The sequence below is a fragment of the Burkholderia sp. Bp9015 genome (assembly GCF_003853505.1).
GTDB lineage: Bacteria > Pseudomonadota > Gammaproteobacteria > Burkholderiales > Burkholderiaceae > Burkholderia.
The window spans coordinates 1-55,046 of sequence record NZ_QTPZ01000019.1 but is presented as its reverse complement, the minus strand read 5'-3'; the positions used below and the strand labels follow the sequence as shown (position 1 = coordinate 55,046).

Annotated in this window: 59 protein-coding genes and 1 pseudogene (1 of these 60 running past the window's edge); 25 read left to right on the top strand and 35 right to left on the bottom strand. The window is 67.8% G+C overall.

The genetic code is table 11. The annotated features are described in order from the left end of the window. From DIE12_RS20850 to DIE12_RS20835, 4 genes are all read right to left on the bottom strand, one after another. On the bottom strand, window positions 1-67 hold the beginning of the coding sequence (locus DIE12_RS20850; protein WP_044845430.1) for a cupin domain-containing protein. The gene continues 401 nt to the left of window position 1, outside the view; the window shows 67 of its 468 coding nt (coding positions 1-67); its start codon is at window positions 65-67; its stop codon lies off the left edge, out of view. 163 nt (window positions 68-230) lie between these two features. Further along, window positions 231-1,583 (bottom strand): pyridoxal-dependent decarboxylase, encoded by a 1,353-nt coding sequence (locus tag DIE12_RS20845; RefSeq protein WP_124487069.1) that lies wholly within the window; start codon window positions 1,581-1,583, stop codon window positions 231-233. A gap of 20 nt (window positions 1,584-1,603) precedes the next feature. Next, window positions 1,604-1,903 (bottom strand): helix-turn-helix transcriptional regulator, encoded by a 300-nt coding sequence (locus DIE12_RS20840; RefSeq protein WP_040139054.1) that lies wholly within the window; start codon window positions 1,901-1,903, stop codon window positions 1,604-1,606. A 187-nt stretch (window positions 1,904-2,090) separates the two neighbouring features. After that, window positions 2,091-2,978: a LysR family transcriptional regulator gene (locus DIE12_RS20835; protein WP_124487070.1), complete on the bottom strand. Its 888-nt coding sequence runs from the start codon at window positions 2,976-2,978 to the stop codon at window positions 2,091-2,093. A gap of 128 nt (window positions 2,979-3,106) precedes the next feature. On the opposite strand from DIE12_RS20835, the gene DIE12_RS20830 reads away from it, so the two are divergent. Then, window positions 3,107-4,144, top strand: coding sequence for an aldo/keto reductase (locus DIE12_RS20830; RefSeq protein ID WP_124487071.1), 1,038 nt, complete (start codon window positions 3,107-3,109; stop codon window positions 4,142-4,144). Window positions 4,145-4,358: 214 nt separating this feature from the next. Here the strand turns inward: DIE12_RS20830 and DIE12_RS20825 are convergent, their stop codons facing one another. Beyond that, window positions 4,359-5,837: a PLP-dependent aminotransferase family protein gene (locus tag DIE12_RS20825; protein WP_124487072.1), complete on the bottom strand. Its 1,479-nt coding sequence runs from the start codon at window positions 5,835-5,837 to the stop codon at window positions 4,359-4,361. Between the two features lie 131 nt (window positions 5,838-5,968). On the opposite strand from DIE12_RS20825, the gene DIE12_RS20820 reads away from it, so the two are divergent. Next, window positions 5,969-6,445, top strand: coding sequence for a GNAT family N-acetyltransferase (locus DIE12_RS20820; RefSeq protein WP_124487073.1), 477 nt, complete (start codon window positions 5,969-5,971; stop codon window positions 6,443-6,445). 38 nt (window positions 6,446-6,483) lie between these two features. Here DIE12_RS20820 and DIE12_RS20815 read toward each other — a convergent pair whose 3' ends face one another. Further along, a complete protein-coding gene (locus DIE12_RS20815; protein ID WP_124487074.1) occupies window positions 6,484-7,209 on the bottom strand; it encodes a class I SAM-dependent methyltransferase in 726 nt (241 codons plus the stop codon). A 218-nt stretch (window positions 7,210-7,427) separates the two neighbouring features. Here DIE12_RS20815 and DIE12_RS20810 point away from each other — a divergent pair, with 218 nt between their 5' ends. Both DIE12_RS20810 and DIE12_RS20805 read left to right on the top strand, forming a co-directional pair. Next, a complete protein-coding gene (locus DIE12_RS20810; RefSeq protein WP_124487075.1) occupies window positions 7,428-8,438 on the top strand; it encodes a hypothetical protein in 1,011 nt (336 codons plus the stop codon). Between the two features lie 228 nt (window positions 8,439-8,666). After that, entirely contained in the window at window positions 8,667-9,476 is an 810-nt protein-coding gene (locus DIE12_RS20805; protein WP_124487076.1) for a TlpA disulfide reductase family protein, read from the top strand. 115 nt (window positions 9,477-9,591) lie between these two features. On the opposite strand, the gene DIE12_RS20800 is transcribed toward DIE12_RS20805, so the two are convergent. Together DIE12_RS20800 and DIE12_RS20795 are read right to left on the bottom strand one after the other, a co-directional pair. Continuing rightward, entirely contained in the window at window positions 9,592-9,996 is a 405-nt protein-coding gene (locus DIE12_RS20800) for a hypothetical protein (RefSeq protein WP_044845438.1), read from the bottom strand. Window positions 9,997-10,421: 425 nt separating this feature from the next. Continuing rightward, entirely contained in the window at window positions 10,422-10,664 is a 243-nt protein-coding gene (locus DIE12_RS20795; RefSeq protein ID WP_124487077.1) for a hypothetical protein, read from the bottom strand. A gap of 19 nt (window positions 10,665-10,683) precedes the next feature. Here DIE12_RS20795 and DIE12_RS20790 point away from each other — a divergent pair, with 19 nt between their 5' ends. From DIE12_RS20790 to DIE12_RS20780, 3 genes are all read left to right on the top strand, one after another. Continuing rightward, window positions 10,684-11,073, top strand: coding sequence for a fucose-binding lectin II (locus tag DIE12_RS20790; RefSeq protein ID WP_124487078.1), 390 nt, complete (start codon window positions 10,684-10,686; stop codon window positions 11,071-11,073). A gap of 126 nt (window positions 11,074-11,199) precedes the next feature. Continuing rightward, window positions 11,200-12,018, top strand: coding sequence for a fucose-binding lectin II (locus tag DIE12_RS20785; RefSeq protein WP_044845440.1), 819 nt, complete (start codon window positions 11,200-11,202; stop codon window positions 12,016-12,018). 202 nt (window positions 12,019-12,220) lie between these two features. Next, a complete protein-coding gene (locus DIE12_RS20780) occupies window positions 12,221-12,961 on the top strand; it encodes a fucose-binding lectin II (protein WP_124487079.1) in 741 nt (246 codons plus the stop codon). 185 nt (window positions 12,962-13,146) lie between these two features. On the opposite strand, the gene DIE12_RS20775 is transcribed toward DIE12_RS20780, so the two are convergent. Further along, window positions 13,147-14,517 (bottom strand): M23 family metallopeptidase, encoded by a 1,371-nt coding sequence (locus DIE12_RS20775; protein WP_124487147.1) that lies wholly within the window; start codon window positions 14,515-14,517, stop codon window positions 13,147-13,149. Window positions 14,518-14,841: 324 nt separating this feature from the next. Between DIE12_RS20775 and DIE12_RS20770 the strand changes: the two genes are divergently transcribed. Next, window positions 14,842-15,717, top strand: coding sequence for a mechanosensitive ion channel family protein (locus DIE12_RS20770; RefSeq protein WP_124487080.1), 876 nt, complete (start codon window positions 14,842-14,844; stop codon window positions 15,715-15,717). A 54-nt stretch (window positions 15,718-15,771) separates the two neighbouring features. On the opposite strand, the gene DIE12_RS20765 is transcribed toward DIE12_RS20770, so the two are convergent. After that, on the bottom strand, window positions 15,772-16,917 hold the full coding sequence (locus DIE12_RS20765) for a branched-chain amino acid ABC transporter substrate-binding protein (protein ID WP_124487081.1): 1,146 nt from the start codon (window positions 16,915-16,917) through the stop codon (window positions 15,772-15,774). A 70-nt stretch (window positions 16,918-16,987) separates the two neighbouring features. After that, window positions 16,988-18,025: a histone deacetylase family protein gene (locus tag DIE12_RS20760; RefSeq protein ID WP_124487082.1), complete on the bottom strand. Its 1,038-nt coding sequence runs from the start codon at window positions 18,023-18,025 to the stop codon at window positions 16,988-16,990. A gap of 126 nt (window positions 18,026-18,151) precedes the next feature. Here DIE12_RS20760 and DIE12_RS20755 point away from each other — a divergent pair, with 126 nt between their 5' ends. The 5 genes from DIE12_RS20755 (at window position 18,152) to dbpA (ending at window position 23,235) form a co-directional block, all read left to right on the top strand. Beyond that, window positions 18,152-18,640: an Lrp/AsnC family transcriptional regulator gene (locus DIE12_RS20755; RefSeq protein WP_124487083.1), complete on the top strand. Its 489-nt coding sequence runs from the start codon at window positions 18,152-18,154 to the stop codon at window positions 18,638-18,640. 61 nt (window positions 18,641-18,701) lie between these two features. Further along, complete coding sequence (locus tag DIE12_RS20750; RefSeq protein WP_124487084.1) at window positions 18,702-19,031, top strand: hypothetical protein; 330 nt, start codon at window positions 18,702-18,704, stop codon at window positions 19,029-19,031. Between the two features lie 537 nt (window positions 19,032-19,568). Continuing rightward, window positions 19,569-21,212 carry a malate dehydrogenase (quinone) gene (gene mqo, locus DIE12_RS20745; RefSeq protein WP_124487085.1) on the top strand — a complete coding sequence of 548 codons (1,644 nt, stop codon included), beginning with the start codon at window positions 19,569-19,571 and terminating at the stop codon, window positions 21,210-21,212. Window positions 21,213-21,643: 431 nt separating this feature from the next. After that, window positions 21,644-21,841, top strand: coding sequence for a hypothetical protein (locus tag DIE12_RS20740; RefSeq protein WP_044845448.1), 198 nt, complete (start codon window positions 21,644-21,646; stop codon window positions 21,839-21,841). Beyond that, window positions 21,838-23,235, top strand: coding sequence for an ATP-dependent RNA helicase DbpA (gene dbpA / locus DIE12_RS20735; protein ID WP_044845449.1), 1,398 nt, complete (start codon window positions 21,838-21,840; stop codon window positions 23,233-23,235). Before DIE12_RS20740 ends, dbpA begins: the two co-directional genes overlap by 4 nt. 29 nt (window positions 23,236-23,264) lie before the next feature. On the opposite strand, the gene DIE12_RS20730 is transcribed toward dbpA, so the two are convergent. Next, complete coding sequence (locus DIE12_RS20730; RefSeq protein ID WP_124487086.1) at window positions 23,265-24,149, bottom strand: LysR substrate-binding domain-containing protein; 885 nt, start codon at window positions 24,147-24,149, stop codon at window positions 23,265-23,267. A 121-nt stretch (window positions 24,150-24,270) separates the two neighbouring features. On the opposite strand from DIE12_RS20730, the gene hndA reads away from it, so the two are divergent. Further along, on the top strand, window positions 24,271-25,221 hold the full coding sequence (hndA, locus tag DIE12_RS20725) for a 2-hydroxy-1-naphthoic acid nonoxidative decarboxylase (RefSeq protein WP_124487087.1): 951 nt from the start codon (window positions 24,271-24,273) through the stop codon (window positions 25,219-25,221). 84 nt (window positions 25,222-25,305) lie between these two features. On the opposite strand, the gene DIE12_RS20720 is transcribed toward hndA, so the two are convergent. The 17 genes from DIE12_RS20720 to DIE12_RS20640 all read right to left on the bottom strand — a co-directional run bounded on the left by DIE12_RS20720 (window position 25,306) and on the right by DIE12_RS20640 (window position 39,053). Next, on the bottom strand, window positions 25,306-26,208 hold the full coding sequence (locus DIE12_RS20720; protein WP_124487088.1) for a transporter: 903 nt from the start codon (window positions 26,206-26,208) through the stop codon (window positions 25,306-25,308). Window positions 26,209-26,275: 67 nt separating this feature from the next. After that, window positions 26,276-27,097 carry an alpha/beta fold hydrolase gene (locus DIE12_RS20715; protein WP_124487089.1) on the bottom strand — a complete coding sequence of 274 codons (822 nt, stop codon included), beginning with the start codon at window positions 27,095-27,097 and terminating at the stop codon, window positions 26,276-26,278. 37 nt (window positions 27,098-27,134) lie between these two features. After that, window positions 27,135-27,329, bottom strand: a complete 195-nt coding sequence (locus DIE12_RS20710; protein WP_257129466.1) for a 2-hydroxymuconate tautomerase — start codon at window positions 27,327-27,329, stop codon at window positions 27,135-27,137. A gap of 24 nt (window positions 27,330-27,353) precedes the next feature. Continuing rightward, window positions 27,354-28,142: a 2-oxo-3-hexenedioate decarboxylase gene (gene dmpH / locus DIE12_RS20705; RefSeq protein ID WP_124487090.1), complete on the bottom strand. Its 789-nt coding sequence runs from the start codon at window positions 28,140-28,142 to the stop codon at window positions 27,354-27,356. Beyond that, window positions 28,139-29,185 carry a 4-hydroxy-2-oxovalerate aldolase gene (gene dmpG / locus DIE12_RS20700; protein ID WP_124487091.1) on the bottom strand — a complete coding sequence of 349 codons (1,047 nt, stop codon included), beginning with the start codon at window positions 29,183-29,185 and terminating at the stop codon, window positions 28,139-28,141. Before dmpG ends, dmpH begins: the two co-directional genes overlap by 4 nt. A gap of 44 nt (window positions 29,186-29,229) precedes the next feature. Then, window positions 29,230-30,150: an acetaldehyde dehydrogenase (acetylating) gene (locus DIE12_RS20695; RefSeq protein WP_124487092.1), complete on the bottom strand. Its 921-nt coding sequence runs from the start codon at window positions 30,148-30,150 to the stop codon at window positions 29,230-29,232. Window positions 30,151-30,191: 41 nt separating this feature from the next. Further along, a complete protein-coding gene (dmpE, locus tag DIE12_RS20690) occupies window positions 30,192-30,974 on the bottom strand; it encodes a 2-oxopent-4-enoate hydratase (protein WP_124487093.1) in 783 nt (260 codons plus the stop codon). Window positions 30,975-31,002: 28 nt separating this feature from the next. Continuing rightward, the gene (locus DIE12_RS20685) at window positions 31,003-32,514 is read right to left on the bottom strand and encodes a 2-hydroxymuconic semialdehyde dehydrogenase (protein WP_124487094.1); all 1,512 of its coding nucleotides are present in this window, start codon (window positions 32,512-32,514) and stop codon (window positions 31,003-31,005) included. Between the two features lie 99 nt (window positions 32,515-32,613). Next, window positions 32,614-33,063, bottom strand: coding sequence for a heme-binding protein (locus tag DIE12_RS20680; protein ID WP_124487095.1), 450 nt, complete (start codon window positions 33,061-33,063; stop codon window positions 32,614-32,616). A gap of 21 nt (window positions 33,064-33,084) precedes the next feature. Then, on the bottom strand, window positions 33,085-34,029 hold the full coding sequence (locus DIE12_RS20675) for a catechol 2,3-dioxygenase (RefSeq protein WP_124487096.1): 945 nt from the start codon (window positions 34,027-34,029) through the stop codon (window positions 33,085-33,087). A gap of 25 nt (window positions 34,030-34,054) precedes the next feature. Next, complete coding sequence (locus DIE12_RS20670) at window positions 34,055-34,411, bottom strand: 2Fe-2S iron-sulfur cluster-binding protein (RefSeq protein WP_044845461.1); 357 nt, start codon at window positions 34,409-34,411, stop codon at window positions 34,055-34,057. 1 nt (window position 34,412) lies between these two features. Beyond that, entirely contained in the window at window positions 34,413-35,477 is a 1,065-nt protein-coding gene (locus DIE12_RS20665) for an NADH:ubiquinone reductase (Na(+)-transporting) subunit F (protein WP_124487097.1), read from the bottom strand. Between the two features lie 25 nt (window positions 35,478-35,502). Next, window positions 35,503-35,859, bottom strand: coding sequence for a phenol hydroxylase subunit P4 (locus DIE12_RS20660; protein ID WP_124487098.1), 357 nt, complete (start codon window positions 35,857-35,859; stop codon window positions 35,503-35,505). Window positions 35,860-35,933: 74 nt separating this feature from the next. Further along, window positions 35,934-37,484, bottom strand: a complete 1,551-nt coding sequence (locus DIE12_RS20655; RefSeq protein ID WP_124487099.1) for an aromatic/alkene/methane monooxygenase hydroxylase/oxygenase subunit alpha — start codon at window positions 37,482-37,484, stop codon at window positions 35,934-35,936. A gap of 37 nt (window positions 37,485-37,521) precedes the next feature. Next, window positions 37,522-37,791 (bottom strand): MmoB/DmpM family protein, encoded by a 270-nt coding sequence (locus tag DIE12_RS20650; protein WP_124487100.1) that lies wholly within the window; start codon window positions 37,789-37,791, stop codon window positions 37,522-37,524. Between the two features lie 37 nt (window positions 37,792-37,828). Further along, window positions 37,829-38,824 (bottom strand): phenol hydroxylase, encoded by a 996-nt coding sequence (locus DIE12_RS20645; protein WP_124487101.1) that lies wholly within the window; start codon window positions 38,822-38,824, stop codon window positions 37,829-37,831. Window positions 38,825-38,840: 16 nt separating this feature from the next. Continuing rightward, window positions 38,841-39,053, bottom strand: a complete 213-nt coding sequence (locus DIE12_RS20640) for a phenol hydroxylase subunit (protein WP_311766337.1) — start codon at window positions 39,051-39,053, stop codon at window positions 38,841-38,843. Between DIE12_RS20640 and DIE12_RS38145 the strand changes: the two genes are divergently transcribed. From DIE12_RS38145 to DIE12_RS20630, 3 genes are all read left to right on the top strand, one after another. Beyond that, window positions 39,052-39,276 carry a hypothetical protein gene (locus tag DIE12_RS38145; protein WP_185500417.1) on the top strand — a complete coding sequence of 75 codons (225 nt, stop codon included), beginning with the start codon at window positions 39,052-39,054 and terminating at the stop codon, window positions 39,274-39,276. The genes DIE12_RS20640 and DIE12_RS38145 overlap by 2 nt on opposite strands. 81 nt (window positions 39,277-39,357) lie before the next feature. After that, complete coding sequence (locus tag DIE12_RS20635; protein WP_124487102.1) at window positions 39,358-41,046, top strand: sigma-54-dependent Fis family transcriptional regulator; 1,689 nt, start codon at window positions 39,358-39,360, stop codon at window positions 41,044-41,046. Window position 41,047: 1 nt separating this feature from the next. Beyond that, on the top strand, window positions 41,048-41,797 hold the full coding sequence (locus DIE12_RS20630) for a GntR family transcriptional regulator (RefSeq protein ID WP_124487103.1): 750 nt from the start codon (window positions 41,048-41,050) through the stop codon (window positions 41,795-41,797). A 24-nt stretch (window positions 41,798-41,821) separates the two neighbouring features. On the opposite strand, the gene DIE12_RS20625 is transcribed toward DIE12_RS20630, so the two are convergent. Further along, entirely contained in the window at window positions 41,822-42,646 is an 825-nt protein-coding gene (locus DIE12_RS20625; RefSeq protein ID WP_124487104.1) for a phosphate/phosphite/phosphonate ABC transporter substrate-binding protein, read from the bottom strand. Between the two features lie 395 nt (window positions 42,647-43,041). Between DIE12_RS20625 and DIE12_RS20615 the strand changes: the two genes are divergently transcribed. Next, window positions 43,042-44,067 carry a fatty acid desaturase gene (locus tag DIE12_RS20615; protein WP_124487148.1) on the top strand — a complete coding sequence of 342 codons (1,026 nt, stop codon included), beginning with the start codon at window positions 43,042-43,044 and terminating at the stop codon, window positions 44,065-44,067. Between the two features lie 229 nt (window positions 44,068-44,296). Further along, window positions 44,297-45,499, top strand: coding sequence for a benzoate/H(+) symporter BenE family transporter (locus DIE12_RS20610; protein WP_124487105.1), 1,203 nt, complete (start codon window positions 44,297-44,299; stop codon window positions 45,497-45,499). Window positions 45,500-45,526: 27 nt separating this feature from the next. Here DIE12_RS20610 and DIE12_RS20605 read toward each other — a convergent pair whose 3' ends face one another. Together DIE12_RS20605 and DIE12_RS20600 are read right to left on the bottom strand one after the other, a co-directional pair. After that, window positions 45,527-46,414, bottom strand: a complete 888-nt coding sequence (locus DIE12_RS20605) for an NAD(P)H-binding protein (RefSeq protein ID WP_124487106.1) — start codon at window positions 46,412-46,414, stop codon at window positions 45,527-45,529. Window positions 46,415-46,709: 295 nt separating this feature from the next. Then, entirely contained in the window at window positions 46,710-47,615 is a 906-nt protein-coding gene (locus DIE12_RS20600; RefSeq protein WP_124487107.1) for an AraC family transcriptional regulator, read from the bottom strand. Between the two features lie 192 nt (window positions 47,616-47,807). Between DIE12_RS20600 and DIE12_RS20595 the strand changes: the two genes are divergently transcribed. Beyond that, on the top strand, window positions 47,808-48,029 hold the full coding sequence (locus tag DIE12_RS20595; protein WP_260427290.1) for a hypothetical protein: 222 nt from the start codon (window positions 47,808-47,810) through the stop codon (window positions 48,027-48,029). Window positions 48,030-48,067: 38 nt separating this feature from the next. Here DIE12_RS20595 and DIE12_RS20590 read toward each other — a convergent pair whose 3' ends face one another. Next, the gene (locus DIE12_RS20590) at window positions 48,068-49,021 is read right to left on the bottom strand and encodes a LysR family transcriptional regulator (RefSeq protein ID WP_124487108.1); all 954 of its coding nucleotides are present in this window, start codon (window positions 49,019-49,021) and stop codon (window positions 48,068-48,070) included. Window positions 49,022-49,121: 100 nt separating this feature from the next. Between DIE12_RS20590 and DIE12_RS20585 the strand changes: the two genes are divergently transcribed. From DIE12_RS20585 to DIE12_RS20575, 3 genes and pseudogenes are all read left to right on the top strand, one after another. After that, window positions 49,122-50,480: an NAD(P)/FAD-dependent oxidoreductase gene (locus DIE12_RS20585; RefSeq protein WP_124487109.1), complete on the top strand. Its 1,359-nt coding sequence runs from the start codon at window positions 49,122-49,124 to the stop codon at window positions 50,478-50,480. A gap of 323 nt (window positions 50,481-50,803) precedes the next feature. Continuing rightward, window positions 50,804-51,238 (top strand): phosphatase, encoded by a 435-nt coding sequence (locus DIE12_RS20580; RefSeq protein ID WP_124487110.1) that lies wholly within the window; start codon window positions 50,804-50,806, stop codon window positions 51,236-51,238. A gap of 149 nt (window positions 51,239-51,387) precedes the next feature. Then, window positions 51,388-51,599, top strand: a pseudogene (locus DIE12_RS20575) (hypothetical protein); the annotation flags it as partial. On the opposite strand, the gene DIE12_RS20570 reads toward DIE12_RS20575, so the two are convergent. Together DIE12_RS20570 and DIE12_RS20565 are read right to left on the bottom strand one after the other, a co-directional pair. Next, the gene (locus DIE12_RS20570) at window positions 51,584-51,835 is read right to left on the bottom strand and encodes an energy transducer TonB (RefSeq protein ID WP_124487111.1); all 252 of its coding nucleotides are present in this window, start codon (window positions 51,833-51,835) and stop codon (window positions 51,584-51,586) included. The pseudogene DIE12_RS20575 and the gene DIE12_RS20570 overlap by 16 nt on opposite strands. A 79-nt stretch (window positions 51,836-51,914) precedes the next feature. After that, a complete protein-coding gene (locus DIE12_RS20565; RefSeq protein ID WP_124487112.1) occupies window positions 51,915-52,205 on the bottom strand; it encodes a transcriptional regulator in 291 nt (96 codons plus the stop codon). Window positions 52,206-52,600: 395 nt separating this feature from the next. Here DIE12_RS20565 and DIE12_RS20560 point away from each other — a divergent pair, with 395 nt between their 5' ends. After that, a complete protein-coding gene (locus DIE12_RS20560; RefSeq protein WP_124487113.1) occupies window positions 52,601-52,900 on the top strand; it encodes a hypothetical protein in 300 nt (99 codons plus the stop codon). Between the two features lie 468 nt (window positions 52,901-53,368). Beyond that, window positions 53,369-54,973: an EAL domain-containing protein gene (locus DIE12_RS20555; protein ID WP_124487114.1), complete on the top strand. Its 1,605-nt coding sequence runs from the start codon at window positions 53,369-53,371 to the stop codon at window positions 54,971-54,973. The last annotated feature ends 73 nt before the right edge of the window (window positions 54,974-55,046 follow it).

The window sequence follows — 55,046 nt, the reverse complement described above, 5'->3', positions numbered from 1 at the left end:
CGCGCGTCGGTTCCATCTTCGCGATGTCGGCGGCTTTCAGCAGCTCCCGGGGAGGTGTCGTGGACATGGGGATCTCGTCGGCGTGAATGCTGCGGTTGAGCGCGCCGCCCGGGCCGGCACGGCGCGCATGCCGCGTTATTGTCCGACATTTTCACGCAGACGAGCTGCACATCTCCAGATACGGATAGCCGGCGGCGGCGGCACGCGCGCGACGCATTCGCCGCCGCCGCTCAACCCACATGCACGCCGCGCAGCGTCGTCAGCAACGCGACGAGACGGTCGACGTGCTCGTCCTCCGTGCGCCACGACGACACGCTGATCCGGAACGCCGGCCGCCCCTGCCATACGGTCTGCCCGAACCATACGTCGCCCGAATCCTGCGCGGCCTGAAGGATCGCGATCGTCTCGTCGTCGGTGCCGGCGCGCACGAGCACCTGGTTCAGCACGACACGGTTCAGCACGTCGTAGCCGGCCGCGCGCAGGCCGTCCGCGACGCGCTGGGCCTGTGCGCAATGCCGCTCGACCATCGTCGCCACGCCGGCGCGGCCGAGCGCACGCAGCGCGGCCCACACCGGAATGCCGCGCGCACGCCGCGAGAATTCGAGGTTCAGGTTCTTCTGCGCATCCTGCGCGCCGCTCAGGTAGACGGCATCGCTGTTCATCGCGGTCGCGAGCGCGGCCGCGTCGCGGCAGATCACCATCGCGCCGTCGTACGGCGTGTTGAGCCACTTGTGGCCGTCGGTGGTCCAGCTGTCCGCGCCGTCGATGCCGTCGGTCAGCGCGCGCTTCGACGACGCGCGCGCCCACAGCCCGAACGCGCCGTCCACGTGCACCCACGCGCCGGCGGCCTTCGCGCGCGGAATCAGCGCCGCGAACGGATCGAATTCGCCGGTGTTCACTTCGCCGGCCTGCACGCAGAGGATCGTCATGTCGTCGAGCGGCGGCAATTGCGCGGGGTCGATGCGGCCGTGCGCGTCGACCGGCGCGACGATCAGGCGCTTCATCCCGAAGCCGAGCACGCGCAGCGCCTTCTTCACCGTGATATGCGCGAGCTCCGAGAGCACGACCTTCACCTCGGGTGCACCGATCAGGCCGTCCGCGTCGACGTCCCAGCCCTTGCGCGCGAGCAGCGCACGCCGCGCGGCCACCAGCGCGACCAGCGTGCAGGCCGTCGCGCTCGTGCCGAAGCCGACCGCGCTGCCTTCCGGCAGCCCGAGCACGTCGACGACCCAGCGCGCGGCCTGCCGCTCGATCGTCGCGGCCACCGGCGAATTCGCGAACGACGACGCGCACTGGTCCCACGCGAGCATCAGCCGCTCGGCGGCCGCCGCGGCCGGCAGCGTCGCGCCGATCACGAAGCCGAAGTAGTTCGGGCCGTTCGATGCGACGGTCGCGGGCGTGCCCTTGTCGTCGAGCAGGCGCAGCATGTCGTCGGCCGGGCGGCCCGCATCGGGCAGCGGCTCGTCGAAGGCCGCAAGACCCGCGAGCGCCGCGGCGTCGGGATAGGCGCGCCGTTCGTCGGTCGCGGCGAGATACGCTTGCGCGCGCCGGTCGGCATCGGCCAGCAGGGCGAGTTCATCCATGTCGATTGCCTCTGTGAAGATCAGAGTTGCAGGAGGTCGCGGCCCAACCGATGCAGCGCATCGTCGATCCGCTTGTAGTACGTGAACTTGCCGACGCGCGTCGCCCGCACGAGCCCGGCATCCGCGAGGATCCGCATGTGGCGCGTGGTCGTCGCCGGCGCGATGCCGAGCTTCTCGGTGATGTACGTGCAGCACACGCCGAGCTCGTCGAAGTCGCCGTGCGGCTGCGGCGGGAAATGCTTGCGCGGCTGCTTGAGCCAGCGCATCACGGCCAGACGGCTTTCATTGGCCAGTGCGCTGATGCGGGTGACGTCGTCCATGGTTCCGGTCTCGTTTGACGTTTTGAATATTAGCTAAATGACGAAACGTGGACAACCCGCTTCGCGGGCGATCTTGCGTTCGCTGTCGCGGGGGAAGCGGCCCCGTTCCGCTACTACGCCGTATTTGGCGTCATCGCGTCGGACGCTGACGCGCAACCGCGTCCGCCGCGGCGCGATCCGGTTGCGCTCACCCCGCCGCCAACGCCTGCGCCAGTCGTTCGATCAGCGCCCGCACGCGCCGCGGCTGCACCGCACCGCCCGGATAGACGATCTGCAGGTCGACTTCGCCCGGCGAGAATTCGCGAAGGATCTCGACCAGCGCGCCGGACGCCAGATCCTGCTCGACGTCGAGCAGCGACTTCAGCGCAATCCCGTGCCCCGCGACGCACCACGCGCGCACGAGCGCGCCGTCGTTGGCGACGCGCCGGCCACGCACCGTCACGCGCTTCGGTTCGTCGTCGATACGGAACGGCCACTCGGCATACAGCTCCTGGCCGAAGCGCATCACGATGCAGTCGTGCGCGGCAAGCTCGGCCGGATGCCGCGGCGTGCCGTGCGCGGCGAGATACGCAGGCGCGGCGCACACCACGCGGCGCGAGCGGCCGAGCGAGCGGCTGCGCAGCGCGCTGTCCGCGAGCTGGCCGCGACGGATCGCGAAGTCGAGCCCCTGCCCGACGAGATCGACGTAGCCGTCGCCGAGATGCAGGTCGACCGTGACGCCCGGGTGCTCGGCCAGGAACGCGTCGACCACCGGCACGACGCGCGCCTGCCCGAGATCGGCCGGCGCGCTCAGCCGCACGGGCCCCGACAGCGTCTGCGCGCCGAGCCGCACGCGGCTTTCGAGTTCGTCGGCCTCGGCGAGCAGGCGCCGCGCGCCCGCGACCAGCGTGCGGCCCTCGTCGGTCAGGCTGATCGCGCGGGTCGTGCGCGTGAGCAGCGCCGCGCCGTAGTGGCGCTCGAGCGCCGTCAGCCGCTCGGAAACCGTGGCAGGCGACAGGCCGACCTCGCGGCCGGCCGCGGCCAGCCCGCCCTTCTCCACGATGCGCAGGAACAGCGCGAGGTTGTCGAGCAGCATTCTTCGCTTCCTCCGAAGGATATTTTCGAAGTCTGCCCAATTATCCGGATGAACCGCAAGCGCTAGAGTGAACGCTCACCTTGCCGACGCCCGCTCGCGCCGGCCTCGACGACGAAAGGACACCCGCCATGGAATACCGCACGCTCGGCCGCTCCGGCCTCAAGGTTCCCGCGCTGAGCTTCGGCGCAGGCACGTTCGGCGGCACCGGCCCGTTGTTCGGCGCCTGGGGCAACACGGACGTCGACGAAGCGCGCCGCCTGGTCGACATCTGCCTCGAAGCCGGTGTCAACCTGTTCGACACCGCCGACGTGTACTCGGACGGCGCATCCGAGCGCGTGCTCGGCGCCGCGATCCACGGCCGGCGCGACCAGGTGCTGATCTCGACCAAGACGGGCCTGCCGACCGGCGATGGCCCGAACGACGCCGGCACGTCGCGCTCACGGCTGATCCGCGCGGTCGACGACGCGCTGCGCCGCCTCGATACCGACTACATCGATCTGCTGCAGCTCCATGCGTTCGACGCGGCCACGCCGGTCGAGGAAGTGATGTCGACGCTGGACGACCTGGTGCGCGCGGGCAAGCTGCGCTACATCGGCGTGTCGAATTTCGCGGGCTGGCAGATCATGAAATCGCTCGCGCTAGCCGACCGGCACGGCTGGTCGCGCTACGTCGCGAACCAGGTCTACTACTCGCTCGTCGGCCGCGACTACGAGTGGGACCTGATGCCGCTCGGCGCGGACCAGGGCCTCGGCGCGCTGGTGTGGAGCCCGCTCGGCTGGGGCCGGCTCACCGGCAAGATCCGCCGCCACGCGCCGCTGCCCGAACGCAGCCGCCTGCACGATACGGCCGGCTTCGGGCCGCCGGTCGACGACGAACGGCTGTACGACGTGGTCGACGCGCTCGACGCGATCGCCGAGGAAACCGGCAGGACCGTGCCGCAGATCGCGCTGAACTGGCTGCTGCAACGCCCGACCGTGTCGTCGGTGATCATCGGCGCGCGCAACGAGGAACAGTTGCGCCAGAACCTCGGTGCGCTCGGCTGGTCGCTGACCGATGCGCAAGTCGCGAAGCTCGATGCGGCGAGTGCGATCGAAGCGCCGTATCCGCACTTCCCGTATCGCCGGCAGGACGCGTTCGCGCGGCTCAATCCGCCGATGCGCGGGTAGGCGGAGCAGCGGACCGTCGCGCTCCGATGCAATGATGCAACGACGTGGCGACGTGGCGACGTGGCGACGTGGCGACATAGCGACATAGCGACATAGCGACATAGCGACATAGCGACGTAGCGGCGTGGAGACACAGCGTCGTAACGGCGTAACGGCCTAGCGACATAGCGGCGTAACGGCATAACGACGTAGCGACGACACGGCGCGACGGCCGTCACCGCGCGGCCAGCACACAGTCGATCATCTCGCCGATCCGCCGCGCGAGCCCGTCCATCCGCTCGGCCGGCACGCCGCCGTAGCCGAGCACGAGCCCGTTGTAACCCGCCGCGGTGCCCGGCAGGCAGAACGACGACAGCGGCCGCAGGATCAGCCCGTGCGCCTGCGCGACGCGGCTCAGTTCCGTGTCGGCCACCGGCACGTCGAGCCGCGCGGACAGATGCATGCCGCCCGCGCCGCCCGACACCGTCAGCCGCGTATTCAGCCGCCGCGCCAGTGCGTCGTGCAGTGCATCGCGCCGCTCGGCATACACGCGGCGCATGCGCCGCAGATGGCGCGTGAAATGCCCGGCGTCGATGAAATCCGCGAGCGCGCGCTGCTCGACGGCGCGGCCCTGCAGCATCAGTGCGCCCGCCGCGTCGCGCAGCGGCTGCGCAAGCGCGGGCGGCACGACCATGAAGCCGAGCCGCAACGCCGGAAACATCACCTTGCTGAAGGTACCGAGGTAGATCACCGGCGCGTCGTCGGCGAGCCCCTGCACGGCCGCGTGCGGCGTGCCGTGGTGACGGAACTCGCTGTCGTAGTCGTCCTCGACGATCCATGCGCCGGCAGCGCGCGCCTGCGCGACGAGCGCGAGCCGCCGTTCGAGGCTCATCACCGCGCCGAGCGGATATTGGTGCGACGGCGTGATGTAGACGAGCTTCGGCGGACGATCGCGCCAGTCGTCCGGATGCGGCGCGAGCCCCTGCGCATCGACACCGATCGGCTCGACGCGCAGGTCGGCCGCGAGAAACGCGTTGCGCGCGCCGTGGTAGCCGGGATTCTCGATCCATGCGACATCGCCCGCGTCGGCCAGCGCGCGGGCGCACAGGTCGAGCGCGCCCTGCGTGCCGTCGGTGACGATCACCTGCGCGGCGTCGCAGCGCACACCGCGCGACGCGCGCAGATAGCCGGCGATCGCGTCGCGCAGCACCGCGTCGCCTTCCGCGGACTGATAGCCGAGCTGCGCCGGCCCCGCCGAGCGCCATGCGCGCTCGACGCAGCGCCGCCACTGCGCGAGCGGGAAGGCGTCGACGGCCGGCACGCCCGGCATGAACGGCAGCGATTCGTCGAGGCCGCTCGTCGCGCGCTCGGCCTGCGCGACGCGCCGCGACAGCGCCGCCGTAGCGCCGGCGGACGCCGCGGCGGCGACCTGCGACCCGCGCAACCCCATCCGGGCGACCACCGTGCCCTGCCGCGTGCCGGTCACGAACCCTTCCGATGCGAGCCGCTCGTACGCGTACAGCACCGAATTGCGTGCGATGCCGAGCTCGTCGGCCAGCGTGCGCGATGCGGCAAGCCGCGTTCCCTCGGCGATCCGGCCGCTCAGGATCGCGTCGCGCAGGCACGCGTACAGCCGCTGCTGCTGCGACATCCGCGTGGCCGCGTGCGGCCCCGCTTCGCGCTCGAAGGTCGACAGCAGCAACGCGTAATCCATCGTGGCTCCAGAATGTGTGGATGTCATGGGTCTACACATGGTGCCACGAACTTTCTATCGTAGAGGTCTGCGCGCGTTTCCGGTCGTGCCGGCAACGCTTCATTCCATCCATCCTCGAAAGGTTCGCGACCATGAACGCTACCGACACCGGCCTGACCGTGCGCCCCGTGCGCGAAGACGATTTCGACGACTGGCTGCCGCTGTGGGACGGCTACAACCGCTTCTACGGCCGCTTCGGCGATACCGCGCTGCCGCGCGAGATCACGCAGCTCACGTGGTCGCGCTTCTTCGACGGCTACGAGCCCGTGCATGCGCGTGTCGCGGAACGCGACGGCCGGCTCGTCGGGCTCGTGCATTTCCTGTATCACCGGAGCACGACGCTGGCCGGGCCGACCTGCTATCTGCAGGATCTCTTCACGCTCGAGCGCGAACGCGGCAAGGGCGTGGGCCGCGCGTTGATCGAAGCCGTGTACGACGCCGCGCAGGCGCAGCGCGCCGAACGCGTGTACTGGCAGACGCACGAGACGAATCGCACGGCGATGCGGCTCTACGACACCGTCGCGGAAAAAACCGGATTCGTGATCTACCGGAAGGTCTTGCCGCGCTGATCATGCGGCGTGCCGCACGCCGCGCGGCCGCGACGGTTTCAATCCAGCGGCCGCGCCTTGATCCACAGGAACAGCGGCACGCGCGACCACTGCTTCAGCGTGTCCGTGTCGGCGCGATCTGGCAGCGGCTCGCGCAGCGACACGATCGCGAAGCCGGCCGCCTCCAGCGCATCCATGTAGGCCTGGAGCGGCAGCGACCAGCCCGCGAAGTGCATCGACAGCCCGTCGCGCGTTTCCACGCCCTCGAAATGCTCGCTGCCGAAATACGTGCCTTCGAGCACGAACGGCGCGTCGGGCTGCGGCCCCGCGAAACGGCCGCGATCGCGGAACGGATGCACGAGCGACACGAACAGCAGCCCGCCCGGCTTCAGCACGCGACGTGCCTCGCGCAACGCGGCCGCCATGTCGTCGAGGTCCATCAGCACGTTGTATGCCATCACGATGTCGAAGCTGGCCGGATCGAACGGCAGCGAGGCGGCATCGGCGAGCGCGTAGCGGTGCGCCGATGCCGCGCGACGCGCGGCGTCGAGCATCGCGGGCACCGCGTCGCTCGCGGTCACGTCGTAGCCGAGCGCCTTCAGTTCGCGGCTCACGCGTCCCTCGCCGCAGCCGATCTCCAGTGCGCGGCCGGTGCCGCGGCCGAGGTAGGCTGCCAGCCCGTCGCGATACTTCCAGAACGCATCGTGGCCCGGCCTGCCGGCCCAGTCGATCCATTGGTCGGCAACGTGCGTCCAGTGTTCCGTGATGGTTTTGCTGTCGGTCATGTTCGCTCCCGATCGGTGTTCGTCGTGCGGGCCCAGGATGCGCATGGTAAGCCGAAGCGGCGGTGCGCGTGAGCGCGTTGCGCGGCTCGAGGCCGCCGCGGCCGGTTTCCGTTTCCGGCGGCGGCGTTCTACAGTGGTTACGACGGACGACATGCGCCGCCGGACATCGTTCGCGTTCGGCGCGCGTGCCGATACACCCCCCATTCCGAGGAACGTCCATGCCGAGTATCGTCGCCGGCCCCGCCGGTCTGCCGCCGAGCCCCGTCGCCGCCGAAACGCGGATGGTGCACGACGTCGCCACGCTGCAGCCGTCGGACTATCGTTCGGCCGACGGGGCATCCTGGGTCATCGCCACCCTCACGCCGGCCCCGGACAGCGGCGAAAACGTGACCGGCAATACCTACTTCGATACCGCGAAACGGCAAACCGTCGCAGTGCCCGATGCGCGTCGGCGTTACGCGAACCGCGGCACCTGGCAGGTCGTCGCGAGTTCCAGCCCGTCGGTGCCCGCCACCGGCCGCTACGACTGGCTCACGCTCGCATGGCTGCCGATCAACGGGCGGCCGCTGCCGCAGACGCCCGAGCATCTGTATTCGCCGTTCATTCGCGGCGGCACGATCGTCTATCGGTGGAATCCGGCCGCGCAAGGCGGCGAGCAGTTCGGCAACGTGCGGATGATCTTTCCGGCGTGGCAACAGCAGGTCGCGGACGTGCTGCGCGCCGCGCCCGGCGACGTCGCGCAAGCGGCGGCGGCGCCCGCATCGGCGCTCGATCGCGTGCAGCAGGACGGCAATCCGATGGCCGCCGTGCTCGACTTCGCCGCCGCGCTGCACGAGGAACCGGCCGACCGGATCGCTGCGCGCCTGCCGGCATTGCTGCGCGCGAGCGACCTGCACGAAGTGTCGGCGATCGTGTTTCAGTGCATCGCCGCATCGCGAGAAGCGGACCGGCCGCGCTTCGTCGAGGCGATCAACGGGTCCGTCACCTCGATCGACGACGGCGCGCGCCTGCTCGCGATCGCCTACGGCGCATTCGCGGCCGGCAGGGCGAAGCCGCGTCCGTTCAGTGATGCCGAACAGGCCGCGCGCATCAACGATGTGTTCACGGCCTTGAAGCAGCGGACGTCGGCACTCGGCGTGCCGGCCGGACAGGGTTCGCCGTGGTACGAATTCTTTACCGCGTACCGGCTTGGCGGTGCGCCTTCCGGCTCGAGCGGAAGCAGGCAGTAATTACCTGACCTGCGCGAACGTCGGCGGCCTGATGCGTCGCAAGACTTCGACGAAAACGACGTCGTCCTGAATGCCGGTGCCCGGCATGCGATTCGCACGCGTCGGGCGGTGCATGGCGCGCGGTCGCCAAGGGAACCCGTGTGCGTCCCGTAGGGTCGAAACGTCACATGACCGTCGACGGCATCGCGTTCGCCGGTCGATCCACGATCCCCGCACCCTCTTCTCCCCATGTTGAGCATCGGTCCCTTCTCGATCCGCGTCGTCGCGGTAGCCGCCGCCGCGCTGCTGGCGTGGCTCGTAGCCCGCTTCATCCAGCGCCGCCCTCCCGACGGACATCACAAGAGCGCGTCGAGCCTGATCCTCGACGTGCTGCTGCTCGGGCTGGTCGCCGCGCGTATCGGCTATGTCGCGCAATGGTGGCGCGACTACGCGACGACGCCGCGCGCCATCGTCGCGCTCGGTGACGGCGGCTTCGACTGGCGCATCGGCATCGCCGCCGCACTGGCGTTCGCCGTCTGGCGGCTGCGTCGCCTGCCCGCGCTGCGCAAACCCGTGGCGGCCGGCATCGTCGCAGGCCTCGCCGCGTGGGGCATCGCGCAAGGCACGCTGGCGACACTGCAGCGCACCGCGCCGCCGTTCGCCGCGCTGCAGCTCGAAGCGCTCGATGCGACGCCCGTCCTGCCGCAACGCTTTGCAGGCAAGCCGGTCGTGGTGAACCTGTGGGCGACGTGGTGCGCACCGTGCCGGCGCGAGATGCCGCTCCTCGAACAGGCGCAACGCGATCATCCGGGCATTACGGTGCTGATGCTCAACCAGGGGGAAAACGCGCAGGCCGTGCGCGCGTTCCTCGAACAGCAGGGGTTGCGCTTCGACAACGTGCTGCTCGATCCGTCGTTGCATGCGATGCATGCGTACGGATCGCGCGGGCTGCCCACGACGCTGTTCTTCGATGCGAAAGGCGAGCTCGTCGAATCGCACATGGGCGAGCTCACCGCCGCGCGCTTGAAGGATGCGGTGGCGCAGCGTTTCGGTCAGTGATGTCGTCGGCAGCCTGCTCGAGGCCACGATCGATCGTCGATGGCAGCGCGCGTTCCCGCAGCCGCGACCGACTCGACCGCCGACACGCCGGCACTTCGACTACCATCGGCGACGCTCACGGCCTCGACAACACCATCACCCGCCCCGACACGCGCTGAAGCTTCAGCCACCCCGTGTCGGCGGTAAACCTGAGCTGCTGCAACGGGAAATCGAATCCCGCCTTCTGCGCGGCGCTGACCACCGCATCGGCGATCCAGCGAATCAGTTCCTTTCCTTCGTCGGTCGTCTGGTGACCGTTCTGGACACCATAGAAATAGCGGTTCCCTGCGTTGACTTCGTTCTGCAGCTGCATCCAGTGCCCCGGGAGGCCGGGCAGGGTCCTGAACAGGTCGGCCACGCGCTGCGTCGTCAGGCCGCGCGCCCACAACGCGCCGTTCACGGCGGGCCGCGCCAGGTTGTGACGGTCTGCGTCCTGTGCCTGTCCCTTGATCTCGCCTTTCAGACTATCGGGTTTCGTCATCGCACTGTCCTCGTGAGGGCCCGGTAACGGGCCGATTGAATGAATAATGCCGCCGAATAGCGAGCGCACGCGCGTCTTGCACGATACCGCTAATCTCAAAATTGATCGCCTGTCAGGTATATCAGGCCGGCGCCCGGTAATATCGCGCGCAAAAATCAGCCTCGTCCGATAGGCGTCGCGACAGCAGGCCGATATGCTTCGTCGGGTGCGGTGCCGGTGAAATGCCCTGTTCAAGTTCGGAGTGAGCCGGTCATCGAGCTTCATCGGCGCCGCACCCCGCTTCGTTGCGAGCCGGCTTCGGCGCGGGCGCTCGATGGTGGCCGGTGGACGCGGCCACGACAGGGAAAGACGATGTTGAAACAACACGCTGCCATATGCGAACGCCGAGCGTCTGCGCCGAAGCCGGATCCCTCCCGCCATTCCCTTCATTCCCGCCTGCACACCCCGCCATTATTCAAAAAAGCGTGACACGCATCGATATAATTTCCGAGATATATCGAACGACGCTCCATTGAATATTCACCATTAAATCGAACTGTTTCAGTTTCCGATTTTCTGAACAATTCCCATTCCCGGTCGAATATTTTTTCATTTATTTTTCGCCATGCTGACTGAACCGTGTTTGAAACTGCAAGCGTTTGCGAGACACGGTGAAGTGCCTTATCCATCGACTTCCAGGAGGAAAGCATGGCCGAAACTCAAACGTCCTCGAATCGCGCCGGCGAGTTTTCGATTCCGCCGAACACCGACTTCCGCGCGATTTTCTTCGCGAATGCTGCCGAGCAGCAGCACATCAAGCTCTTCATCGGCGACAGCAAGGAACCGGCCGCTTATCACAAGCTGACCACGCGCGACGGCCCGCGCGAAGCCACGCTGAATTCGGGCAACGGCAAGCTGCGCTTCGAAGTGACGGTAAACGGCAAGACGTCGGCCACCGATGCGCGCCTCGCGCCGATCAGCGGCAAGAAATCGGACGGTTCGCCGTTCACGGTCAACTTCGGGATCGTCGTGTCGGAAGACGGTCACGACAGCGACTACAACGACGGCATCGTCGTGCTGCAGTGGCCGATCGGCTGACCTGACGCACGATCGGCGGCCGCGCCGTGCCGGCCCACCGTCGTCTGGCCGGCCAGCGGTTCGCGCCCATCAAGCGGGCCTCACGCAGCCCCCCAATCCAGAACAGCGTTATCACAGGAGACTTCCATGCCGCTTCTTTCGGCTTCGATCAACAGCGCACCCGTCGTCACGTCCGAGACGTACGTCGACATCCCCGGCCTGCATATCGACATCGCCAAGGCAGAGATTCGCGACGGGAAACTGCAGGTCATCCTCAACGTGCCGACGCCGTACGCGACCGGCAACAATTTCCCCGGCATCTATTTCGCGATCGCGACCGACAAAGGCGTCGTCGCGGACGGCTGCTTCACCTATTCGTCGAAGGTGCCCGAAAGCACTGGGCGCATGCCGTTCACGCTCGTCGCGACGATCGACGTCGGGAGCGGCGTCACGTTCGTGAAAGGGCAGTGGAAAAGCGTGCGCGGCAGCGCGATGCATATCGATTCGTACGCGAGCATTTCCGCGATCGGTGACACGGCCGCGCAATCGTCGTCGCAAGGCGGCGGGAATCAGGGCACCGAAACCGGCGGCGGTGCCGGCAACATCGGCGGCGGCGGCGAACGCGACGGCACGTTCAACCTGCCGCCGAACATCAAGTTCGGCGTGACCGCACTCACCAACGCGGCGAACGACCAGACGATCGACATCTACATCGACGACAACCCGAAACCGGCCGCCACGTTCAAGGGCGCGGGCGTGCAGGACCAGAACCTCGGCACGAAAGTGCTCGACTCCGGCAAGGGGCGCGTACGCGTGATCGTGACGGCGAACGGCAAGCCGTCGCGCATCGGCTCGCGGCAAATCGATCTCTTCAAGAAGTCGTACTTCGGAATCGTCGGCTCGGAAGACGGCACCGACGACGACTACAACGACGGCATCGTGTTCCTGAACTGGCCGCTGGGCTGAACCCGGCGATGCGCGGCGCGGCAACGCGTGCGCGCCGCCGTCGAAGCCGCAATGGCGACGGGGCCAACCGCCCCGGCCACCCGTTGTGAAGCGATTCATTCGAGCAGTCATTTGCAGTCCCACGCCGCGCTCCGCGCGAGACGACGGCGAGATCCGCTCACCGGCCGCGCGATGCGAGACATTCCATCAAGACGAGGAAGACATGTCACAACCGTTTACCCATGACGATCTCTACGCCCTGCTGCAACTTGCCGGCAACGATGCAACCGCCGTGCAATCGAACGGCGATCAGGCCGTGCTCGACCGGATGCGTCAGTTCATGACCGCGCAGCTCGTGGAGAAGCTGCCGCAATACGATGTGTTCGTCGACATCGCAACGATCCCGTACAGCTTCGATGTCGGCAGTTGGCAGAACAAGGTGAAGGCCGATGCGGCCGGGCAGGTGATCGCCTGCACGGTGACGTGGGCCGGCGCACCCGGCGTGCTGCCCGGCGCGGCGGCGAAGTTCGGCGTCGGTGCGGTGGTCAATTACTTCTCGAAGGCGACGCCGCAACCGCAACCCACGCAGCCGGACACCACGACGACCGGCGGCGGCGAACGCGACGGCATCTTCAACCTGCCGCCGAACATTGCATTCGGCGTGACGGCGCTCGTCAATTCGTCCGCGCAGCAGACGATCGAAGTCTTCGTCGACGACAACCCGAAACCGGCCGCAACGTTCCAGGGCGCCGGCACGCAGGACGCGAACCTGAACACGCAGATCGTGAACTCGGGCAAGGGGAAGGTGCGCGTGGTCGTGACGGCGAACGGCAAGCCGTCGAAGATCGGTTCGCGCCAGGTCGACATCTTCAAGAAGACCTATTTCGGGCTGGTCGGCTCCGAAGACGGTACGGACGGCGACTACAACGACGGCATCGCGATCCTGAACTGGCCGCTGGGTTGACGGGCTGACCGTCAAACGGAAGGCAAGCGCCGGGCGCCGATTCGCCAGGCGCTTGCCTTTATTGCTTCCGATGCCCGCCGGGAACATCGCATACGGGCATGACGAGCACCAGATGGATAGCCTGAAACATGACGTGGTCGCGCCTGCACACGGTACGCCGGGCGAGCACGCGCGACGTCGCGACATCAGCCGTCACGCCGGGCGCCACGTTGTGACGTCGCGAGCGGCGACGTCAAGCTGGCCGCGGCCAACTGCGTGCGCGCGGCGTAGGCCACGCGGTTGAACGCGACACGCTGCTCGCCCTTCAGTTTCGCTGCCTTCGCCGCCTGCACGAGGCCGATCGGATCGACAAGACGGCCGTGTCGCCGGACCTCGAAGTGCAGATGCGGGCCGGTCGCGGTCCCGGTACTGCCGACCGCGCCCACCCGTTGACCTCGGGCGACCCGCGCACCGGTTCGCAGCGTGGGCTCGAACGCCGACAAGTGCGCGTAGTACGACGCATAGCCACCGTCATGACGGATCACCACATACTTGCCGTAACCGCGCGGCTCGGTGCCGATGAACGTCACGACGCCGCGCTCGGAGGCATGGACGGCGCGCCCTGTCGGCGCGGCGAGATCGACGCCCGAATGCACGTGGCGCGCGCCGGTCACCGGATGCACGCGCGCGCCGAAGCGCGAACTGGTGCGAGTCGACCGGACCGGCATCGCGAACCGGGTGCCGTCGAACGGCATGCCGTCGAGATCGTAGTAGGCGCCCGGCACCCCCGCTCCGGGGGCGAACCACACGGCCGCGACGCGCCGGCCGCGAAAGCGGATGTCGAGCGCCGTCACGCGCACGCCGTCCGGCAGTGCCGCATCGTCATCGGATTCGAATGCGACACGGAAGGTGTCGCCGGTCGCGCCGTGCAGCTTCGGGTCGATACGACCGGCCAACATGCGCGTCAGCTGCGCCACGACACCGTCGGGCAATTCGGCGCGCGCCAGCGACGCATGCAGGCTGCCGGTGATCGCACCGGCCCGCGCGCCGCTCTCCCGCTCCGCGAGCACGAACGGTTGCGCGGACGCCAGCTCGACCCGACGCGATGCGAATGCCGAAGGCGTGCCGATCGCGGGAAGATGCGATGCAAAACCATAATCGAAACGCCCTGCGTAACCCCGCTCGATCGCACCCCGTGCCGCATCGCAAAGGACAACGTACGGCGCACAGGCGCCGGCACGCACGACGAACATGCCGGGATAGGCCTCCGCACGCACACGCACCGCCTGCGCATCCGCCACGATGCGCGGAACCACCGTCGACGCAAGCAAGCCGCCCCAGACGGTGCGGGCGGAATTGAAGAAAGGCACGTCGACAAGGTCGGCCGCTTGCGCCGCCACGGGCGCGGACGGCACGGCACCGGAGGATGCCAGCGCCATCGCGCCCTGTGTGCCGGCAAGCCACGCCGCCGCGATGACACCGCGCAGCAGCGCGCGGCGAACGGGAAAGCGGATGGCGCCGCGTTGCGCGGATCGACCTTGTTCGCGTGCGAGACGTAAACACAGGTCGAACCGCATCGCGTCGTCACTCGCTATCCATGAAAATTTGAAATGAACCGGGTATCGCGGAGGAAAGAGCGTCGCGATCCGGTAGCCTGGAGGCGAGTGTACTGGCGCGACCAACATCGCCGAATAGGACCAATCCGATTTGTTCAGAAGTTGTCTTAGTACATGAACGAAAGACAAAAGTCGCCGTAAAAATGCGCGGGATGCGCCCCTTCGGTCGCGTGACACCCCGCATGGCTGTACAGTCGAGGGTTGCCCGCGCACGCGCGCATGCCCGCCGGGCCACGGCGGGTGCGCCGCCCGTCGCGCCTTCTGTCCTCAACCCGGAATCCCGTCATGTTTCTCGATCATCTTCATCCGGAACGCTGGACGTTCCTGTGGAACGCGTTGTCCACGCTGTCGCTCAGGCTCTGCGCCGCCCTCGCGCTGCTCGTTGCGGGCTGGTGGCTGTCGAAACGCATCGGCAACTGGCTGAGCCGGCTGCTCGCGAACAAGGAGCGCGTCGACGACACGCTGCGGCCGATCCTCTGCGACGTCGCCGTGTGGGGCATCCGCATCGTCGCGATCGTCGGCGCGCTGTCGCAGCTGGGCATCGAAACCGCGAGCATCGTCGCGGTGCTCGGCGCGGCCGGCCTCGCGATCGGGCTCGCACTGCAGGGCACGATGCAGAACATCGCGGCCGGCATCATGCTGTTGCTGCTGCGGCCGTTCAAGGTGGGCGACTACATCGACGGCGGCTCGAGCGTCGCGGGGACGGTGGACGAAGTCGGCCTCTTCATGACGCGGCTGACGAAGCCGGACGGCATCTGCGAATACGTGCCGAACAGCGCGCTGTGGGGCAGCGCGATCCGCAATTACACGCGCAATCCGACGCGCCGTCTCGATCTCGAGGTGGAAGTGTCGGTGCACGACGACATCGATCGCGCGCTCGACGCGCTACGCGCGCTGGCCGAAGCCGATCCCGACGTGCTGACGGAACCGGCACCGGACGTGATGGTGATGCGCTTCGACGACAGCACGGCGATCGCGAACATGCGCGTGTGGACGCACACCGACAAGTTCTGGGCGATGCGCTGGCGCCTCGCGCGCCAGGTGCGCAAGACGCTCGCCGATGCGGACTGCGCGTTGCCGATCCGCACGCGCGAACTGCACATCGTGCATGACGCCGAACAGCAGCGCCGGGCCGACCCGCGCCGCGTACAGGCGTCGTAAGACGTCGGGGCGCACGACCGCGCATGGCGCGCTGCGCCGTGCGCCCCGCTCGCATCACATCCTGACGATATCGAGCAGCGCCTTCCTGCCGCTCTTGTAAGTGAATACCGAGATCGCACCGTGCTTCAGGTCGCCCTGCGGCGTGAAGCTCGTTTCGCCGATCACGCCGCGATAGTCGGTCGCCGGCATCGCGGCGAGCACCTTCGCCGGGTCCGTCGAGTTCGCGCGCTTCATCGCGTCGACGATGATGTACACCGCGTCGTACGAGAACGGCGCGTACACCTGCATCGGCTGGCGATAGCGCGCCTCGTAACGTTTCACGAACGCCGCGCCGCCCGGCATCTTCTCGAGCGCGATGCCGGCTTCCGAGCACACGACGTTGTCCGATGCCGGACCCGCGAGCTTCGGCAGGTCGGTCGAGCACACGCCGTCGCCGGCGAGGATCTTCGCGCGCATGCCGAGCTGGCGTGCCTGCTTCGCGAGCGGACCGCCCGTCGCGTCCATCCCGCCGTACATGATCGCGTCGGGGTTCTCGCCCTTGATCTTCGTGAGGATCGCGCGGAAGTCGATCGCCTTGTCGTTGGTCGCATCGCGCGAGACGATCTTCATCCCGGCCGCTTTCGCCGCCTTTTCGAATTCGGTCGCGAGGCCCTGCCCGTACGCGGTCGAATCGTCGACCACGGCGACCGTCCTGATGCCCAGGTGCTTCGCCGCGTACATCGCGAGCGCGGGCCCTTGCTGCGCATCGGTCGCGACGACGCGATAGGTCGTCTTGAAGCCCTGCTGCGTGTAGGTCGGGTTGGTCGCGGCCTGCGAGATCTGCACGACGCCGCCGTCGCGATAGACGCGCGATGCGGGAATCGACGTACCCGAGTTGTGATGGCCGACGACGCCGACCACCTTGTCGTCGACGAGCCGCTGCGCGACCTGCGTCGCGGTGCGCGGGTCGCCCGCGTCGTCCTGCGCGTCGAGCTGCAGCGTGACCTTCCTGCCGCCGATCGCGAGCCCCTTCGCGTTGATTTCCTCGACCGCGAGCCGCGCGCCGTTCTCGCTGTCCTTGCCGAGGTGCGCAATCGCGCCAGTCAGCGGCGCGACGTGCCCGATGCGCACGATCTCGTCCGCGTGCGCGGACAGCGTGAATAGTGCACACGCCAGCGCGACCGCGCATGCCGCCTTGTTCCGATGCCGATTCCGATTCATGTTCGTCTCCTTCCTTGTCGCTGTTGGTTCGTGATTCGTACCATCGTCGATTGCAGGCAAAGCGATGCGCTCACGCGCGCCCTTCGAAGCCGAGCAGCACGTTCACCGCGTTGATACCGATTTCCTCGACCATGTAGCCGCCTTCCATCACGAACAGCGTCGGCAGGTTCAGGCGCGCGAGCGCGGCGCCGATCCGCAGGTAGTCGGGCGAGCGCAGCTTGAAATGGCTGATCGGATCGTGCTCGAACGTGTCGACGCCGAGCGACACGACGAGCAGGTCGGGCGCGTGCTTCGCGATCGCCGCAGTGGCCTGGCCGAGCGCCGCCGAGTAGGTGTCCCACTGCGTGCCCTTCGGCAGCGGCAGGTTCAGGTTGAAGCCTTCGCCCGCGCCCGCGCCGCGCTCGTCGGCATGGCCCGAGAAGTACGGATACGACACCGCCGGCTCGCCGTGCAGCGACGCGAACAACACGTCCGAACGCTCGTAGAAGATGTCTTGCGTGCCGTTGCCATGATGGAAGTCGACGTCCAGCACCGCGACGCGCGCCGCACCGCTCGCGATGCCGTGCTGCGCGGCGATCGCCGCGTTGTTCAGGTAGCAGTAGCCGCCCATGTACTCGCGGCCCGCATGGTGGCCGGGCGGACGGCACAGCGCGAACGCCGCGCGCGCGCTGCCGTTCGCCAGCAGGTCGGCGCCGGTGAGCGCCGAGTTCGCGCTCGCGCTCACCGCGTCCCACGTGCCGGCGTTGATCGGCGCACCGGCATCCATCGCGAAGAAGCCGAGCTTGCCGTCGATGAAGTCGGGCAGCGTCGCCGCCGACGGCATCGCGCGCACCGGCCACACGAGCGGCAGCGCCTGGCAGGTGCGGCCGGTCGCGGCCCATTCGTCCCATGCGCCGGCGAGAAAGTCGACATAGCGCGCGCTGTGCGCGCCGGCATAGCTCGAGCGGTCGAACGCGCGCGGCGCGATCACGTCGCCGAGGCCGGCCGCGCGGACCTGCGCGAGCACCGTTTCGGCACGAAGGGGGTTCTCGAACGAATCGGTGATCGCGCCGTCCTTCAGTTCGACGCCGCGGTGCAGATGGTGATCGCTGCTGTAGACCGTGAGCATGGTTGACCGTTGCAGTGAAAGGCTGTGAGGGGTGGCAACAGTCTATTGAGGCCAGCCGGCAATAACTTTGCTTTTCAACTCTTCGTTTCGTACAATTTTGAGAAAACCGTCTACGGAGACCCTGAAATGAGCAAAAATCGCGCTTCGGTGGAGCTGGACGGTGTCGATCGCGCGATGCTGCGCCTGCTGCAGGAAGACGGCGCGCTGTCCAACGCGACGCTCGGCGAACGGTTGGCGCTGAGCGTCACGCCGTGCTGGCGGCGGCGCAAGCGGCTAGAAGACGAAGGCGTGATCACCGGCTACCAGGCGAACCTCGACCGCCGCGCGCTCGGCATGAACGTGTTCGCGTTTGTGCAGGTCACGTTCAACATGCATTCGGACCAGGATTCGGATCACTTCGAGGACGTGATGCGGCGTCACGACGAAGTGACGTCGTGCCACAAGATCACCGGCGCGGCCGACTACATCCTGCAGGTCGTCGCCGCCGATCTCGACACGTATGCGGAATTCGTCGAACGCGTGCTGAGAAAGCAGGCCGGCGTGTCGTCGATCCAGTCGAGCCTCGCGCTGCGCGAGGTCAAGTTCTCGTCGCGCGTGCCGGTGCCGGACGCGTGATCGATCAAGCGCCCGTGCACGGGCATCCGCTGTCGACCTTCATCCCATGGAGCGCTACCGCATGAAACATTGCATTCCTTCCGCGCCGCTTGCCGCCGCGATCGCTCTCGCGTTTGCATTGGGCGCGTGCGCGACGCAACCGCCTGCCCCGCTTCCGCCCAATGTCGCCGGGCAGGACACGCAAGGCGCGCAGACCGCCCAGGCTACCGAAGCCGCCCCGCCGATGGTCGGCGGCGATCGCGACGCGCACGGCTGCATCGGCTCGGCCGGTTATGCCTGGTGCGACACGACCCGACAATGCGAGCGCCCGTGGGAACTTGCGAAGGCGCATGGCTTCGCGAACTCGGCGCAGGGATACGAGCAGTTCTGCCGGAACGGCGCAGCGAAGTGAAGTAATGCGATGTGACCGGGTCGCGATGCAACGTCGCGCCCCGATGAAGTGCAAGCGCGATGCGCGCCATGCCCGTCGCGCGCGTTTCGCCCCGCTGATCCCGCCGTTTTTCCCGTTCCGCGCACCGTCATTCCGGAAACCCGGACACACAAAAAACCCCACGAAATCAGGGATATTCCGCGCGAGCGACACGGCAATCGAGTTCGGTTATATTACGCGCCCCTTGCCATCCCGCCCCGCGGAACGCATTGCGCGCGGCCGCTTTCGACGCGGTCTGAAACGCCTTCCGGCGAGGCCCGCAGCAAGGGCCTGCGCGCCCGTCGCACGACTGCGAAGCAGCCGATTGCACGCGTACATGAAGCCGATCCGAAGGTGTCCTTCGCAACGGCTTCGCGTGCGCAAATGCAACGGTGAACGCGGTCGGTCCGGAATTCCGGATTCGCGATCCGGATCTCCGGATGCGCGATCCGGTTGCGAATCCGCATCGGCCGGGCGGCATGGCAAACCGATGCATCCAAGTTGAAAAAGGGATCTGCTGTGATCAAAACGTTACGGGTAATACTGTCGGCGCTCGCGCTGTGCGTCGCGACGTCGTCCGCGCATGCCGCCGATACGAAGAAGGTCGACGTCCTGCTGGTGGGCGGCGGCATCATGAGCTCGACGCTCGGCGTGTGGCTGCACGAGCTGCAGCCCGACTGGTCGATGACGATGGTCGAGCGCCTCGACGGCGTCGCACTGGAAAGCTCGAACGGCTGGAACAACGCGGGCACCGGCCACTCGGCGCTCGCCGAGCTGAACTACACGCCGGAGAAGGCGGACGGCAAGATCGACATCTCGAAGGCGATCGAGATCAACGAGTCGTTCCAGATCTCGCGCCAGTTCTGGGCCTGGCAGGTCCGGCAGGGCGTGCTGAAGAACCCGCACTCGTTCATCAACTCGACGCCGCACATGAGCTTCGTGTGGGGCGACGACAACGTCCGCTTCCTGAAGAAGCGCTACGACGCGCTGCAGGCGAGCCCGCTGTTCCGCGGCATGCAGTATTCGGAAGACTACGACCAGATCAAGCAGTGGGTGCCGCTGATGATGGAAGGCCGCGACCGCAACCAGAAGGTCGCGGCAACGTGGACGCCGATCGGCACCGACGTGAACTTCGGCGAGATCACGCGCCAGTTCGTCGGCTACCTGAAGACGCAGCCGAACTTCACGCTGTCGCTGTCGAGCGAAGTGCGCGAGATCTCGCGCAACGCGGACGGCACGTGGCACGTGTCGTGGGTCAAGCTGCATTCGGATGAACCGCCGCAGGCCGTCGACGCGAAGTTCGTGTTCATCGGCGCGGGCGGCGGTGCGCTGCACCTGCTGCAGGCGTCGGGCATCCCCGAGGCGAAGGACTACGGCGCGTTTCCCGTGGGCGGCTCGTTCCTCGTGACCGACAACCCCGAGGTCGTGAAGCGCCACCTCGCGAAGGCGTACGGCAAGGCGTCGGTCGGCTCGCCGCCGATGTCGGTGCCGCACCTCGACACGCGCATCATCGACGGCAAGAAGATCATCCTGTTCGGGCCGTTCGCGACGTTCTCGACCAAGTTCCTGAAGAACGGGTCGTACTTCGACCTCGCGAAGAGCACCAACCTGCACAACGTCGCGCCGATGATGCGCGTGGGCGTCGACGAATTCCCGCTCGTCGAGTATCTCGCCGGCCAGCTGATGCTGTCCGACGACGACCGCTTCAACGCGCTGAAGGAATACTTCCCGGACGCGAAGAAGGAAGACTGGCGCCTGTGGCAGGCCGGCCAGCGCGTGCAGATCATCAAGCGCGACCCGAAGAAGGGCGGCGTGCTGAAGCTCGGCACCGAGATCGTCAGCTCGCAGGACGGCAGCATCGCGGGCCTGCTCGGCGCATCGCCGGGCGCGTCGACGGCCGCGCCGATCATGCTGAGCCTGATGCAGAAGGTGTTCAAGGACAAGGTCGCGACGCCCGAGTGGCAGCAGAAGCTCCGCCAGATCGTGCCGAGCTACGGCACGAAGCTGAACGACAGCCCGGCGAAGGTCGTCGAGGAATGGACCTATACGAGCGGCGTGCTGCAGCTGTCGCCGCCGCCGAAGATCGACCTGACGGCGCCGTCGCAGGCGACGGGCACGGCTCCGGCGCGTCCCGCGAAGGCGGCGGCCGACATGGCGCTGTAACGCGTCCGGTCCCGTTTCGCCGCATCGCACGGCCGCCCTTCGGGGCGGCCGTTTTTCATCGCGAATGCGGACGGCGCAGCGTGCTGCGTCCTGCGTAGGCTTCACCGGCTGCCATACCGCCGACCACACCACGGCCGATCGCCCGCTGCCGGGGCCGTCCGCCACCGGTCGTCCGCCACCGGCCCTCCGCCGCCAGCCGACCCGCTGCCGATGACCCCGCTGCGGGCCGCGCGGGGCCGGTCGCCCCAGCCACCGTCCCGCATCCGCTAGAATTGCGGGCACGCGCGACACCGTCGCCACCGATCCACCATCCGCATCGACGCGGTCCACGCGACCGCCGGTGCGGCCCGCGCCCGAGCCGCGCGAGCGCCGCACTTCGTTGCCGCGCCCGCCCGGGCGCGCCACCAACCGAATTCAGCTGGAGAAAGACCGTGTTTACTTGCCGAAACCAGAGCTGCGGCACGCAGTGGGAAACGTCCGACGTCGTCATCAAGGACGAAGGCCAGGGGCTGCTGTTCCGCTGCCCGCTGTGCGGCGCGCGCAACTATCTCGAACGCTTCGAGGACGATGAAGGCAACGTCGCCTACGAACAGATGGAAGGCAAGCCTTACCTCGGAGACCTCGAATGACCCAGCCGACCGCCACGCCCTTCAGCGCGCTGCCGCTGACGCCCGCCACGCTCGCGAACCTCGCGCAGCTCGGCTATGTCGACATGACGCCGATCCAGGCCGCGAGCCTGCCGATCGCGCTGGCCGGCCAGGACCTGATCGCGCAGGCGAAGACGGGCAGCGGCAAGACCGCCGCGTTCTCGCTCGCGCTGCTGGCGCGCCTCGACGCGCGCCGCTTCGACGTGCAGGCGATGATCCTGTGCCCGACCCGCGAGCTCGCCGACCAGGTCGCGCAGGAAGTGCGCCGCCTCGCGCGCGCCGAGGAAAACGTGAAGGTGCTGACGCTGTGCGGCGGCACGCCGATGCGCCCGCAGGCGCAGAGCCTCGAGCACGGCGCGCACATCGTCGTCGGCACGCCGGGCCGCATCATGGATCACCTCGACCGCGGCAACCTGAAGCTCGACGCGCTGAACACGCTCGTGCTCGACGAAGCTGACCGGATGCTCGACATGGGCTTCTTCGACGACATCGCGAAAGTCGCGCGCATGTGCCCGACGACGCGCCAGACGCTGCTGTTCTCGGCGACCTACCCGGACGGCATCGCGAAGCTGAGCCAGCAGTTCCTGCGCAATCCGAAGGAAGTGAAGCTCGAGGAGCGCCACGATGACAGCAAGATCCGCCAGCGCTTCTACGAAGTGACGGAAACCGAGCGGCTGCACGCGGTCGGCCAGTTGCTGAACCACTACCGGCCGGTGAGCACGATCGCGTTCTGCAACACCAAGCAGCAATGCCGCGACCTGCTCGACGTGCTGCACGCGCAGGGCTTCCACGCGCTCGCGCTGCACGGCGAGCTCGAACAGCGCGAGCGCGACCAGGTGCTGATCCAGTTCGCGAACCGCAGCTGCTCGGTGCTGGTCGCGACCGACGTGGCCGCGCGCGGGCTCGACATCGCGCAGCTCGAGGCCGTGATCAACGTCGACGTGACGCCCGACCCCGAAGTGCACGTGCACCGCATCGGCCGCACCGGCCGCGCGGACCAGGAAGGCTGGGCGCTGAGCCTCGCCAGCATGGACGAGATGGGCCGCGTCGGCGCGATCGAGCAGGCGCAGAAGCGCGACGTCGAATGGCATCCGCTCGCGGAACTGAAGCCGGCCGGCAACGACACGCTGCTGCCGCCGATGGAAACGCTGCAGATCCTCGGCGGACGCAAGGACAAGATCCGCCCGGGCGACGTGCTCGGCGCGCTGACCGGCGACGCGGGGTTCGACGGCAAGCAGATCGGCAAGATCAACGTGACCGAGTTCTCGACCTATGTCGCGGTCGAGCGCGGCGTCGCGCGCGACGCGCTGCGCAAGCTCAATGCGGGGAAGATCAAGGGCAAGCGGGTCAAGGTCCGGTTGATGGACGAAGAGTGACGCGGTGACGCCGGCGCGCGCCGCGACGCTCATGCGGCGCGCCCGCCCAGCATCGCCAGATACTGCCGTACCGCGCCCCATTCCCCGCCGCTGCGGCTGAGCGCGACGAGTTCGGACCCCGGCACGCTGCCGGCGAGTTTCCGGTACACGATGTTCGGCGCCGCGATCCGGCTGAGCGGCGCCGGCACCAGCGCCACGCCGAGACCGGCGCCCGTCAGCGCCAGCACCGACAGCGTGCTGCTCACCTTGTGCGCGATGTGCGGCGTCTTGCCGAGCACCCGCCGCAGGATCGCCAGCTGCCCTTCGTCGTCGCCGTCGGCGGCATAGAAAATGAACGGTTCGTCCGCGAGCGCCGCGACGCTCACCGAGCGCCGCTTCGCGAGCGCATGCCGGTCGCTCATCATCACGTCCCACGCCCAGCTGCCGATCGTGCGCACGGCCAGCTTCGGATCGAACGCCGTGCCGAAGGCCGGGCAATAGCCGATGTCGAGCCGGCCCGCCAGGATCGCGTCCTGCTGCGCGGCCGGCGCCATTTCGTGCAGGTCGAGCGCCACTTCCGGCCACGCCGCGTGAAACGCGCTCAGGTCGTCGGACAGCCGCCCCGTCGCGACCGCATTGCCGACGAAGCCGATCCGCACCATGCCCGTCTCGCCGCGCGCCGCGCGCTGCACGACCGTCTTCGCGCGCGCGGCCTGCTCGAGCGTGTGCCGCGCTTCGGCCACGAGCAAGCGGCCCGCGTCGGTCAGCAGCACCTTGCGGGTGCTGCGCTCGAACAGCGTCGCGCCGAGTTCCTCCTCGAGCGCGCGGATCTGCGCGCTCAACGCGGGCTGCACGATATGGAGCCGCTCCGCCGCGCGGCCGAAATGCCCTTCTTCGGCAACCGCGAGAAAGTAGCGCAAATGGCGAAGGTCCATACGGTCGATTGATCACCCGAAACGATTAATCTCGAAATTTAATCTATTGGAATGAAAAATCAAGCGCGCGCATCCTGATGGTGATCCGCTGCGTCGCAGCCCACCTGCAAGGAGCCCCGTCGTGTCCGACCGCAACCGCATCGATGTTCACCAGCATGTCGTCCCGCCGTTCTGGGCCGCAGCCCTCCCGTCGCACGGCGGCGATCCGTCCGGCTGGGGCAGCCCGACCTGGAGCCCGGAAGCCGCGCTTGCGTTCATGGACTCGCTGGAGATCCAGACCGGCGTGCTGTCGCTGACGGCGCCCGGCGTGCAGGGCTGGAACGGCCAGGCCAAGCGCGACATGGCGCGCCAGGTCAACGAATACGTGGCCGGCCTCGTCGCGCAACGGCCGACCCGCTTCGGCAACTTCGCGACGCTGCCGCTGCCCGACGTCGACGGCACGCTCGCCGAGATCGATCACGCGTTCGACACGCTGAAGGCCGACGGCGTCGTGCTGCTCAGCAACTACGGCGGCACCTATCTCGGCGATGCGGCATTCGACGCCGTGTGGGCCGCGCTGGATCGCCGCCACGCGGTGGTGTTCATTCATCCGGCCAAGCCCGCGATCGACGTGCTGCCCGGCATGCCCGGCCCGCTGCTCGACTACCCGTTCGATACGACGCGCACCGCGCTGCAGCTCGTGCTCAACGGCGTGATCGCGCGCTACCCGAACGTGAGCATCATCCTGTCGCACGCCGGCGGCTTCCTGCCGTACACCGCGTACCGCTTTGCCGAACTCGCGCCGGGCGTGCGCAACGACGCGCCGGATCGCGACGGGCTGCTCGACCTGCTGCGCACGTTCTACTTCGACACCGCGCTGTCGTCGCCGTCCGCGCTGCCGAGCCTCACCGCGTTCGCGCAACCGGATCGCGTGCTGTACGGCAGCGACTTCCCGTATGCGCCGCCGGCCGTCGGCACGTCGTTCACCGCGGCGCAGGACGCGTATGCCGCGCTGGGCGCCGACCGGCACGCCGCGCTCAATCGCGCGAACGCGCTGCCGCTGTTCCCGCGCCTCGCCGCACTCGCGCGATAACGCGCGACGCAGTGCCGCGTGACGCCCCATCGCGGCGGCGTCACGCGCGCAACCGCCCGCGGCCGTCCGCGCCGCGCGGCACCGTCAGAACGGAATGACGGCCTTCGCCCAAACGGCCTCGCCGGCCGGACGGTTGCGCACGAAGAATTCCTTCACGACGCGCGCTTCCAGGCTGACCTTGCCGAACTGGTAACGGACACCGGGGCCGATCGCGAACGTCTGTCCGCGAAAGCCGTCGCCCGCGACCGGCTGGCCGTTCTGCATGTCGTCGGTGGTCTGCTTGACGAAGTAGCCCGACAGCCCGACGCGCGCCTTCGGCGTGACCGCGTAGCTCGCCGAGTAATCGATGTGGAACAGGTTGCCCGAGTGGTAATGGGTGTCGTTGTTCGGCGAGTTGAAGCTGTACGTGATCTTCGCGGACACCTCGACCTTGTCGTTCGGCAGCCACGTCACGCCGAACACCGGCCGCGCGGTGTAGTAGTTCTTGCCGGTGTTCAGCGCCGCACGCATGTCGTACTGGCCGGTCGGGAACACGAATTCGATCGCCGCGACGGTGCGCAACGCGCCCGATCCCCACGCGATCAGCGCGGGGCTGACGATCAGGTCGCCGAGATTGGTGCGGTCGAACGACGCGCCGCCCGCATCCAGCGCCAGATGCTCCATCGGCAGCACCGCATACGCACCGTAGCGCCCGCCGAGCACCGACAGGTTCGACATCCACACGACGCGCGGAATCAGCACGTCGGCATCGAGCTTGAAACCGGGCACCGAACCGTTGCCGTGCGAATCGTTGAAGCGCGATGCATGGTAGTGCGTGTAGTACAGCAGCGCGTACAGCCCGGCCGGCGGCAGCGCGCCGGCGAAGAACGCTTCCGCGCCCTCGCCGATCGTGTCGCCGCCGCCCTCCGTTGCAAACGCGCCGGTGCTCAGCGCCATGCCCGCGCACGCGGCGAGCGAAACCAGTCCGAATGCAGCCTTTCGTTTCATCGATGTCTCCAATATTCGTTCTACTGAATTGATTTTTTATGGTCGTCCCGCGCGCCGCCCCCGCCGGCTATTCGTTGAAGTGCTCGATCACGAGCCGGTTGAAGCGCGCCGCGTGCTCGATCTGCGTCCAGTGTCCGCAGCGGCCGAACACGTGCAGCTGCGCATTCGGCAGCAGTTCCAGCAGCCGCGTCGAGCTGTCGAGCGGAATCACGCGGTCCTCGCGGCCGTGCACGATCAGCGTCTCGTGCGGCAGCGTGCGCAGTTTCGCCTCGTCGCTCGCGAGCGCATCGACCCAGCGCTGACGCGGCGCGGGAAACATGTTCGCGAACGCCTCCTGGTAGCCGGGCCGCACGCTCGCGGCGTAGCGCAGCTTCGCGAGCTCGTCGTTCACGAGCGTGCGATCGAACGCGAAGATGTCCAGCAGGCCGCGCATGTTCCCGATCGACGGCGTATAGCCCCACACGGCGTCGAGCCCTTCGGTGAGCGTGAAGCGCGTGCCGGCCGCGCCCATCAGCACGAGCCGGCCGACCCGTTCGGGCGCGCGGATCGCCAGCGCGAGCGCGAGCGCGCCGCCGAACGAGTTGCCGATCACGTGCGCGCGCTCGACGTCGAGCGCATCGAGCAGGCCGAGTGCGTGGTCGACCCAGTGGTCCATCGAATACACGTAATCGCGCGGCCGCTCGGTTTCGCCGAAGCCGGCCATGTCCGGCGCGATCACGCGAAACCGCGCGGCAAGCGCGGGCATCGTGAGCCGCCAGTTCGCATAGGCCGTGACGCCCGGCCCCGAGCCGTGGATCAGCAGCACCGGCGGCCCGTCGCCGAGGTCGTGATAGTTGGTGTCGAGACCGGCCGCGACGATCCGGCGGCCCAGTTCGGGATTGCTTGACATGATGCTTCTCCAGTCGGTTTCGATGGCGCGCGGCGCGTCAGCGCCCGCGTTTCTTCGCGCTCTGCCCGCCGATCCCGAAATGCGCCTTCGGCATCTCGGTGATGATCACGCGCACCGATTCGAGCGGTGCGTCGAGCGAGCGATGGATGGCTTCGGTGACTTCCGCGATCAGACGTTCCTTCTTGTCGTCGTCGCGGCCTTCCAGGATGTACAGATGAGCTACCGGCACGATGGCCTCCCGTTGCGTTCGGAACGTTCAGATGAAGCGCAGGCCGACCGAGCCGATGTCCTGCACGCGCAGCGTCACGTTGTCGCCGGCCGCGACGGCCACCGCCTCCGTGATGCCGCCCGACAGGATCAGGCTGCCCGCCGGGATCGATTCGCCGCGCGCGCCGAGATGGTTCGCGAGCATCGCGATCGCCGCGGCCGGATGCCCGAGCACGGCCGCGCCGGCGCCGAATGCGACCGGCAGCCCGTTCTTCTCGAGCACGATGCCGAGCGTGCGCAGGTCGACGCCGTCCACCGGCAGCGGGCGGCCGCCCGCGACGAAGCGCGCGGCCGACGTGTTGTCGGCCACCACGCTCTTCAGGTCGAACTTGAAATCGCGGTAGCGGCTGTCGATCACCTCGATCCCGGCGACGACGAAATCGGTCGCGGCGAGCACCGCGCCGACGTGGCAGCCGGGCCCCTTCAGTTCCGCCTTCGTCACGAACGCGATTTCCGGCTCGACCTTCGGATGGATCAGTGCGGACGTGTCGCACTCGCCGCCGTCGGGCAGGTCGTAGACGTCGGTGAGGAAACCGAACACGGGCGTGTCGACGCCCATCTGCCGCATCTTCGCGTGCGACGTCAGGCCGGCCTTGTAGCCGACGATCCGCGCGCCGCGCGCGAGCTGCCGGCGGCGGATCGCATCCTGCACCGCGTAGGCGTCGTCCCAGTCCATCTCCGGATGACGATCGGTGATCTTCGGCGTGTCGCATGCTTCACGCGTGCAGTCGTCGAGATGCGCGGCGAGCGCCTCGATCGTGTCGGTCGACAGGTTCATGCGGCCTCCCGCTTCGCTTGCGCCGCGCGCGCCTTCGCGAGCGTCAGCGCGGTGTCCTCGATCATGTCCTCCTGGCCGCCGACCATCCCGCGCCGGCCGAGCTCGACGAGGATGTCGCGCGCCGGAATCCCGTATTTGTCGCCCGCCCGCTTCGCGAACAGCAGGAACGACCCGTACACGCCCGCATAGCCGAGCGTCAGCGCGTCGCGGTCGATCCGGATCGGGAAATCCATCATCGGCACGACGAGATCCTCGGCGACGTCCTGGATCTTCCACACGTCGACGCCGGTTTCGATGCCCATCCGCTCGCACACGGCGACGAACACTTCGAGCGGCGTGTTGCCGGCGCCGGCGCCGAGCCCCGCCGCCGCGCCGTCGATCCGGTTCGCGCCGGCCTCGATCGCGGCGATCGAGTTCGCGACGCCCATCGCGAGGTTGTGGTGACCGTGAAAGCCCAGCTCCGTGTCGGGCTGCAGCGCGTCGCGCACCGCGCCGAGGCGCGCCTTCACGTCGTCGGGCAGCATGTAGCCCGCCGAGTCGGTGATGTAGATGCAGTTCGCGCCGTACGACTCCATCAGCTTCGCCTGCTTCACCAGCCCGTCCGGGCTGTTCATGTGGCTCATCATCAGGAAGCCGACGGTATCCATGTCGAGCTTGCGCGCCATCGCGATGTGCTGCTCGGAGACGTCCGCCTCGGTGCAGTGCGTCGCGACGCGGATCGTATGCACGCCGAGCGCGTGCGCTTCCTTCAGATGGTCGACGGTGCCGATGCCCGGCAGCAGCAGCGCCGACACCTTCGCGCGCTTCAGCAGCGGGATGACCGCGCCAAGGTATTCCGCGTCGGTATGCGCGGGAAAGCCGTAGTTCACCGACGAGCCGCCGAGGCCGTCGCCGTGCGTGACTTCGATCAGCGGCACGCCGGCCGCGTCGAGCCCGCTCGCGATCGAGCGCATCTGGTCGAGCGTCATCTGGTGACGCTTCGGGTGCATGCCGTCACGCAGCGTCATGTCGTGGACGGTGATTCGCTTGCCTTTGAGATTCATTTCCGTTCCTTTTCGTCCGGTCGTGGAAGTCGCGTCCGCGGGCATCAGGCCGCCTGCGCGGCCGATGCCAGCGTGAGGCGGCCGGCCAGCAGTTCCTCGGCGAACATTTCGGCGGTGCGCGCGGCGGCGGCCGTCATGATGTCGAGGTTGCCCGCGTATTTCGGCAGGTAGTCGCCGAGGCCTTCGACCTCGAGATAGACCGACACGCGATTGCCGTCGAACACCGGCCCGTTGACGAGCCGGTAGCCGGGCACGTAGCGCTGCACGTCGGCGATCATCGCGTGCACCGATTCGACGATGCGCGCTTCTTCGGGCGCGCTCTCCGTCAGGCAGTGCACGGTGTCGCGCATGATCAGCGGCGGGTCGGCCGGGTTGATCACGATGATCGCCTTGCCCGCCTTCGCGCCGCCGACCTGCGCGACCGCCGCGGCCGTCGTGCGCGTGAATTCGTCGATGTTCTTGCGCGTGCCGGGGCCGACCGAGCGCGACGACACGGTCGCGACGATCTCGCCGTACGCGACCGGCTGCACGCGCGAGATCGCGCGCACCATCGGGATCGTCGCCTGGCCGCCGCAGGTGACCATGTTGACGTTCATCTCGCCGGAGCCGATGTGGTCCTTCAGGTTGACCGGCGGCACGCAGTACGGACCGATCGCGGCCGGCGTCAGGTCGATCATCAGCACGCCGAGCGCATTGAGCTTGCGGCTGTTCTCCGCGTGGACGTACGCGCTCGTCGCATCGAACGCGATCTGCACGCCGTCCGCCTGCACGTGCGGCAGCAGGCCGTCGACGCCGTCCGCGGTGGTCTTGAGGCCGAGTTCGCGCGCGCGTTTCAGGCCGTCGGAATCGGGATCGATGCCGACCATCCACACGGGTTCGAGCACGGGGCTGCGCATCAGCTTGGCGAGCAGGTCGGTGCCGATGTTGCCGGGACCGATCAGCGCGCAACGGATCTTTCGGGTCATGGGGAATGCCTCGTTAGCGTGGAAAGGAGAACGGGCGGCGCTCACGCGAACCGCACCGAACACGCGCCGATCCCGCCGATCGACACGCGGAAGTTGTCGCCGCGCGCGGCCGGCGCCATCGCGGCGAGCGCGCCGGACAGGATCACTTCGCCGGCCTTCAGCGAAATGCCGAGGCGGCCGAGCGTGTTGGCGAGCCACGCGACCGCGTTCACCGGCGAGCCGAGCGCGGCCGCGCCGGCACCGGTGCCGATCACGTCGCCGTTCTTCTCGAGCACCATCCCGCAGGTCGACAGGTCGACGCTGCGCGTGCTCACGGCCTTGTCGCCGAGCACGAACACGCCGCACGACGCGTTGTCGGCGACCGTGTCGCCGATGCGGATCTTCCAGTCGCGAATGCGCGAATCGACGATCTCGAAGCACGGCATCACGCATTCGGTCGCCGCCAGCACCATCGCGTTCGTCACGCCGGGGCCGAGCAGGTCGCGCTTCAGCACGAACGCGATCTCGCCTTCGGCCTTCGGCTGGATCAGCGTGTCGAGCGCGATGCACTCGCCGTCGCCATACACCATGCCCGACAGCAGGTAGCCGAAGTCGGGCTGGTACACGCCGAGCATGTCCATCACCGCCTTCGACGTGACGCCGATCTTCTTGCCGATCACGGTCTCGCCCGCGTCGAGGCGGCGCTGCACGAAGCGCTGCTGGATGCGGTACGCGTCGTCGACCGACAGGTCCTCGTGCTGCGACGTCAGCGGCGCGATCGGTTCGCGCGACGTCATCGCGTCGTACAGCCGGTCGCCCAGCGTGGTAATCAACGTGGAGTCCATAAGAGTGTTCCGGTCAGTAACGGTTGGGTCAGAGCTTCACGCAGACGTTGCGCAGCTCCGTGTAGAACTCGAGCGAATGCACGCCGCCCTCGCGGCCGATGCCCGATTGCTTCGCGCCGCCGAACGCGGTGCGCAGGTCGCGCAGGAACCACGAATTGACCCACGCGATGCCGACGTCGATCGACGCCGCGACGCGATGCGCGCGCGACAGGCTGGTCGTCCAGATCGCGGTCGACAGCCCGTACGCATTCGCGTTCGCGCGGCCGATCACTTCGGCTTCCGAATCGAACGGCATCACGAGCGTGCACGGCCCGAAGATCTCGTCGCGCGCGATCGGCGAATCGTCGCCGAGGCCGGTCCAGATCGTCGGCTGCACCCACGCGCCGCCGCGCAGGTCGTCGGGCATGTCGGGCACGCCGCCGCCCGTCACGATCGTCGCGCCGAGTTCGGCCGCCTTGCGGTAGTACGACAGCACCTTGTCGCGATGCTCCTGGCTGATCAGCGGGCCGAGGCCGGTCGACGCCGCTTCCGGGCGGCCGGGTTGCAACCGCTCGGCGCCGGCCTTCAGCGCCGCGACGAAGCGCTCGAACAGCGGACGCTCGACGTACACGCGCTCGGTACCGAGGCAAACCTGCCCCGCGTTCGCGAAGCACGAGCGCAACGTGCCTTCGACGGCCGCGTCGAAGTCGCAGTCGGCGAACACGATCGCCGCGTTCTTGCCGCCCATCTCGAGACTGACGGGCCGCGCGCCGTCGGCCGCCGCCTTCATGATGGCCGCGCCGGTGCGCGTCTCGCCGGTGAACGTGATCGCGTTCACGCCCGGATGGGTCGTCAGGAATTCGCCGGCCGAAGCCGGCCCGAAGCCGTGCACGACGTTGTAGACGCCGCGCGGCACGCCCGCCGCGTTCATCACTTCGCCGAGCAGCGCGGCCGTCTGCGGCGTCTCCTCCGACGGCTTCACGACCACCGTGTTGCCGCACGCGAGCGCGGGCCCGACCTTCCACGTCATCAGCAGCAGCGGCAGGTTCCACGGGCAGATCACGCCGACCACGCCGACCGGCCGGCGGATCGCGTAGTTGAGCGCGCCCGCGCCGTCCGGCGTCGCCATCTCGAAGGTTTCGCCGGGCACGTTCTTCACGACGTCGGCGAATACCTTGAAGTTCGCGGCGCCGCGCGGAATGTCGATATGGCTCGCGAGGCTCACCGGCTTGCCGGTGTCGGCCACTTCCGCTTCGAGGAAATCGTCGAAGCGGCGCGTGATGCCGTCGGCCACCGCATACAGCAGCTCGACGCGCTGCGCGACCGTCAGCCCGCCCCACGGGCCGGCCAGCGCCGCGCGGGCGGCCTGCACCGCCGCGTCGACGTCGGCACGGCTCGCTTCGGCCACGCGCGCGATCACCGCGTTGTCGAGCGGCGAGCGCTTGTCGAACCAGCGCTTGCCCGCGCGATAGTCGCCGTCGATGAAGTTGTGGACGCGCCGCGGTTCCGGCTGCCCGCCGGCGGGGCCGCGTTTCGCGGCGTTGGGTTCGGTGTCGTACATGATGGAGTTACCGATAGTCGTGAATCCGTGATCCGTGGGTTCGTGAAGCGTGTCAGCGTGCGATGTCGTGCCGTGTCTTGCCGTGTCGCATGCCGCGCGTCACGACCCGCCAAGGCCGGCCGCATCGAGCCCCGCCTGCGCGCATTGCGCGTCCTGTGCCTCGCTGCCGCCCGACACGCCGATGCCGCCGATCAATGCACCGTCGTCGACGATCGGCAGCCCGCCGCCGAACGCGACGAAGCGTGGTCGCAGCACGAGGCCCTGCCGCACGGCGTCCGAGTGCGACGCCAGGGCGGCGTGCCACGCGCCGGTCGGCAGACCGAAGCTCGCGGCCGTGTACGCCTTGTCGATCGCGATGTCGATCGAATGCAGCGGCGCGCCGGGCATGCGCACGAACGCCGCGAGCAGCCCGGCCGCATCGACGACCGCGACGTTCACGCGCACGCCGAGCCGCCCGGCGGCCTCGGCCGCCGCCTGCGCGGCACGCGCGGCGGCAGGCCAGTCGATCGTGCGCAGCTCGACGCTGCGGGTCGTATCGTTTCGGTTCATGGCGCTGGGCTCCTTCGCGGGTCAGGTATAGACGGTCGTGAACGCTTCGTTCAGCTCGCCGGAGTGGAAGAAGATCCCGCGCCCGAGTTCCTCCTCGGTCCACGTGGTGACAGGGCGATCGGGTTGCGCGAGATAGCCGAGCCCCGCGAACGTCTCGTTGCGGTTGCCGCTCGGATCGAAGAAGTAGATCGTGGTGCCGCGCGTGATCCCGTGCCGCGTCGGCGCGACGTCGATCTTCACCTTGTTCTTCGCCATCACGTCGGCCGACTTCAGCACGTCGGCCCAGTCGTCGAGGAAGAACGCGATGTGATGCAGCCCGTTGCGCGGGCCGCCGACGAACGCGATGTCGTGCGGCGTCGTGCTGCGGAACATCCACGTCGCGGCCTGGATCGAGTTGCCCGGGCCGACCATCACCTGTTCCGCCAGGTGGAAGTCGAGACACTCGGCCATGAAGCGCGTGTTCTCCTCGACGCGGTTCACGCCGGCCTCCGGATTCAGCTCGCACATCAGCAGGCAGTGGTCGAGCCAGTGCACGGCCGAGCCCGGCACGTCGTCGGGCCACGGATCGGGGTTCAGCGAGCCGACCGCGGTGCCCACCAGCTCCTTCTTCGCGAACAGGCGCAGCTCGTGCCCGCTCGGCAGCAGGAACCGCAATTGACGCCCGACCGCCGGCAGCGCGCCTTCGGGCAGCATCTCGGTCGCGATTCCGTATGCTTCGATACGCTGCTGCAGCGCGTCCAGATCGGCATCGTGCTCGACCTTGTACGCGGCATGCTTGAGCCCCGCCTGATCGGACGGCGACAGGATCAGCGAATACTTGTCCCATTCGTCCCAGCATTTCAGGTAGACGTTGTCTGCCGCGTCGCGCATCGTCTCCTGCATGCCGAGCACGCGCACGTAATGACGCAGCGCCGCTTCCATGTCCATCACCTTCAGACTGACATGACCAATACGCATCACACCCATGATGTGTCTCCTCCTGGTTTCCTGATTACTTGTCGATCGCCGGCGCGCCTGCACAGGACGCGCCGCAGAAGAACGGCTTTTTCAACCGGCCGGCCACTTCGAGTTCGACGTCGCCGTCCGGCACGACGCGGCACGCCAGCGCATAGCCGTCGCTTTCCTCCTCCGCGCTCACGTGCGCTCGGCTGATCGGCCCGAGCTTGCGCACCGCGCCGCGCAGCACACGCACCTTGCAAACGCCACACCCACCGTTCAGGCAGCCGACCGGAATGCCGCGCCGGCCGAGCTTCGCCATGCCGGCCAGCAGCGACTCGCCGGACACGCACGCATAGCGCTCGTCGGTCTGCGCGATCCGGACCGTCCCGCATACGCGGCCCGCGTCCACGTCACACCCGCCGGAACAGCGGGCTGCGCGTCTGTTGCGCGTCCGCCGCCGAGATGAACTTCTCGTGATAGATGTCGCGCTCGAACAGGCGCCCCTGCATCAGCGTCGTGATGCACGCGTCGATCATCGCGGGCGGTCCGCACAGGTACGCCTGGTGCCCCGAGAAGTCGCCGTCGAAATGCGCCTTCGCGACGTCGTGCACGAACCCTTGCGCGACGTCGCCGCCCGCATCCGGCGCGCCTTCGGACAGCGCCGGCACGTACGTGAAGTTCGGATGGCGTGCGGCGAGCGCGCAGAATTCGTCGTGGTAGTACAGCTCCTTCGCGTTGCGCTGGCCGTAGACCAGCGTGATCGGCGCGGTGACGCCGCTCGCGAGCAGATCGGCGATCATCGAGCGCGGGCTCGACAGCCCCGATCCGCCCGCCATGAAGATCATCGGCCGCGCGGCCGAGCGGCGCACGAAGAAGCGGCCGTACGGACCCGACAGCCGCACGCGGTCACCCGTCGCGAGCTGCTCGTGCAGATAACCGGTGCCGAGCCCGCCCGGCACCTGCCGCACGTTCAGCTCGATCTCGCCGGTGGCCGCGACGTCGGCCGGCGCGTTCGCGATCGAGAACGCACGGCTCTGCCCGAGGCCGGGAATCTCGAGCTGCACGTACTGGCCCGCCTGGAAATGGATCGGCTGCGACAGCTTCAGGCGGATCGACTTGATGGTCGGCGTGAGCTGCTCGATACGCGTGACGTCGGCCGCGAAGTCCTTGACCGGGATGATCTCCGCGTCGGGCTCCTCGTCGACGTCGGCCTCGATCACGGTGTCGGCCTGCAGCGTCGCGCAGCACGCGAGCGCCTTGCCTTCCTCGCGCTCGAAATCCATCAGCGCGAACGGGTTCGCGTCGCCGAGATCGGTTTCGCCGTCGAGCACGGCGACCTTGCAGGTGCCGCAGAGGCCGTGACAGCACGCGTGCGGAATGTAGATGCCCTGGCGCAGCGCGGCGTCGAGCATCGTCTGTCCTTCCTCGACCTCGATCGTCACGCCGAGCGGCTCGATGGTAAGTTGATGGCTCATGATGGTTCGCTCGTCCGCGTGGCGGTCAGAAGCTCGCGCCGCCGAGGCCGTCGAGGCCCGGCGCGCGGAAGCTGATCAGGTCCTTGTGCCCGAGGCCGTTGTCGGCCAGGCTCTTCGCTGCGTCGGGCATCCACGGCTCGCCGGAGCGAAACCACGCGACGCGATCCCAGTCGATCTTCGCGAAGTCGGGGTGATAGCCATAGACGGGCGGCAGCACCTTGTCGGCCAACGCGCCGAACGGCAGGTCGGGCGGCAGCGGCAGGCAGAACGGCGCCGGGAACATCAGGTGGTCTTCCCAGCACACGTAGAGCAGCGGCGCCGGAAACTTCCCGACGGCATCCTTGATCGGGAAGTCGTAGGGTTTGAGCGCGATGACGGCCATGTTTGTCTCCTGTCGGCCCGCGTTCGCGCCGTGGCGCGCGCGGGTCCTGTTCAAGGTTGCGTATCGATTGCGGGTCAGTTGCGGGTGGCCTGGCCACGCCAGGCCGCGAAGTTCTTCTGGTCTTCCGAGCCGTCGAAATCGAGGTTGTCGCGGCCCATCTGCACTTCGTAGTAGTCGAGCACCGCGGCGAGCGGATCGAAGCCTTCCGCGCTCGGGTCGGCATCGGGCGGGAAGCAGTTGCCCTGATAGATCTGGTGCACCGGCAGCCACGCCTGCACGTATTTCTGCGGCTCGTGGTCGAAGATTTCCTTGCAGTGATCGCTGCAGAAATGGAACCTGTTGCCGAGATAGTTCGACTCGCGCGCGCCGATCTTCTTCGGGTTGCCGGGCTCGGTGAACAGCATCGGGATCTGGCAGGTCTGGCACAGCATCGGCAGCGTCTTCATGTAGAAGCGGTTGCCGGCTTTCGCCTGCTCGCCCCAGTAGTCGAAACGCGGGCGGTAGTAACGGTCGAACGAATCGGGATACTTCGCGGACAGCCACGCCATCTCGTCTTCGGTCGGCACCCAGGTGTGGAACGCGGAGGCCGCGTTGAAGCCGTAGAACGTCGACCACGCCTGGTGGCTGATGTGGTCCTTGCCTTCGCACGCGTCCTGCCAGCCCTTCGGCTCGCGAATCCCGTAGCGCGCGAGATCCTTGAACAGCGCGCCACCGTTCTGCTCCGCGTACATCTCCCACGATTCGCGCCAGCTCATCACGCGCTTCGGCTGCATGTAGTCCATCATCATCGCGACCAGCGTGAGCAGCCGGTAGCCGCGCCAGAACCACTTGTCGATCCAGCGCTGCACGATCGGCACGTTGTCCGGGTCCTGTTCGAGCAGGAACTTGATGCACTCGATGCCGAGCGTCATGTGACGCGATTCGTCCGACTGCGCGGAGAAGCCGAACGTGACGGTCGACATGTCGCCGTTGTACGCGGCGCCCGACATGAACGGCACGAACAGCAGGTTCGTCAGCACGTATTCGAACGAGAAGCTGACCGCGGTCAGGAACTCGAACGGGCCCGACGAATACGCATCCTCGAAGAACGACTTCGGCACCGACAGATACCAGACGCGATCGAACCAGTGGTTCGAGTGATGGAATCCGTTGAAGAACTTGTTGTACGTCGACATCGCGTGCGTTTCGGTCTGGTAGTGCCGCAGTTCGTCGATCGACTGCATCTGGCATGCGATGCGCGCGCCCTCGCCGGTGAAGTGCCGGCCGACGTGCGCGAAGCCGCGGTGCGCGAGATATTCGAGCGGCGTCACACCCTGGATGAACAGCTTCAGCGCGTTGATGTAGCGGGCGTCGGTCACGCCGAGGAACGCGTTGTTCTGCGTGAACGCGTCGATCACCGCGTACAGCTTCTTCTCCTTCTCGCCCTGGTATTTCCAGTACGCATCCATCGTCAGGCGGAACGGGTCGACCCACTTGTCCCAGTCATGGATCTTGATGCCTTCATAGCGGTCGTACGGGAAGACCTTCTCCATCGGCTGGTAGGTCGTCTCCCAGCCGAGGCCGCGCGTCATTGCCGCGTAGCGGTCCTTCAGGCCGAGCTTTTTCTTGAGCGTTGGCGTGTCCATGCGTGTCTCCGTGTTGTCGGTGCGCGTAGCGCGGCGTTCAGTGCGACCAGCTCAGCGTGAACTGGTCGTCGTCCTCGTCGATGTGGCCGGACAGCGTGATCAGGTTCACCTGCAGCTGCTGCAGGTCGAAGCGCGTGCCGGTCAGCTCCTCGATCGTGTCGCGGCGGATCGTCAGCCGGTCCGGCGCGTCGATCTTGACCATCCCGGGCGACTCGACCACCACCGCGCGCGGGTTGTCGGCGACGATCGCGTCGACGATCGATCTGGAGTCCTCATTGGCCTGAAAGGCGATGAATACGTTGGACATGCTGGTTATCCTTGGGATGTGAGGTGAATGCCCGTCGTCAGAGCGCGATGCCGAGCTTCGCGACGCGCGCCTGAAACTGCTCGCGCACTTCGTCGAGCGCGGCCTGGCCGGCGTCCTGCAGCGCGCGTGCGGCGACCGGCGCGAGCGCCGCGTCGGCCCGGGCCGACCAGTCGCGGGTCCAGCGGGCGAGCAGCGCACGGTTGTCGTCGGATTCGGCGGCCATCGTCTTTACGACCGCGTCGATCCAGCGGTTCGATTCGGCGTGCCATTCGGGCATGAACGCAGTCAGCATCGCGACCGCCGAGCCGCCCGCGAGCGCGATCCGTTCGTCGACGAAACGGTCGTAGACGAGCGGATACAGCAGGCCGTCGAGCGCGAGGTTCTGCGCGACGAACAGCTCGACCGGGTCGGCCACCACCAGCGTGTCCTCGACGTAGCGGCGCAGCGGCTGCCAGGCGGCGTCGTTCGTCCAGGCCGCCTTGGCCGCGTCGAGCACGTCGGGCTCGGCCATCGCGAGCGCGAGGCGCGTCAGGTACTGCGCGACGCCGAGGTTGTCCATCGCATGGAACATCGCGGGCGCCGTGAACGCGGTGCCGTAGCCGAGCGCGCAGATCTGCGCGTTGTTCATGTTCGCGCCCCACGCGACGTGGCGCAGCGGCACCAGCACGTCGAGCGCGTGCGCGGCCACGTCGTCGCGCATCAGGCCGATCATCCGGCGCGACTCGACGAACTCGAAGTTCGACTCCATCGCGTCCTGCTGGCGCGCCCGCGTGGTCGCCCACGACGCGTAGTAGAACTGGCGCGGATCCTTCAGCGCGTACCAGCTCGCCATCCGGATCGCCGAACGCGACGGATCGAAGATCTCGTGGTCCGGATCCCAGGTCGGCCGGTAATGGAAGTTCGCCTGGGGCTGCGCGCCCATCATGCCTTCCTGGTAACGCGTCGCCGTCTTGTCGCCGCCGATGTGCTGCGCGACGTGCGCGAAGGTGTGCCGGAGCGGCTTGATGTCGACTGTCTTCAGCTCGATGGTCACTTCTTGCTCCTCAATGTCATGGGTTCGCTTCGACGTCGAGCCGCGTGACCTGCTGTTCGCGGCAGAACGCATCGAAGGCGGCAGGAGGCAACGTCAGCTCGACGCACAGCTCCGGCGCACCGCCGATCGACAGCTCGAATTCGACGAAGCCGCGCACGTTCGTGCCCGTCACGCGGACGCACTTGCGGCCGGGATCGAGCGGGGAAAGATCGGTCGGATGCTGATTCATGATCGGTGTCGCCTCCATGCCGGACTTCAATGCAGCATCCGTGCCACGTTCGGATCGACCTTCAAAAAATCTCGATAATTCAGGGAAAGCCCTGACGCAAAGTTCGAATTCGCGATCCACAATGGCGGTTAACCAGAACGGCAAACGCACGCCGGCGACCCTGCCGGAACCTATATCCGGCGGCCTTTTTCATCATTTGAGCAACTCGGTCGAGCGCATTTGATGAAATGATCAAATCGATCCGCTCACCGCGGCGCTGCTGGCGAAAACTTTGAAAATCACGAGAAATCTCGACGGAGGAGACATGACGCGGCCCAGCCTGCCCCCTTTGCCGCCGGACACCGACCTGCGCAAGCTGATCCATTTTTCGGCGAGCGACGGTCGCATCTGGCTGGCCGGACAGCGGATGGTGCTGCTGCATGCCGGCGCGCTGGCGACGCTGCGCCAGGAACTGATGGAAAGCGTCGGCCCCGCGCAGACGCGGCGTTTCTTCACGCGGGTCGGCTTCGCGGCCGGCGAACGCGACGCCGCGCTCGCGCGCGAGATCCGCAGCGGCGCGTCGCTGTTCGACATGTTCCACGTCGGCCCGCAACTGCACATGCTCGAAGGTGCCGTGCAGGTCACCCCGTTGCGGTTCGAGGCCGACCCCGCGACGGGTGCGTTCTACTGCGAATACCGCTGGGAACATTCATGGGAAGCCGACGTGCACCGCCGCACGTTCGGGCCGCAGCCCGAACCGGTGTGCTGGATGCTGATCGGTTATGCGACCGGTTATACCAGCGCGTTCATCGGCCGCACGATCCTGTTCAAGGAAACGGGCTGTGTCGGCATGAACGACCCGCACTGCACGATCGTCGGCAAGCCGGCCGACGAATGGCCCGACGCGGAGGAAATCACGTCGTGGTTCAAGGCCGACTCGCTGATCAACACGATCCGCGACCTGCAGACCGAAGTCGAATCGCTGCGCCTCGAGATGACGCCCGACGACGGCCGCACGCGGCTCGTCGGGCGCTCCGACGCATTTCGCGCGGCCTACGCGCTGCTGGAGACGGCCGCGCCGACCAAGGTCGCCGTGCTGCTCACCGGCGAGACGGGCGTCGGCAAGGAACGCTTCGCGCGTGCGCTGCACGGCCTCAGCCCGCGCGCGGCGAAGCCGTTCGTCGCGATCAACTGCGCGGCGATTCCGCATGCGCTGATCGAGTCGGAACTGTTCGGTGCGGAGAAAGGCGCATTTACGGGCTCGCAAACCGCGCGCGCCGGGCGCTTCGAGCGCGCGGACGGCGGCACGTTGTTTCTCGACGAGATCGGCGAGCTGCCGCTCGACGTGCAGGCGAAGCTGCTGCGCGTGCTCCAGGAGGGCGAGGTCGAGCGGCTCGGCGCGACCGACGGCCGGAAGGTGGACGTGCGCGTCGTCGCGGCGACCAACCGCGATCTCGAACAGGCCGTGCGCGACGGCACCTTTCGCGCGGATCTCTACTACCGGATCAACGTTTATCCGGTGCTGATCCCGCCGCTGCGCGACCGGCAGGACGACATCGCACCGCTCGCCGACGCGATGCTCGACCGCTTCGCGGCGCTGCACGGCAAGCCGACGCCCACGCTGACCGATTACGCGTACGACGCGCTGCGCGGCTATCGCTGGCCCGGCAACGTGCGCGAGCTCGAGAACCTGATCGAGCGCGCGGTGATCCTGTCGCGGCCGAACCGTCCGGTCGACGCGAAGGACCTGTTCCCCGGCGTCGGCTCACCCGGCGGCGCGACGGTCGACCGGGCCGGGCAGATCCGGCCGGCGGCCGCGATGTCGATCGACTGCGGGTCGATCCTCGACCAGTTGCAAGGCGGCGGCGGGCTCGACGGCCTCGAGCGGGCGCTGCTGCATGAAGCCGTCGACCGCGCGAACGGCAACCTGTCGGCCGCCGCACGCCTGCTCGGCCTGACCCGCGCGCAGCTCAGCTATCGGCTCAACCGCAGACAGGACCAGGAGGACGCGTGACATGAACAGCATCCTGCCCGCCGATCCGTTCGACGATCCGCCGCCGGCGCTCGAACCGGCCGCCGCCGACGCCGCCGACGCCGCCGAACCGCATGCCCGCACGCTCAGCGAGCACGCGTATCACCAGCTCCGGCAACACATCATCGAAGGGCATTACCCGCCCGGCGCGAAGCTGCGCGTCGAGCACCTGAAAGACGTGTACGGCGTCGGCGCGGGCACGCTGCGCGAGGCGCTCACGCGGCTCGTCAGCGATGCGCTGGTCGTCGCGGAAGGGCAGCGCGGGTTTCGCGTGACGCCGATGTCGGTCGACGATCTGGAAGCGATCACGCGCCTGCGCATTCATATCGAGGTCGATGCGCTGCGCGACTCCGTGCGGCATGGCGACGATGCCTGGGCGCAGCGTGTTCGGCAGAGCTTCGAGCAGTTGTCGGCGTGGGAGCAGCCGGTGTCGATCGAGCACCGCGCCGCATGGGAAGCGTGTAACCGGCGCTTTCACGAATCGCTGATCTCGGCGGCCGCGACGCCGTGGACCTATCTGATCCTGCGCATGCTGTCGCAGCAAAGCGAGCGCTACCGGCGCGTGTGCATCGGACTCGGCGATTCGAAGCGCGACGTGCATGCGGAACACACGTGCCTGTTCGAGGCCGCGATGCGCCGCGCCGATGCGCGCGCCGCGCTCGCGCTCGAAGACCATATCGGCACGACACTCGCGGTGGTGCGCAACGCGCCGCCCGGTACGTTGCCGTTCTAGCGTGCCGCCGCGCGGACGACGCGGTCACGCCAGCTCGGGATACCCGTGCGCGGCCGCGTCCCGCGCGAACCCGGCAATCGTGTCGTACGCGCCCGGCGTCAGGCGCTCGAATCCCTTCAGCCGCAGTGCGTTCGCCCGCGCCGGATCGAGCGCGACCGCGTGATCGAGCGCATCCTGCAACGCCTCCACGAGCCGCCCTTCCAGCGCTTTCGACGCGATCAACGGCAACCCCGGCGCCGACGCCGTCATGCCGATGGTCCGGATCTCTTTCAACAACTCGGGCAGCGCGTCACGCACGTACGCGAAGGTCACGCAATCGATCGCCGCGCAATCGGCAACGCCTGCCGCCAGCGCGCGCAGCACGTTCAGGTGCGAGCCGAACGGCACGACCGAACCGAAGAAACGTCCGTCATGCGCATGCGGCGCGACCGCGTGCCGGAATGCGTTCATCCCGCTATGCGAATCCACACCGTTGAAGGCGGCTCGCAATCCTCGACACGCGGCCAGCGTCGTCGCGCCGCCCGCATGCACGCGCGCCGACGCGACCAGCACGCTGCTGTAGCGCGCGCCGTCGCAGCCGGGGGCATCGAAGGCCGGTGTCGCAATCAGGTGCGCGGTATCGCGCAATCCGAGCATCCGGTACGGATAACCGCACGTCTGCGACAACAGCAGGTCGTTGCGGCGCCACAGCGCGTGCAGATCCCCGAACGGCTCGTCGAGCAACGCGACGCCGGCCGGCCCGCCGGCGCGCGCGAACGCATCGAGCGCGTCATGCAGCAGCGCGCGCCACAGCGCGGCGTGGCGCGGCGTCACGTTGTACATCGGCAGTCCGGCGATCCATTGGCTCATGCGGGCATTCTACGCATTGGCGGCGCCCTGGAGAAAGCCCGTCCGCCCGGGCGTCGCCGGGGTCCGGCACGCGGCACGCGGCCGGGGCCGGGGCCGGGGCCGGGGCCGGGGCCGGGGCCGGGGCCGGGGCCGGGGCCGGGGCCGGGGCCGGGGCCGGCAATGCTTATCGGCCGCGCAGCGATAAGCAAATCCGAATTGCTTGGTTGGCCTGACTACGCGGCCCGGTTAGCGTTCCAGTGTCGCGACGCCGTCGCATGCCGCTTCAGCGGCTGAGCGCGAGCCGCGCCGCCTATCGGCCAACCGCATCGCAGCCCGCACCGGCGCGATCGTCCGCTACCGGTTATCCGTATATCGCCCGCTTCACCGGCTTCACCCGCTTCATCCGCCCCAGCACCATGGCCGAATACTTCGACGTCGACCACGCGCGCGCGATCGCCGCGCTCCACGCCCGCTTCACTGCCCGTACCGAGTGGCCGACCTGGCTGCTGGTCGTCGCGATCTACGGCGGCTGGCTCGCCGTGCTGCTGCTCGTGCGTGCCGAGCGCCTGTCGCTCGCGGCCGCGACGCCGCCGCTGATCCTGCTCGGCGCGTGGCACATGTCGCTGCAGCACGAGCTGCTGCACGGCCATCCGACGCGCTCCGCATTCGTGAACCGGCTGCTCGGCTATCCGCCGCTGACGATCTGGTACCCGTACACGCTCTATCGCGACACGCACCTCGACCATCACCGCGACGAGGACCTGACCGTGCCGGGCGTCGACCCGGAAACGAACTACGTGTCGCGCGAGCAGTGGGCGCGTCTGCCGCGCTGGCGTCGCGCACTGACAGTTGCGCGCACCACCTTCGTCGGGCGTCTCGTGTTCGGGCCGCCGACGAGCATCGCCGCGATGTTCGCCGACGCGTTCGCCGCGTTCCGGCGCGGCGACTTCCGCTATCTGCCGATGTGGGCGACGCACGCCGCCTGCGTGGTCGCGCTGCTCGCCTGGCTGCAGTGGTCGATCGGCGTGCCGTGGTGGTACTACCTGCTGGCGGTCACGTGGCCCGCGCTGTCGCTCGCGATGATCCGTTCGCTGTTCGAGCACCGCGCCGCACGGCATCCGAAGGCGCGCATCGCGATCAACGAGGCCGGTTTCGCGATGCGGCTGCTATACCTGAACAACAACTACCACCTCGTGCATCACGACCTGCCGAGGCTGCCGTGGTACGACCTGCCGCGCGCGTACCGGATGCGGCGCGACGCCTATGCGGAGAAATGCGGCGGCTTCGTGATCCGCGGCGGGTATCGCGAACTGCTGGCGCGCCATGCGTGGACGCCCACCGACACGCCCGTGCACCCGTTCGACCAGGGCACGGCGTCGCTGTCGACGGGCGGCGGTGCGAAGGTCGCCGCCGTCGCCGGATATCTTCAGATCAGTACGTAACGCGCGAGCGGGGCCGCGCTTCGCCGTGAAGCCGCCCGATCCGACGACGCGACGACACGCGCGCAAGGCCGCCCCGGCGCGCATTCATTACAAAATGCCGACAACGCCGAGCTTCATCGGCGAATTGCCAATTCCACCGGCAATGTCCAGAATGACGGCTCGTCCGGGGTTCCAACAATCATTCGCCCTGGCTCAGCCTCCCGGCCGCGCGCCGCACTCCCCTACGACGATGCAACCGAACACCTCGCCGGGCGCGATCCGCTCGATCGGCAACGACTGGTCCGTCTCCGCGGTCACCGCGGGCTTTCTCGCGGTGCTGATTTCCTACGCGGGCCCGCTCGCGATCTTCTTCCAGGCGTCGCAGGCCGCGCATGCGTCCAACGAGATGGTGGCTTCGTGGGTCTGGGCGATCTCGATCGGCGCGGGCCTGTCGGGGCTGTTCGCGAGCTGGAAACTGAAAGTGCCGGTCGTGACCGCATGGTCGGCGCCCGGCACCGCGCTGCTCGTCGGCCTCTTTCCGCAACTGACGCTGAACCAGGCCGTCGGCGCGTACATCACGGCCGCGCTGATCATCCTCGTGATCGGCATCACCGGCTATTTCGACCGGCTCGTGCGCCATATTCCGCGCGGCATCGCGTGCGGGATGATGGCCGGCATCCTGCTGCCGTTCGGCATGCACGCGTTCTCCGCCGCGACCGCGCAGCCGGTGCTCGGCTTCGGGATGATCGCCGCGTACGTGATCTTCAAGCGCCTGCTGCCGCGCTACAGCATCGTGCTCGTGCTGCTGACGGGCGCCGCGCTCGCGACGCTGCTCGGGATGGCGCATCTCGGCAACGTGTCGCCGAGCATCGCGCGGCCGGTCTTCATCGCCCCCGAATGGACGCTCGGCACGACGCTCAGCCTCGCGCTGCCGCTCGTCGTCGTCAGTCTCACCGGCCAGTTCCTGCCGGGGATGACGATCCTGCGCGTGTCGGGCTACCACACGAGCGCGCGGCCGATCATCACGGCGACCAGCGTGATGTCGCTCGCGGTCGCGTGCTTCGGCGGGATCACGATCGTGGTCGCGGCGATCACCGCGGCGCTATGCACCGGCAAGGACGCGCACGAGGATCCGGACCGGCGTTATATCGCGGGCATCGCGAACGGCGTGATCTACCTGATCGGCGGGCTCTTTGCCGGCACCATCGTCACGCTGTTCTTCGCGCTGCCGAAGGCGTTCGTCGCGATCCTCGCGGGGCTCGCGCTGATCGGTGCGATCGGCGCGAACGTGCACGGGATCTTCGAGGATGAGGCGCATCGCGAAGCATCGGTGATCACGTTCCTCGCGACCGCTTCGGGGATGACGTGGCTCGGGCTCGGATCGGCGTTCTGGGGGATCGTGATCGGGTCGGTCGCGTATGCGGTGTCCGGCAGGGCGCGGCGGCAGGCGTAACGCGCATCCTTTCTGCCGCCACCCCGCTCACCGCGCGTGCGCGCGCACCAGGGTCGCGAGCGCGTCCGCCAGTGTCGTCGTGCCATACACCCGCTCCGACACGCCGGCCTCGACATCGATCTGTCCTGCGTTATGCACGTCGTACAGATCGACGATCAATTGCGCATGCCGTTCGCTGAGCCCTGCGCGCAACAGCGTCGCGGTCCATGCATCGCGCGGCAGTTCGCGCGCGACGATCTCGCGGTCGGCCGCCGCGCCGAGCGTATCCGCGATGTCCCGCACGCTCACACGCTGCGGCCCCTCGATGCTGACGATACGCGGCCCGTTGCCGGATTCGACGGCATCGAGCAGCAACCGCGCCGCCGCGACACCCACATCGGGCGCCCACACCGTCGGAAACACCTTGTCGACGGGATGGTGAAAGCTCGGCAGCACACCGGTTGCGAGCGCGACGGGCAACACGCGTGTCCAGTTCTGCAGATGCTCGGCCGAGCGCAGCAGCGTGAGTTGCGTCGGGACCGTCTTCAGCGCTTCTTCCAGACGATGAAAGAGCCGCGTGATGCCCGTGTTGCCCTCACGCTCCGCACCGTAGTCCGACAACGCGAGCAGCGCCGGCGGCGGATTCGCGGCGAGTGCGCCGGTCACGATGTCGATCGTCCGCTCCATCGTCGCGGCCGGATCGCTGTCGGCGACGGGCACCGGACACAGCATCTGCACGGCTTGCGCGCCGTCGATCGCCATGGCGATCGCACGTGCGTCCGTCAGGTCGGCGATCGCCACTTCGCAGCCGAGTTGCGCGAAGCGTTCGCGATGGCGTGCGTCGCGCAGCACCGCGCGCACGGGATGGCCTGCGTGGCGCAGGGTCGTCACGGTCGACAAGCCGACGTTGCCTGATGCTCCGAAAATCACGAACACGATCCGCTCCTGGGGGATGAAGGTGATGTGATTGTCGGTGCGCATCGCCAACGTGACGCGCACGGACGGATGACGCGAGCAGGAATGGATGACCGATCAGGCGGTTGCCGAGTTTTTCCGCTGCGTGGCCGCACCCGGCAATTGTCCAGCAGGTTGTTGGACGATTGCCGGGGAGCCTAACCAGATTTCGCTGACCAAACTGCAGCATCGGGAACAATACATTGCCTACGCACGACGGATAGTGGACTCGCCCATCGTCGGCCCGCGCGGAGCACCAGTCCCGTGCGGCAGCCGATCAACGGTCGTCGCCGTCATAAGCGAGCCTCAGCCCGCCCCGCGCCCCTGACCGCGCAATCTCCGTCGGCGTCGCGCCCAGCACGCGATTCATCCAGTTCGCCATGTGGCTCTGATGCGCAAACCCGGCTTCGAGCGCGATCTGGCTGATGCTGAGCCGGCCTTCGAGCAGCAACGCCTTCGCACGCTCGACCCGGCGCCGCACCACGTACTGATGCACCGGCATCCCGAGCGTCTCGCGAAACAGCACCTTGAAATGCGGCACGCTGATCGACACGAGCGCCGCGAGTTCGGCGAGCGTCATGCGCCGCTCGAGATTCGCCTCGACATAGTCGATCACGCGGGCCGCCGCCTTCGGCGCAAGCGTACGCCGGCGCTCGCGGAACGCCGGCTGGCTGTCGACCAGCCGCGCGACGAGCGCCGTGCACAGACTCTCCGCATAGAGCGGGTCCGACGCGTCTTCCGCCTCGAGTTCGGCGGCCATCGCCCACGCGATGTGCTGCAGGCGCGGATCGCGCACCTGCAGCCGCCGGCGGATCTGCGCCTGCGATGGCTTCAGCTCGAGTTGCTCGAACGTGCGCCGCACGAACGTGTCGCTGAGCGCGATGTGCAGGATCCGGCAGTCGGCGCTGTCGGTCCACCGGCCCGGCAGGCCGGCGGGAATCACGTCGACGTCGCCGTGCGCCTGGATGCGCGACACGCGTTCGCCGTCGCACACGCAATCCGCGCGCACGGGTGAACCGATATGCACGCCGATGCGGTGATGCTCGGCGGCCGGAATCCGGTACGTGCCCGCGCGAATCTCCAGCAGCGACGCGCCGAAGCCGCGCCAGCCAAGCCCGCGGCTGGAGCGCAGGCTGACCGGCACGCCGTTGTCGGTCGGCGCGGCAACAATCGGATCGCTCATGGTTCCCCTCCACCAGATCGGGTGTCGAACGCGCATTGTGACGCTTTTCCGCGGTGCTTGCCGGGCCTGAACGCCCGTTCCCGCAGCGCGCGGAAAAAGATCATCCGTTTCTGCTCCAGCCGATCCGTGCCTGCGCGCCAGCAAGCGCCGACACGCCTACGATCGCCTCATCCGACACCTACGGAGCCCGTCATGCCCGATTGCCGCCCGTTTCGCGCGACGTTCGCCGCGCCGCCGCCGTCCGGGGCCACCCGCGTTGCTTCCCGCCGCGCTTCCCGCGCTGTTTCCCGTCCTCGTTCCGGCAGTATCCGCGCGACACTCGCCGAACGCTGCCTGCGCATGATCGGCTGGTACCGGCTCGAGCGGCTGCTCGCGTCGATTCCCGACAGCAACGACGACTTCGGGATCGTATAACCGCCGCGACACAGGGCACACGCGCCGCCCGCGTCGGCCTACTTGCGCCGCCGCTCGTGCGGCGCGACGGTCGCGCCATCGATCACCGGCGCGCCCTGCTTGATCAGGAAGTCGCGAAACAGCCCCGTCACCTGCGAGATCCGCCGATCGGCGAGCGTGACCACATACCATTCGCGCTCGATCGGGTTGCCCGGAAACGGCAACTGCCCGAGCAGCCCGGTGCGCAACTCGAGTGCACACGCGTGCAACGACAGGAACGCGACGCCGAGCCCCGCTTCGGCCATCTGCTTGATCGCCTCGTTGCTCGACAGCTCGGAGCCCACGTGGAAGCGGTAGCCGGCCGTCTTGAACAGGCTCTCGACCGTGGAACGCGTGCCCGCGCCGCGTTCGCGCACGAGCAGGTGCGCGGATTCGAGATCCTTCAGCGCGACACGCTTGCGCTGCATCAGCGGATGGCCGGGCGCCGCGACGAACACCATCGGATGCTTCGCGAACTCGACCGCGTGCGTGCGCAGCTCCTTCGGCGCGCTGCCCATCACCGCGAGATCGATTTCATGCGTCGCGAGCATGCGGATGATGTCGTCGCGATTGCCGACCTTGAAATAGGTCTTCACGTGCGGCCGCGTCGCGGTGAATTTCACGAGCAGCGGCGGGATCAGGTACTCGGCCGTCGTGATCGCGCCGATCCGCAGCGTGCCGCCGAGATCGCCCGTCAGCGCGGCCACTTCGTCGCCGGCCTCGCTCCACAGATGCAGGATCTCGCGCGCATAGCGCGACACGATTTCACCGGCGGCGGTCAGCTGCACGCCGCGCCCCACCCGCTGCAGCAGCGCGGCGCCCACCGCCTCCTCGAGCAGGCGCACCTGCAGCGACACGGCCGGCTGCGTCAGGTTCAACTCCTCGGCCGCGCGCGACACGCTGCCGAGGCGCGCGATCATGTCCAGCGCCTTCAGCTGCCGGAACGTCGCGGTCTTTCCTATAAGTGAATACATATGAGTCGCTTATAAACATTAAATTGTTCGCGTAGGTTCAAAACTATATCGTCGGTTCTTGAGCAATGTCATCCGAATCGTCATCAGCGGGAGCCACAACATGGACACCATCACGCCTACCCTTGCAACGGATCGCGCACCGCGCGTGCCGCGCATCGTGATCGTCGGCGGCGGCGCCGGCGGCCTGCAGCTCGCCACGCGCCTCGGCGACACGGTCGGCCGCCGCGGGCAAGCCGACGTCGTGCTCGTCGACCGCTATCCGACGCACTTCTGGAAGCCGCTGCTGCACGAAGCCGCGTCCGGCCATCGCGATCCGGCCTCGCACACGATCGAATACGCGGCGCAGGCGAAGCGCCACGGCTTCCGCTTCGTGCAGGGCGCGCTGCAGCGGGTCGACCGCGCGGCACGCACGGCGACGATCGCCGCGGTGCAGGACGCGGACGGCACGGAGATCCTGCCGCAGCGCGAGCTCGGCTACGACGACCTGGTGCTGGCCGTCGGCAGCGTGACGAATTTCTTCAACGTGCCGGGCGCCGCGCGCCACGCGTTGCCGCTCGAAAACCTCGACCAGGCCGAGGACTTCCGCCGCAAGTTCCTCGCCGCGTGCACGAAGGCGAACCACCTGGCCGAGCAGCAGCCGGCGCGGCGCGCCGCGCCGATCTGCATCAACGTGATCGGCGCGGGCGCGACGGGCGTCGAACTGGCCGCCGCGCTGCGCCATGCGATCCAGCAGCTGACGACGTATCGCTTCAAGGCGCTGGTGTCCGCACGCGACGTGCACATCCGGCTGATCGAAGGCGGCCCGCGCATCCTGCCGGCGCTCGACGCAAGGCTGTCGGCCAAGATGCACGCGCAACTGCGCACGCTGAACGTCGACGTGCTGACGGACACGCGCGTCGCGGAAGTCGGCGCGGACGCGGTCACGACCGCGGCCGGCGAGCGGCTCGCGAGCGACATCACGATCTGGGCGGCCGGCGTCGCGGGCCCCGCGATGCTGCGGGAACTCGGCGACATCGCGCTCAACCGGTCGAACCAGGTGATCGTGACCGAGACGCTGCAGACGCCCGACGATCCGCACGTGTACGCGTTCGGCGACTGCGCCGCGTGCCCGTCGGCCGACGCGGGCGGCTTCCTGCCGCCGCGCGCGCAGGTCGCGCACCAGCAGGCCGTGTACCTGGGCGAAGCGCTCGCGCGGCGCCTCGCCGGCAAGCCGGTGGCCGGCTTCACGTTCCGCGACGCGGGCACCGTCGTGTCGCTCGGCCAGGCCGGTGCCGTCTATCAGGCCGACCTCGGCGTGCGTTCGCGCTCGCTGATCGTCGACGGGCTCGCCGCGATCGGGCTGTACAAGTTCCTGTACCGCAAGCACCTGTTCAGCGTGTACGGACTGAAGCGCGCGCTATTCCAGTCGCTGAGCCACTGGCTGCAAAGCCGCAACCAGCCGTCGATCAAGCTGCACTGAGCGTCGACGGCCACGCGGCATCGCAAGACGGCGTATCGGGCGCACCTCGCCCGATACGCCGTTTTTTCATGTGCACACATCCGGTGCATTCATATCGCGCATGAGTCGGGTGCGTCACATCGAACGCCATCGATACGATGCCATTCGTCCCGAACGCATGGATCGCGTGCATCCCGCGCCGGTACTGGCTCGCCGCCCGATTCATCAGTCAAACCCTATGAGTCGGCTATAAATATTAATTGGTTGCAATTTCCGGATCGACGCTAAGGTGTCGGGCATTCCCGTCCGCGAACGGACCGTCACGTCTCAGGAGAGGAATCACCGTGGTCATCGAAGCCATCGTCACCCGTCTCGACGCCGCATTCGCGCAGATCGAAGCGACACCGGATTCGCACGAATCGCGCAACCAGCGCGATGCGATCATCCAGTGGCTCGACAGCGCGTCGGAGCAAGGATATCGACTCGGTCTCGTCACGACGCTGCCGGCCGCCCGCCTCAGCGACATGTTCGAAGGCCAGTTCGGCCGCGCGAACCTCGACCGCTTCTCGGTCGTCGTGACCGACGCCAATCAGCAGGACTCCGTAGCAAATCAGCATCCGTTCGACGTCGCGCTGCAAGCGCTGGGCGTGCCGCCCGAGCGCGCGGTGGCCGTCGCGAGCAGCGAACCGGAACGCCGCGAAGCCGAGACGTTCGGCATGTCGCGTTGCGTGCGCATCACCGACACGATGCGCTCGATCGCATCGGCAGGCGTGCACTGAGCCGAGCACCGCATACGGGCCGGCTCGCGCCGGCCGGTCGCGATCCGGCGCGATGCCGACGATTGCCCGACCGAATTCCGACATTCCGCCGTCAAGGCGGCCTGCAACACTTCCAGGCTCGACCGATACTGCCCGGCGACCGGATGTCGGCGATGGCCGCGAACATGCGATGGGACGTGTATCGCAATGGCTCGCGGCATCATCGTGAAGATGATGCTTGTACAACGAGCGCGAGATGGAATTCCAGGCGGCGTGCGACGGCGCGAAGATCGCCGCGGGCAGTCACTTCTACGACTACGCGGTACGCGGGATTGAAGCGCCGTTACGGGTGTCCGTGACGCGCCGTCAGTCCACCGGGTAATCGAGATCGTGCCAGCGCTTCGCCGATTTCCCGCCGGAGCCGAGGTGACCGCCGGGGAAGCGCATCACGGCGATCGCGTGCAGCGCTTTCGTGTCGAGCGCGGGGTCGCCGCAGCTGCGCCTGACCTTGAGATCGCGGACGCGCCCCTGCTCGTCGAGCCAGACCCGCACGATCACGCGCCTTCTCGACGCGGGAGTCTGCACGCCGCGTGACAACAGGCGATCCATCAGCGACATGAAGTTCTCCCCGATCGTCGAATGCTACGGTTATCGCCCCGTGCATCGATGAACGACGCACGCCGGTGTGCGCGCCGCGTCAATGCCGGGCGGCTGTGCTCATGTGTGCCGGCGCGGCCTTCGGCTTCGCGGCGACATGCGCCTTCGGCTCGGTGCCGGCCGCATGTCGAACCTTGCCGGTCTTCGCGGGGGCCGCGTGTGCGTTCGGCGCAGGTTTCGCGCCGGCATGCGCCGCGACCGGCGCCTTCGACTGCGACTGTGATTGCGAACGAACGGTTTGCCGCCCCGGCTTCACGGCCGCCGCACTGCTCGCCGCCACGGGCGGATGCTTGACCTGCTGCGCGTACGCGTTGACGTCGTGATCGCTCATCCACGATTCCGTGTAGGCCGCCGACGCGGGATGAGCCAGGTTGAGATACGCGACCGATGCGACGAGAAAGGCACGAACATGCGTGCGACGATTGAATGCGGTAATGACGAATGCTCCTTTGGGAACTGACTCGACGCCCTGTATCGGCGCCGTCGTGGCGGCACGATAAAGGAGCGCATTCCGCACCGCAAGCGTCTGCCGGAGATCCAAACGATTCTTGACGTTTGAACGATCGATCCGGTGCGGGCGAGCTCGAACCGGCGCGGCAGCCGCGCGGTCGCTTCGGTATGCACATGTCGTCGCGCACGGGGCCGGAACGCTGAAATCCAATCGCCCCCGACGACGCCGAACTCGGATTCGCCGACGGTGTCGAACGTGCATCGCCGGAGAGTCACATGAAACGCGCCACCCCGTTCGCCCTCCTGATCCTGCTCGCCGCCACCAGCTTGCCGGCACTCGCCGGCAGTGCCGCGTCGCCGGTCCCGCAGCAAGCGAAAAACTGCGTACCGTCCTCCACGTCCGCTGGCACGGCGCCCGGCTCCCGCGCTGCATCAAAAGCGCCGCCGATTCGCGTGTGCGTCGGCGATCCCGACACGCAGCTGAACTTGCCGTGGTTCCTGACCGACGTCCTCACCGCCGTGGACACGCATCAATCTCCCCGCGACCTGCTCCACAAGATGCGCGACGATTTCTGAAGCGCTGCTGTCGCCGATGCACGCGCTGGAACAACCCGCAGCAAGCGGGTTGGGCCTCGTTCAAGGCGCGCCGATGCCTGGATCTCCGGAAGTGACGCGCGATGCAAATATTTCCCCACAAGCATCAATCAAGAAATTACGCGATTTTTGAATATCAATATTTCGTAATCGAGGGCTGCACGCCTTATACTTGCCGCGCACCATCCTCGTGCCAAGAGACGGTGTCTTCTGTCCCGGCCGCTCATCGATGCGGCCGGTTTTTTTTCGTGTGCGATACCGATATACATGCGTGGTCGGGGTATGTTACGGAGAAGCGCCTCGAATCCAGCGCCCCGCCGCGATGCCGCTTCGTGCGTTTCGCGAGCGTAGAATCGCTTTGCGTCCCGATATCGGCGCGAGCCGCGGTGCCTCGGCCAGGCACCGCGAACGCATCGCGTCTATCCATCGACCGGTTCGATCTGCATTCTCATGCGCACAACAACAAGTACGACCCGAGGACCTGCCGCGCCCGCACTGCCCCCGAAGCCCGCATTCCAGCGCAGCGGCGCGTGGCCGCACGTCGTTTTCCCGCTTGCCCTGATCGTCTGCATCCTCGTGTTCGTGGTCGCGCTCGTCGTTGCCGGGCGCCTGGCGCGCGACGCGATCGCGCAGCACGAACGCGTCGTCGCGAACGACATCGTGATATCGGTCGACCGCATTCTCGACGGGATTCGCTCGCGGCACCCGGCCGAGCTGGACGCGCTGGTCGGGCGACCCTGCATGACGATCTTCAGGACGCTCGCCGAAGTAGGCACTCACCTGCGCTATCTTCGGGCCGTCGGGCTGGCGAACGACGGTCGCGTCACATGCTCGTCGGCACTGGGCGCGATCGACGTCCCGCTCGCCGCATACATTCACGCGCCCGAGCCGGGGATGACGGCCATCACGCTGCTTCGGCAAACGCCGTTTCAGCATCGCGTTCCGGTGCTGGCGGCGTTTCGTGCGACCGCGCCCGAATCCGGCGTCCTCTATGTGGTCGAAGGCGACTATCTGGCGGACATGCTCGCGCACGGCACCCGCTTCGGGGCGGAAACGGCCACGCTGTCGATCGAAGGCGCCGGAAGCATCGATCAGCATGGCGCGTTCGTGCCGCCGTTCGGCGCGGCGCCGCCCACCGGCAGCACGATCGCGTCCGGCGCCTGGCCGTTCACGGTCTCCGTCACCTCGTCGGAACCCTACGTTTCGCAGGTGCAGCGGCGCTACGGACTGATCTGCGTGACGATCGCGCTGCTGGTCAACGGCCTCGTCGCGGCCGCGTACCTGCTCGCGATGGCGCCGCGCCGGCTGTTGCTGAAGGCCGTTCGCAATGCGCTGAAGCGCAACGAGTTTCATGTCGTCTATCAGACTATCGTCGATGTCGAAACGCGCAGGACCGTCGGCGTCGAGGCACTGCTGCGCTGGCAGCATCCGAAATGGGGGCCCATCAGTCCGGCGGTGTTCGTCCCGCAGGTGGAATCGAGCACGATCCTGCCGAAGGTGACCGAATTCGTGCTGCGCACGGCCATCTCGGAACTGTCCGCGCTCGCGCCGTCGATGCCGCTGCATGTCGCGATCAACGTCGCGCCGAAGGATCTCGAACGCGCGCGCTTCGTGTCCGTCGTCGAAGACGCGATCCGCCGGCTTCCGCCGGGCTGCACGCTGGTGCTCGAAGTCACCGAGCGCATCCTGCTCGAGAAGAATCCGCGCACCACCGAGATGTTCGCCACGCTGCGCGCGAAAGGCGCGAAGTTCGCGATCGACGACTTCGGCACGCACCACAGCAACCTCGACATGCTGTCGCGCTTTCCGTTCGACTACGTGAAGATCGATCGACAGTTCATCTCCCGGCTGACGACGGGCAACGCGAAACTGATCGAAGGGATCGCCGCCGTCGCGCACCACTACGGCCTGAAGATCATTGCGGAGGGCGTGGAGACGGAGGAGCAGCATCGCGCGCTGCATGCCGTCGGGATTCAGTTTGCGCAGGGCTATCTGTACCAGCGACCGCAGCGACCGGAAGACCTGAAACGGGAATTCGCGCCGATGCCGGCCTAGCAGGCTGTTGAAATTGGATACGGTGTAAACGGGCGTTGCGAGCGGTGCGTTAGAGATATCGTGTTCATGATCT

Coding starts and splice junctions, on each gene's coding strand:
- DIE12_RS20760 (WP_124487082.1), bottom strand. CDS start 18,025: ATGCTCACGGTCTACAGCAGCGATCACCATCTGCACCGCGGCGTCGAA.
- DIE12_RS20790 (WP_124487078.1), top strand. CDS start 10,684: ATGGCCGAAACTCAAACGTCCTCGAATCGCGCCGGCGAGTTTTCGATT.
- DIE12_RS20615 (WP_124487148.1), top strand. CDS start 43,042: ATGGCCGAATACTTCGACGTCGACCACGCGCGCGCGATCGCCGCGCTC.
- DIE12_RS20630 (WP_124487103.1), top strand. CDS start 41,048: ATGAACAGCATCCTGCCCGCCGATCCGTTCGACGATCCGCCGCCGGCG.
- DIE12_RS20685 (WP_124487094.1), bottom strand. CDS start 32,514: ATGTACGACACCGAACCCAACGCCGCGAAACGCGGCCCCGCCGGCGGG.
- DIE12_RS20675 (WP_124487096.1), bottom strand. CDS start 34,029: ATGGGTGTGATGCGTATTGGTCATGTCAGTCTGAAGGTGATGGACATG.
- DIE12_RS20820 (WP_124487073.1), top strand. CDS start 5,969: ATGAACGCTACCGACACCGGCCTGACCGTGCGCCCCGTGCGCGAAGAC.
- DIE12_RS20845 (WP_124487069.1), bottom strand. CDS start 1,583: ATGGATGAACTCGCCCTGCTGGCCGATGCCGACCGGCGCGCGCAAGCG.
- dbpA (WP_044845449.1), top strand. CDS start 21,838: ATGACCCAGCCGACCGCCACGCCCTTCAGCGCGCTGCCGCTGACGCCC.
- DIE12_RS20570 (WP_124487111.1), bottom strand. CDS start 51,835: ATGTCGCTGATGGATCGCCTGTTGTCACGCGGCGTGCAGACTCCCGCG.
- DIE12_RS20780 (WP_124487079.1), top strand. CDS start 12,221: ATGTCACAACCGTTTACCCATGACGATCTCTACGCCCTGCTGCAACTT.
- DIE12_RS20660 (WP_124487098.1), bottom strand. CDS start 35,859: ATGGCCGTCATCGCGCTCAAACCCTACGACTTCCCGATCAAGGATGCC.
- DIE12_RS20815 (WP_124487074.1), bottom strand. CDS start 7,209: ATGACCGACAGCAAAACCATCACGGAACACTGGACGCACGTTGCCGAC.
- DIE12_RS20730 (WP_124487086.1), bottom strand. CDS start 24,149: ATGGACCTTCGCCATTTGCGCTACTTTCTCGCGGTTGCCGAAGAAGGG.
- DIE12_RS20640 (WP_311766337.1), bottom strand. CDS start 39,053: ATGAATCAGCATCCGACCGATCTTTCCCCGCTCGATCCCGGCCGCAAG.
- DIE12_RS20610 (WP_124487105.1), top strand. CDS start 44,297: ATGCAACCGAACACCTCGCCGGGCGCGATCCGCTCGATCGGCAACGAC.
- DIE12_RS20600 (WP_124487107.1), bottom strand. CDS start 47,615: ATGAGCGATCCGATTGTTGCCGCGCCGACCGACAACGGCGTGCCGGTC.
- DIE12_RS20680 (WP_124487095.1), bottom strand. CDS start 33,063: ATGAACCGAAACGATACGACCCGCAGCGTCGAGCTGCGCACGATCGAC.
- DIE12_RS20835 (WP_124487070.1), bottom strand. CDS start 2,978: ATGCTGCTCGACAACCTCGCGCTGTTCCTGCGCATCGTGGAGAAGGGC.
- DIE12_RS38145 (WP_185500417.1), top strand. CDS start 39,052: ATGATCGGTGTCGCCTCCATGCCGGACTTCAATGCAGCATCCGTGCCA.
- DIE12_RS20555 (WP_124487114.1), top strand. CDS start 53,369: ATGCGCACAACAACAAGTACGACCCGAGGACCTGCCGCGCCCGCACTG.
- DIE12_RS20590 (WP_124487108.1), bottom strand. CDS start 49,021: ATGTATTCACTTATAGGAAAGACCGCGACGTTCCGGCAGCTGAAGGCG.
- DIE12_RS20665 (WP_124487097.1), bottom strand. CDS start 35,477: ATGAGCCATCAACTTACCATCGAGCCGCTCGGCGTGACGATCGAGGTC.
- DIE12_RS20805 (WP_124487076.1), top strand. CDS start 8,667: ATGTTGAGCATCGGTCCCTTCTCGATCCGCGTCGTCGCGGTAGCCGCC.
- DIE12_RS20775 (WP_124487147.1), bottom strand. CDS start 14,517: ATGCGGTTCGACCTGTGTTTACGTCTCGCACGCGAACAAGGTCGATCC.
- DIE12_RS20625 (WP_124487104.1), bottom strand. CDS start 42,646: ATGAGCCAATGGATCGCCGGACTGCCGATGTACAACGTGACGCCGCGC.
- dmpH (WP_124487090.1), bottom strand. CDS start 28,142: ATGAACCTGTCGACCGACACGATCGAGGCGCTCGCCGCGCATCTCGAC.
- DIE12_RS20715 (WP_124487089.1), bottom strand. CDS start 27,097: ATGTCAAGCAATCCCGAACTGGGCCGCCGGATCGTCGCGGCCGGTCTC.
- DIE12_RS20720 (WP_124487088.1), bottom strand. CDS start 26,208: ATGAAACGAAAGGCTGCATTCGGACTGGTTTCGCTCGCCGCGTGCGCG.
- DIE12_RS20770 (WP_124487080.1), top strand. CDS start 14,842: ATGTTTCTCGATCATCTTCATCCGGAACGCTGGACGTTCCTGTGGAAC.
- DIE12_RS20840 (WP_040139054.1), bottom strand. CDS start 1,903: ATGGACGACGTCACCCGCATCAGCGCACTGGCCAATGAAAGCCGTCTG.
- DIE12_RS20565 (WP_124487112.1), bottom strand. CDS start 52,205: ATGAGCGATCACGACGTCAACGCGTACGCGCAGCAGGTCAAGCATCCG.
- dmpG (WP_124487091.1), bottom strand. CDS start 29,185: ATGAATCTCAAAGGCAAGCGAATCACCGTCCACGACATGACGCTGCGT.
- DIE12_RS20765 (WP_124487081.1), bottom strand. CDS start 16,917: ATGAATCGGAATCGGCATCGGAACAAGGCGGCATGCGCGGTCGCGCTG.
- DIE12_RS20825 (WP_124487072.1), bottom strand. CDS start 5,837: ATGGATTACGCGTTGCTGCTGTCGACCTTCGAGCGCGAAGCGGGGCCG.
- DIE12_RS20755 (WP_124487083.1), top strand. CDS start 18,152: ATGAGCAAAAATCGCGCTTCGGTGGAGCTGGACGGTGTCGATCGCGCG.
- DIE12_RS20830 (WP_124487071.1), top strand. CDS start 3,107: ATGGAATACCGCACGCTCGGCCGCTCCGGCCTCAAGGTTCCCGCGCTG.
- DIE12_RS20560 (WP_124487113.1), top strand. CDS start 52,601: ATGAAACGCGCCACCCCGTTCGCCCTCCTGATCCTGCTCGCCGCCACC.
- dmpE (WP_124487093.1), bottom strand. CDS start 30,974: ATGGACTCCACGTTGATTACCACGCTGGGCGACCGGCTGTACGACGCG.
- DIE12_RS20795 (WP_124487077.1), bottom strand. CDS start 10,664: ATGGATAAGGCACTTCACCGTGTCTCGCAAACGCTTGCAGTTTCAAAC.
- DIE12_RS20785 (WP_044845440.1), top strand. CDS start 11,200: ATGCCGCTTCTTTCGGCTTCGATCAACAGCGCACCCGTCGTCACGTCC.
- DIE12_RS20585 (WP_124487109.1), top strand. CDS start 49,122: ATGGACACCATCACGCCTACCCTTGCAACGGATCGCGCACCGCGCGTG.
- DIE12_RS20650 (WP_124487100.1), bottom strand. CDS start 37,791: ATGTCCAACGTATTCATCGCCTTTCAGGCCAATGAGGACTCCAGATCG.
- DIE12_RS20750 (WP_124487084.1), top strand. CDS start 18,702: ATGAAACATTGCATTCCTTCCGCGCCGCTTGCCGCCGCGATCGCTCTC.
- DIE12_RS20655 (WP_124487099.1), bottom strand. CDS start 37,484: ATGGACACGCCAACGCTCAAGAAAAAGCTCGGCCTGAAGGACCGCTAC.
- DIE12_RS20800 (WP_044845438.1), bottom strand. CDS start 9,996: ATGACGAAACCCGATAGTCTGAAAGGCGAGATCAAGGGACAGGCACAG.
- DIE12_RS20810 (WP_124487075.1), top strand. CDS start 7,428: ATGCCGAGTATCGTCGCCGGCCCCGCCGGTCTGCCGCCGAGCCCCGTC.
- DIE12_RS20595 (WP_260427290.1), top strand. CDS start 47,808: ATGCCCGATTGCCGCCCGTTTCGCGCGACGTTCGCCGCGCCGCCGCCG.
- DIE12_RS20695 (WP_124487092.1), bottom strand. CDS start 30,150: ATGACCCGAAAGATCCGTTGCGCGCTGATCGGTCCCGGCAACATCGGC.
- DIE12_RS20635 (WP_124487102.1), top strand. CDS start 39,358: ATGACGCGGCCCAGCCTGCCCCCTTTGCCGCCGGACACCGACCTGCGC.